This is a genomic window from Streptococcus shenyangsis (assembly GCF_006385785.1).
Lineage (GTDB): Bacteria > Bacillota > Bacilli > Lactobacillales > Streptococcaceae > Streptococcus > Streptococcus shenyangsis.
Genome location: NZ_VFSH01000010.1, coordinates 1 through 57,671, shown reverse-complemented (window position 1 = coordinate 57,671; position 57,671 = coordinate 1). Strand labels below are relative to the sequence as shown.

56 protein-coding genes and 6 pseudogenes (1 of these 62 running past the window's edge) are annotated in these 57,671 nt (G+C 40.9%); 56 read left to right on the top strand and 6 right to left on the bottom strand.

Translation table 11 applies throughout. The features are described from left to right. The 3 genes from FJR77_RS10480 to FJR77_RS07870 all read left to right on the top strand — a co-directional run. Positions 1-518: the final stretch of an N-acetylmuramoyl-L-alanine amidase family protein gene (locus tag FJR77_RS10480; RefSeq protein WP_173277345.1), read on the top strand. 556 nt of this gene lie to the left of the window's left edge; only the last 518 of its 1,074 coding nucleotides appear in the window; the start codon falls outside the window, past its left edge; the stop codon is at positions 516-518. Between the two features lie 142 nt (positions 519-660). Next, a complete protein-coding gene (locus FJR77_RS10475) occupies positions 661-1,986 on the top strand; it encodes a nucleoside triphosphate hydrolase (protein WP_140834177.1) in 1,326 nt (441 codons plus the stop codon). A gap of 141 nt (positions 1,987-2,127) precedes the next feature. Further along, positions 2,128-3,423, top strand: a complete 1,296-nt coding sequence (locus FJR77_RS07870; RefSeq protein WP_140834179.1) for an N-acetylmuramoyl-L-alanine amidase family protein — start codon at positions 2,128-2,130, stop codon at positions 3,421-3,423. A 270-nt stretch (positions 3,424-3,693) separates the two neighbouring features. Here FJR77_RS07870 and FJR77_RS10225 read toward each other — a convergent pair. The 3 genes and pseudogenes from FJR77_RS10225 to FJR77_RS07850 form a co-directional block, all read right to left on the bottom strand. Then, positions 3,694-4,110, bottom strand: a pseudogene (locus tag FJR77_RS10225) (Rpn family recombination-promoting nuclease/putative transposase); the annotation flags it as partial. Between the two features lie 10 nt (positions 4,111-4,120). Next, positions 4,121-4,474 (bottom strand): annotated as a pseudogene (locus FJR77_RS07855) (Rpn family recombination-promoting nuclease/putative transposase); the annotation flags it as partial. Continuing rightward, on the bottom strand, positions 4,475-5,377 hold the full coding sequence (locus tag FJR77_RS07850; protein ID WP_140834183.1) for an Rpn family recombination-promoting nuclease/putative transposase: 903 nt from the start codon (positions 5,375-5,377) through the stop codon (positions 4,475-4,477). Positions 5,378-5,524: 147 nt separating this feature from the next. Here FJR77_RS07850 and polA point away from each other — a divergent pair, with 147 nt between their 5' ends. Continuing rightward, positions 5,525-8,158 carry a DNA polymerase I gene (gene polA / locus FJR77_RS07845; RefSeq protein ID WP_140834185.1) on the top strand — a complete coding sequence of 878 codons (2,634 nt, stop codon included), beginning with the start codon at positions 5,525-5,527 and terminating at the stop codon, positions 8,156-8,158. Positions 8,159-8,242: 84 nt separating this feature from the next. Further along, positions 8,243-8,680: a CoA-binding protein gene (locus FJR77_RS07840; RefSeq protein WP_140834187.1), complete on the top strand. Its 438-nt coding sequence runs from the start codon at positions 8,243-8,245 to the stop codon at positions 8,678-8,680. Positions 8,681-8,711: 31 nt separating this feature from the next. On the opposite strand, the gene FJR77_RS07835 is transcribed toward FJR77_RS07840, so the two are convergent. Beyond that, complete coding sequence (locus FJR77_RS07835) at positions 8,712-9,722, bottom strand: YeiH family protein (RefSeq protein ID WP_140834189.1); 1,011 nt, start codon at positions 9,720-9,722, stop codon at positions 8,712-8,714. 148 nt (positions 9,723-9,870) lie between these two features. Here FJR77_RS07835 and FJR77_RS07830 point away from each other — a divergent pair, with 148 nt between their 5' ends. The 40 genes and pseudogenes from FJR77_RS07830 to purB all read left to right on the top strand — a co-directional run bounded on the left by FJR77_RS07830 (position 9,871) and on the right by purB (position 42,288). Beyond that, positions 9,871-11,040: a pyridoxal phosphate-dependent aminotransferase gene (locus FJR77_RS07830; protein WP_140834191.1), complete on the top strand. Its 1,170-nt coding sequence runs from the start codon at positions 9,871-9,873 to the stop codon at positions 11,038-11,040. Then, positions 11,037-11,807, top strand: a complete 771-nt coding sequence (recO, locus tag FJR77_RS07825) for a DNA repair protein RecO (RefSeq protein WP_140834194.1) — start codon at positions 11,037-11,039, stop codon at positions 11,805-11,807. Before FJR77_RS07830 ends, recO begins: the two co-directional genes overlap by 4 nt. Then, the gene (plsX, locus tag FJR77_RS07820) at positions 11,804-12,796 is read left to right on the top strand and encodes a phosphate acyltransferase PlsX (RefSeq protein WP_140834196.1); all 993 of its coding nucleotides are present in this window, start codon (positions 11,804-11,806) and stop codon (positions 12,794-12,796) included. The genes recO and plsX overlap by 4 nt, the downstream gene beginning before the upstream one ends. Before the next feature lie 5 nt (positions 12,797-12,801). After that, positions 12,802-13,035, top strand: a complete 234-nt coding sequence (locus FJR77_RS07815) for an acyl carrier protein (RefSeq protein ID WP_000136448.1) — start codon at positions 12,802-12,804, stop codon at positions 13,033-13,035. A gap of 332 nt (positions 13,036-13,367) precedes the next feature. Beyond that, the gene (locus FJR77_RS07810; RefSeq protein WP_140834198.1) at positions 13,368-14,537 is read left to right on the top strand and encodes an N-acetylmuramoyl-L-alanine amidase family protein; all 1,170 of its coding nucleotides are present in this window, start codon (positions 13,368-13,370) and stop codon (positions 14,535-14,537) included. Positions 14,538-14,689: 152 nt separating this feature from the next. Next, a complete protein-coding gene (locus tag FJR77_RS07805; RefSeq protein ID WP_000425305.1) occupies positions 14,690-14,836 on the top strand; it encodes a smi_0057.1 family bacteriocin-like peptide in 147 nt (48 codons plus the stop codon). 564 nt (positions 14,837-15,400) lie between these two features. Continuing rightward, on the top strand, positions 15,401-16,216 hold the full coding sequence (locus FJR77_RS10365) for a GHKL domain-containing protein (RefSeq protein ID WP_235888725.1): 816 nt from the start codon (positions 15,401-15,403) through the stop codon (positions 16,214-16,216). Then, complete coding sequence (locus FJR77_RS07795; RefSeq protein WP_140834201.1) at positions 16,213-16,944, top strand: response regulator transcription factor; 732 nt, start codon at positions 16,213-16,215, stop codon at positions 16,942-16,944. The genes FJR77_RS10365 and FJR77_RS07795 overlap by 4 nt, the downstream gene beginning before the upstream one ends. A 369-nt stretch (positions 16,945-17,313) precedes the next feature. After that, the gene (locus FJR77_RS07790; protein ID WP_000658221.1) at positions 17,314-17,442 is read left to right on the top strand and encodes a smi_0059.1 family bacteriocin-like peptide; all 129 of its coding nucleotides are present in this window, start codon (positions 17,314-17,316) and stop codon (positions 17,440-17,442) included. 11 nt (positions 17,443-17,453) lie between these two features. After that, positions 17,454-17,594: a hypothetical protein gene (locus FJR77_RS07785; protein WP_181146624.1), complete on the top strand. Its 141-nt coding sequence runs from the start codon at positions 17,454-17,456 to the stop codon at positions 17,592-17,594. A gap of 109 nt (positions 17,595-17,703) precedes the next feature. Further along, positions 17,704-17,886, top strand: a complete 183-nt coding sequence (locus FJR77_RS07780) for a class IIb bacteriocin, lactobin A/cerein 7B family (protein WP_140834202.1) — start codon at positions 17,704-17,706, stop codon at positions 17,884-17,886. Between the two features lie 19 nt (positions 17,887-17,905). Next, the gene (locus FJR77_RS07775; RefSeq protein ID WP_140834203.1) at positions 17,906-18,094 is read left to right on the top strand and encodes a hypothetical protein; all 189 of its coding nucleotides are present in this window, start codon (positions 17,906-17,908) and stop codon (positions 18,092-18,094) included. 32 nt (positions 18,095-18,126) lie between these two features. Next, complete coding sequence (locus FJR77_RS07770; RefSeq protein WP_049512841.1) at positions 18,127-18,327, top strand: SPPN_00645 family bacteriocin-like peptide; 201 nt, start codon at positions 18,127-18,129, stop codon at positions 18,325-18,327. A 90-nt stretch (positions 18,328-18,417) separates the two neighbouring features. After that, on the top strand, positions 18,418-18,618 hold the full coding sequence (locus FJR77_RS07765; RefSeq protein ID WP_023940558.1) for a hypothetical protein: 201 nt from the start codon (positions 18,418-18,420) through the stop codon (positions 18,616-18,618). An 8-nt stretch (positions 18,619-18,626) separates the two neighbouring features. Then, on the top strand, positions 18,627-18,794 hold the full coding sequence (locus FJR77_RS07760) for a class IIb bacteriocin, lactobin A/cerein 7B family (RefSeq protein ID WP_078353132.1): 168 nt from the start codon (positions 18,627-18,629) through the stop codon (positions 18,792-18,794). 3 nt (positions 18,795-18,797) lie between these two features. Then, entirely contained in the window at positions 18,798-19,013 is a 216-nt protein-coding gene (locus FJR77_RS10360) for a bacteriocin immunity protein (protein ID WP_078353051.1), read from the top strand. An 80-nt stretch (positions 19,014-19,093) separates the two neighbouring features. Continuing rightward, entirely contained in the window at positions 19,094-19,273 is a 180-nt protein-coding gene (locus tag FJR77_RS07750) for a hypothetical protein (RefSeq protein WP_033679470.1), read from the top strand. Positions 19,274-19,351: 78 nt separating this feature from the next. Further along, complete coding sequence (locus tag FJR77_RS07745; protein WP_140834204.1) at positions 19,352-19,555, top strand: bacteriocin immunity protein; 204 nt, start codon at positions 19,352-19,354, stop codon at positions 19,553-19,555. Positions 19,556-19,974: 419 nt separating this feature from the next. After that, the gene (gene comA, locus FJR77_RS07740) at positions 19,975-22,128 is read left to right on the top strand and encodes a peptide cleavage/export ABC transporter ComA (RefSeq protein ID WP_140834205.1); all 2,154 of its coding nucleotides are present in this window, start codon (positions 19,975-19,977) and stop codon (positions 22,126-22,128) included. Between the two features lie 12 nt (positions 22,129-22,140). Then, positions 22,141-23,490, top strand: coding sequence for a competence pheromone export protein ComB (gene comB / locus FJR77_RS07735; protein ID WP_140834206.1), 1,350 nt, complete (start codon positions 22,141-22,143; stop codon positions 23,488-23,490). Between the two features lie 169 nt (positions 23,491-23,659). Continuing rightward, on the top strand, positions 23,660-24,367 hold the full coding sequence (purC, locus tag FJR77_RS07730; protein ID WP_140834208.1) for a phosphoribosylaminoimidazolesuccinocarboxamide synthase: 708 nt from the start codon (positions 23,660-23,662) through the stop codon (positions 24,365-24,367). Between the two features lie 55 nt (positions 24,368-24,422). After that, entirely contained in the window at positions 24,423-28,148 is a 3,726-nt protein-coding gene (locus FJR77_RS07725; RefSeq protein WP_140860103.1) for a phosphoribosylformylglycinamidine synthase, read from the top strand. A 92-nt stretch (positions 28,149-28,240) separates the two neighbouring features. Continuing rightward, positions 28,241-29,683, top strand: a complete 1,443-nt coding sequence (gene purF, locus FJR77_RS07720) for an amidophosphoribosyltransferase (RefSeq protein WP_140834211.1) — start codon at positions 28,241-28,243, stop codon at positions 29,681-29,683. 38 nt (positions 29,684-29,721) lie between these two features. Then, positions 29,722-30,741, top strand: a complete 1,020-nt coding sequence (purM, locus tag FJR77_RS07715; protein WP_140834212.1) for a phosphoribosylformylglycinamidine cyclo-ligase — start codon at positions 29,722-29,724, stop codon at positions 30,739-30,741. Further along, positions 30,738-31,283, top strand: coding sequence for a phosphoribosylglycinamide formyltransferase (gene purN, locus FJR77_RS07710; RefSeq protein WP_140834213.1), 546 nt, complete (start codon positions 30,738-30,740; stop codon positions 31,281-31,283). Before purM ends, purN begins: the two co-directional genes overlap by 4 nt. After that, positions 31,284-31,457, top strand: a complete 174-nt coding sequence (locus FJR77_RS10175) for a hypothetical protein (RefSeq protein WP_181146625.1) — start codon at positions 31,284-31,286, stop codon at positions 31,455-31,457. A gap of 26 nt (positions 31,458-31,483) precedes the next feature. Then, positions 31,484-31,636, top strand: a pseudogene (locus FJR77_RS07705) (bifunctional phosphoribosylaminoimidazolecarboxamide formyltransferase/IMP cyclohydrolase); the annotation flags it as partial. Between the two features lie 65 nt (positions 31,637-31,701). After that, a pseudogene (locus tag FJR77_RS07700) lies at positions 31,702-31,845 on the top strand (formyltransferase family protein); the annotation flags it as partial. Positions 31,846-32,044: 199 nt separating this feature from the next. Then, a complete protein-coding gene (gene purH, locus FJR77_RS07695) occupies positions 32,045-33,592 on the top strand; it encodes a bifunctional phosphoribosylaminoimidazolecarboxamide formyltransferase/IMP cyclohydrolase (RefSeq protein ID WP_140834216.1) in 1,548 nt (515 codons plus the stop codon). 121 nt (positions 33,593-33,713) lie between these two features. Continuing rightward, positions 33,714-34,976 carry a phosphoribosylamine--glycine ligase gene (gene purD, locus FJR77_RS07690; protein ID WP_140834217.1) on the top strand — a complete coding sequence of 421 codons (1,263 nt, stop codon included), beginning with the start codon at positions 33,714-33,716 and terminating at the stop codon, positions 34,974-34,976. 82 nt (positions 34,977-35,058) lie between these two features. Then, positions 35,059-35,187, top strand: a complete 129-nt coding sequence (locus FJR77_RS10355) for a phosphoribosylaminoimidazole carboxylase (RefSeq protein ID WP_140834259.1) — start codon at positions 35,059-35,061, stop codon at positions 35,185-35,187. A gap of 26 nt (positions 35,188-35,213) precedes the next feature. After that, the gene (gene purE, locus FJR77_RS07680; protein ID WP_140834218.1) at positions 35,214-35,705 is read left to right on the top strand and encodes a 5-(carboxyamino)imidazole ribonucleotide mutase; all 492 of its coding nucleotides are present in this window, start codon (positions 35,214-35,216) and stop codon (positions 35,703-35,705) included. Next, positions 35,692-36,765 (top strand): 5-(carboxyamino)imidazole ribonucleotide synthase, encoded by a 1,074-nt coding sequence (gene purK, locus FJR77_RS07675; RefSeq protein WP_140834220.1) that lies wholly within the window; start codon positions 35,692-35,694, stop codon positions 36,763-36,765. Before purE ends, purK begins: the two co-directional genes overlap by 14 nt. Positions 36,766-36,776: 11 nt before the next feature. Further along, positions 36,777-37,475 carry a PIN-like domain-containing protein gene (locus FJR77_RS07670; protein WP_140834222.1) on the top strand — a complete coding sequence of 233 codons (699 nt, stop codon included), beginning with the start codon at positions 36,777-36,779 and terminating at the stop codon, positions 37,473-37,475. Then, positions 37,468-38,253 (top strand): hypothetical protein, encoded by a 786-nt coding sequence (locus FJR77_RS07665; RefSeq protein ID WP_140834224.1) that lies wholly within the window; start codon positions 37,468-37,470, stop codon positions 38,251-38,253. Before FJR77_RS07670 ends, FJR77_RS07665 begins: the two co-directional genes overlap by 8 nt. Before the next feature lie 40 nt (positions 38,254-38,293). After that, positions 38,294-38,528, top strand: a pseudogene (locus FJR77_RS07660) (phosphoribosylaminoimidazole carboxylase). Between the two features lie 9 nt (positions 38,529-38,537). After that, positions 38,538-39,545, top strand: a complete 1,008-nt coding sequence (locus FJR77_RS07655) for a hypothetical protein (protein WP_140834226.1) — start codon at positions 38,538-38,540, stop codon at positions 39,543-39,545. 168 nt (positions 39,546-39,713) lie between these two features. Beyond that, on the top strand, positions 39,714-40,496 hold the full coding sequence (locus FJR77_RS07650; protein WP_140834228.1) for a GIY-YIG nuclease family protein: 783 nt from the start codon (positions 39,714-39,716) through the stop codon (positions 40,494-40,496). Positions 40,497-40,532: 36 nt separating this feature from the next. Continuing rightward, complete coding sequence (locus FJR77_RS07645) at positions 40,533-40,949, top strand: hypothetical protein (RefSeq protein WP_140834230.1); 417 nt, start codon at positions 40,533-40,535, stop codon at positions 40,947-40,949. A gap of 40 nt (positions 40,950-40,989) precedes the next feature. After that, entirely contained in the window at positions 40,990-42,288 is a 1,299-nt protein-coding gene (gene purB / locus FJR77_RS07640; RefSeq protein WP_140834232.1) for an adenylosuccinate lyase, read from the top strand. Between the two features lie 54 nt (positions 42,289-42,342). On the opposite strand, the gene strH is transcribed toward purB, so the two are convergent. Together strH and FJR77_RS07630 are read right to left on the bottom strand one after the other, a co-directional pair. Then, on the bottom strand, positions 42,343-46,293 hold the full coding sequence (gene strH, locus FJR77_RS07635) for an LPXTG-anchored beta-N-acetylhexosaminidase StrH (RefSeq protein ID WP_140834234.1): 3,951 nt from the start codon (positions 46,291-46,293) through the stop codon (positions 42,343-42,345). Between the two features lie 298 nt (positions 46,294-46,591). Beyond that, positions 46,592-47,308 carry a GntR family transcriptional regulator gene (locus FJR77_RS07630; protein WP_140834237.1) on the bottom strand — a complete coding sequence of 239 codons (717 nt, stop codon included), beginning with the start codon at positions 47,306-47,308 and terminating at the stop codon, positions 46,592-46,594. A gap of 319 nt (positions 47,309-47,627) precedes the next feature. Between FJR77_RS07630 and FJR77_RS07625 the strand changes: the two genes are divergently transcribed. The 11 genes and pseudogenes from FJR77_RS07625 to FJR77_RS07570 all read left to right on the top strand — a co-directional run. Beyond that, a complete protein-coding gene (locus tag FJR77_RS07625) occupies positions 47,628-49,415 on the top strand; it encodes a glycoside hydrolase family 35 protein (protein WP_140834239.1) in 1,788 nt (595 codons plus the stop codon). Further along, on the top strand, positions 49,412-49,888 hold the full coding sequence (locus FJR77_RS07620; protein ID WP_000156970.1) for a PTS sugar transporter subunit IIB: 477 nt from the start codon (positions 49,412-49,414) through the stop codon (positions 49,886-49,888). The genes FJR77_RS07625 and FJR77_RS07620 overlap by 4 nt, the downstream gene beginning before the upstream one ends. A gap of 26 nt (positions 49,889-49,914) precedes the next feature. Then, positions 49,915-50,820, top strand: coding sequence for a PTS mannose/fructose/sorbose/N-acetylgalactosamine transporter subunit IIC (locus tag FJR77_RS07615; RefSeq protein WP_140834241.1), 906 nt, complete (start codon positions 49,915-49,917; stop codon positions 50,818-50,820). Beyond that, a complete protein-coding gene (locus tag FJR77_RS07610) occupies positions 50,807-51,628 on the top strand; it encodes a PTS system mannose/fructose/sorbose family transporter subunit IID (RefSeq protein ID WP_140834244.1) in 822 nt (273 codons plus the stop codon). Before FJR77_RS07615 ends, FJR77_RS07610 begins: the two co-directional genes overlap by 14 nt. A 3-nt stretch (positions 51,629-51,631) precedes the next feature. Beyond that, the gene (locus tag FJR77_RS07605; RefSeq protein ID WP_140834246.1) at positions 51,632-52,036 is read left to right on the top strand and encodes a PTS sugar transporter subunit IIA; all 405 of its coding nucleotides are present in this window, start codon (positions 51,632-51,634) and stop codon (positions 52,034-52,036) included. Between the two features lie 99 nt (positions 52,037-52,135). Further along, positions 52,136-53,302: an SIS domain-containing protein gene (locus FJR77_RS07600; RefSeq protein WP_140834247.1), complete on the top strand. Its 1,167-nt coding sequence runs from the start codon at positions 52,136-52,138 to the stop codon at positions 53,300-53,302. Positions 53,303-53,612: 310 nt separating this feature from the next. Continuing rightward, positions 53,613-54,650 carry an aldose epimerase family protein gene (locus tag FJR77_RS07590; protein WP_140834249.1) on the top strand — a complete coding sequence of 346 codons (1,038 nt, stop codon included), beginning with the start codon at positions 53,613-53,615 and terminating at the stop codon, positions 54,648-54,650. Positions 54,651-54,786: 136 nt separating this feature from the next. Beyond that, positions 54,787-55,983 carry a CAP domain-containing protein gene (locus FJR77_RS07585; protein ID WP_140834251.1) on the top strand — a complete coding sequence of 399 codons (1,197 nt, stop codon included), beginning with the start codon at positions 54,787-54,789 and terminating at the stop codon, positions 55,981-55,983. Positions 55,984-56,178: 195 nt separating this feature from the next. Further along, a complete protein-coding gene (locus FJR77_RS07580; protein ID WP_140834253.1) occupies positions 56,179-57,033 on the top strand; it encodes a VOC family protein in 855 nt (284 codons plus the stop codon). A 149-nt stretch (positions 57,034-57,182) separates the two neighbouring features. Further along, positions 57,183-57,440, top strand: coding sequence for a metal-sensitive transcriptional regulator (locus tag FJR77_RS07575; protein ID WP_000185159.1), 258 nt, complete (start codon positions 57,183-57,185; stop codon positions 57,438-57,440). A gap of 161 nt (positions 57,441-57,601) precedes the next feature. After that, positions 57,602-57,671 (top strand): annotated as a pseudogene (locus FJR77_RS07570) (transposase); the annotation flags it as partial.

Sequence of the window (57,671 nt, the reverse complement as noted above, 5' to 3'; positions counted from 1 at the left end):
TAAATAAAACTTCAAACGGTGCGGAAATCGGTAGCGTCGCAGAAGGAACATTTGTGTATAGTGGTTCTGCTGATTTAGACCAAGATGGAAAAGCTGATATGTTCACAAACGCAAACGTTGATTTGGTTCTTGAAAAAACTGACTCATACAACGTTATGAAAGACCAATGGGTACAAGAAGAAGCTGGATGGAAATACTACGCTTCTAACAAAGCTGTTACAGGTTGGAAACAAGTTGACGGTAAATGGTACTTCTTTAACGCTGAAGGCGTAATGCAAAAATGGTGGGTTAAAGATGGAAACACTTGGTACTACCTAAACGGATCAGGCGCTATGCAAACTGGTTGGTTGCAAGACGGTGGTAAATGGTACTACCTTGAAAACTCAGGTGCTATGAAAGCTAGCCAATGGTTTGAAGTTTCTGGTAAATGGTACTATGTTGACGGTTCAGGTGCCCTTGCAGTTAACACTACTGTAGGTGGATACACTGTTAACGGAAACGGTGAATGGGTTAAATAATCTAATTCAATAAAAAGTAGGAGAAATCTCCTACTTTTTATTTTTACCATAAAAATCCAGTTTTTCTTAGAATTTTTTTAAAAAATAAGATACAATAAAAATAGGCATAATACCTAAATTTAAAAAAATGGAGAATGTTCACATGAAAAATAAAAAAGCTTTAGCACTAGCTCTAGCTAGTGTAACAATGACGGGTGCTGCTGCTTTAACTACTTACTCAGCAATTACTGCTCCTTCTGTACATGCAGAAGAACTTGTTCGTAAAACAGAATGGATAACTGTTGCTAATGATAGTGCCCGTACTCGTACAACTGTCTATTTTGAAGCAGGAGATCAAAAAATTGACAAGCATAAGTACATAGATAAATATGAATATCAAAGTACTTATGTAGAAGGTGGAGTACGTTACTATGTATTTGTATTAAAGGGAACAAAGCTTGCTGAATTGGAAAATGATCCTAATACAGCGTCAGCGGATTTGAATAAACAAGGTTATAAATCTACTGATAAAGGAAATAGCTGGCGTGAAGTATCGGGTAATCGCTATTTCTACTCAAAAGGAAATCCAGTCAAAGGTTGGGCAATCATTGATAACAAAACATACTACTTCAATAGCGAAGGAGTTATGGCTCGTGGTATCATTGAAAATGAGTCTGAACGCTACTATCTAGATAATCAAGGTGTGAAGAGAACTGGTTTTATCAAAGTAGGTGAAAAGACTTATTACTTTGATGGAAATGGTGTCCGTAAGACAGAAGTTGTAACAGATAATGATAAAACTTACTTTGTAAAAGATGGTGTTGTTACAAACGGAGTTCATAAAGTTGGTACAAAATGGTACTTCTTTACTGCAGATGGTAAAGCGCAATCTGGTATTGTAAAAGATAGTGATGGTAAATGGTATTACATCACTGCAGAAGGTGAGCGTAAGACAGGTCTCATCAAAGGCGCTGGCGACAAGTATTACTATGTCACTGAAGAAGGTGAACGTAAGTTCGGTGAAATCACTGTTGATGGAAAAACATACTTCTTGACAGATGATTCTAATACAAAAGCTGGTTGGAACAAAGTTGATAATCACTGGATTTATGTAAACAAAGAAGGTAAACGTCAAGTTGGATGGCTTAAAGATGGCGGTAAATGGTACTACTTTAATGCTGAAGGTGTGATGCAAAAATGGTGGATCAAAGATGGTAATAAATGGTATTATCTAAATGGTTCAGGTGAAATGCAAACCGGCTGGTTACAAGATGGCGGTACTTGGTATTACCTAAATAGCTCAGGTGCTATGGAAACTGGCTGGGCTAAAGTGGGTGGTACTTGGTACTACCTTAAAGGCTCAGGTGCTATGGTGACAGGTTGGTTCCAAACAGGTGGTAAATGGTACTATGCCTATAGTTCAGGTGCCCTTGCAGTAAGTACTACAATTGATGGCTATTATCTAAATGCCAACGGTGAATGGGTATAAAATGATAAAGAGAGTGGTTTAAACTACTCTCTTTCTTTTGGTTTAAAATATTTTTACACTTTTTATGTTTTTTATTGCACTAATTATAGAAAAGGGATATAATGAAATAAATTCAATAGGTTAACAAGGGAGATTTTTCTTATGAAGAAAACACTTACAGGTATCTTGCTAGCTACATCAGTATTAACTGTAGCTACGATCCAACAAGTACAAGCTACCGACTCAGGAGCAACAACGACTTCTACTACTTCATCATTTAAGGAAATTCATTTTGTGACATTCCAAAATGGTAGACCAGTTGATATCAAAGCAGCGGTTACAGGAACAGCAACATCTGATACAAGTCATCCAGCTATTGATAACTATATGTACACTACTAGCAGGGTAGAAGATGGTATTCTTTACCATATGTATGCTCCAACTAATACTACAGGTAATACAGGCAATACCTCACAAACAAATCCATATCAAAGAGATAATAACCAAACGAATGGTAGTAATGCTAATCAAAACAATGGTAGTGCTACTACTAACAATAGCATAAGTAGTGGTCAGTTCAAAACCGAAGGTGGTAAAATCTATTATATCAAGGACGGTAAAAAAGTTACTGGTTGGCAAAAAATCGATAATAAGACTTACTACTTTGAAGCTGATGGGGCTATGAAGAAAGGTCTATTGACTGCAGGTGATAAGCAATATTATCTAGATGAAAAAGATGGTGTTAAAAAGTTAGGTTTTGTAAAAGTTGCTGATAAGGTTTACTATTTTGTTGAAAATGGTGAAAAGAAAACTGGATTTATCAAAATTGATGATAAAACTTACTATCTAAAAGACGGTGTTCGTTTAACAGGGGATATTACAGTAGATGGGAAACATTACCTCTTAGATGAGGAAGGTGTCCTTAAACCAGGTATTGTTTTAATTGATGGTAAAAAATTCTTCATTGATGATGAGGGAAATCGTCATGTTGGATGGAAGAAAATTGGGCTTGATTGGTATTATTTCTCTAAAGAAGATGGGATGAAGACAGGTTGGGTCAAAGATGGGTCATGGTATTACTTGGATGAAACTGGTGTGATGAAAAATGGTTGGAAGCAAGTTGATGGTACATGGTATTATCTGAACGGTTCAGGTGCCATGCAGACAGGTTGGCAAAAAGTTGATGGTACATGGTATTATCTTGACGGTTCGGGTGCTATGCAGACAGGCTGGAAATTTGTAGATGGTAAGTGGTATTACCTCAACAGTTCAGGTGCTATGCAAACAGGCTGGGTCAACCAAGGTGATACATGGTATTATCTTGCTAACTCAGGCGCTATGAAGACAGGTTGGTACCAAGTTAGCGGTAAATGGTATTACTCATATCCATCAGGTGCTTTGGCTGTGAATACAACCATCGATAGTTACACAGTAAACGCTAATGGTGAGTGGGTGTAGTTTGAATTAGTTTATATCACTAGGAGATTTTTAGCTTAGTTTTTTATAGCAGATACTAAGATAATACTGCAGTTAAATAATTAGTATCTCTAGGTGCTCTTCAATTTGTCAAATGTAAAATCTAATTAGTTAAAAGATATGAAAGAGAAGGATTTTTTGGTTTCTCTTTTGAGGTTGGGATGAATCTGAATTGTCTCGGGTAAATGAAAGAAGTGAACAGGATAATATTTCAGTCCTGTTCACTTTTATGTTATTAGTGATTGTATTGTTTTACAAGAGCTTCTCAAATTCAGAGACAGTCATACCTAACTGCTGGCTGGCAACCTCAGATGACAGTAGCTGTTGACGGACTAGATTTACTAAACCTACTTTTAATCCCTTTTCCATCCCCTCGGCTCGACCACGCTCTAAGCCTTTCTCCTCAGCTTGCTCCAAGGCATAGTCCTGTGCCAACAATGCCTGTTCTTCTCGCATACGTAGTTGACTAAACATCTTCCTGTCCTCCTCAGACCAGCTCTTGTAGTCCAGCAATTGATCTGCTTTGATAATGGCTCGCTGGGGATTCTGGGTAAATGGCTTATTCCCAAAAAACTCCAACCACGGTTTGCGAACCTCATCTTTGCTGGTTTCTCTGTATTTTTTTAATTCCAAGAACTCCATCTTGACTAGATGGTTTTCTTGACCGTTAGTGATGGCTTTACAACAACGCCTCAAACTCAGCGACGCTCATGCCCAATTGCTCACTTGCAACCTCAACGGTTAAAAGATGTTGGCGAACCAGATCTAAAAAAGCAAGCAGTTTTCCACGTTCTAAGCCCTTTTCCTCAGCTTGTTCCAAGGCATAGTCCTGTGCTAACAAGGCTTGTTCTTCACGCATCCGTAGTTGACTAAACATCTTCCTGTCCTCCTCAGACCAGCTCTTGTAGTCCAGCAGTTGATCTGCTTGGCTGATGGCTCGCTCAGGTTGCTGGGTAAAGGGTTTATTCCCGAAAAACTCCAACCACGGCTTACGAACCTTGTCTTTGCTGGTTTCTCTATATTTTTTAAGTTCTTATTTGTGATGCTCTTTCAATAGTTCTTCAAACTCAGAGACAGTCATACCTAACTGCTGACTGGCAACCTCGGAAATCAAAAGACCTTGATGGACTAGATTTAGTAGCATAGACAAACTTCCTTCAACTTTCCCACGCTCTAATCCTTTTTCTTCGGCTTGTTCCAAGGCATAATCCTGAGCCAATAATGCTTGTTCTTCGCGCATACGTAGTTGACTAAACATTTTCCTGTCCTCCTCGGACCAGCTCTTGTAGTCCAGCAGTTGGTCTGCTTGACTGATGGCTCGCTCGGGTTCTTGGGTAAAGGGTTTATTCCCAAAAAACTCCAACCACGGTTTGCGAACGTTGTCTTTGCTGGTTTCTCTGTATTTTTTTAATTCCAAGAACGCCATCTTAACCAAATGGTTTTCTTGTCCATTATTGGTTATGGTTAAAACCTCACCTGTCGTATCCTCTCGCATACTAAAACTGTGAAAGGCTAAATCATCTTGAAAATAATTACTGTCCACGATAGCGATAGCGTATACTGGTGCGATGTGTTTGTAGCTCTGGTGGGTATCACCTTCTCGTTGGCGAATTTTTTCAAGGTTTTGATTGACCTGACTGCATAGGTAAGCCCACAAACGATTAATGAAAAAATTCTGATGATGAACTTGGATTTCGATAATAACCTGCGTGCCATTATCCAACTCCGCCAAGACATCTATACTGGTATAGAAATCCTGCGCTGAATAAGGTATGGAGGGTAATACGTGAATATTACTTCCCTCCAAAATCGTCACATTTTTTGCAGGTAAGTCCAGCATATCGCGGATAAATTGACAAGTGATTTCTGGGTTGCTAAAGATTTTCTTAGCAACCAAGTCATTGGTTGGGCTAATGCCCGGATGACGTAATGCCATATTCTTTCTCCTTTCATTATACCACAGTTTTAAATCTAGGTTTGCTAGATTCACCGCTACTATCTATTTATTCGGAAAAAGAATGAAAAATATTGGGTATGGCTCTTTCCAATGGTATTTTTCCCTGCTTTCCTTTATAATGGGTGTATGGATAAGAAAAAATTATTATTGATTGATGGGTCTTCTGTTGCTTTTCGGGCGTTTTTTGCGCTCTATCAGCAGTTGGACCGTTTTAAGAATGCGGCTGGTTTGCATACCAATGCGATTTATGGCTTCCAGTTGATGTTGAGCCATTTGTTGGAGCGGGTTGAGCCGAGTCATATTTTGGTGGCTTTTGATGCGGGTAAGACGACCTTCCGTACAGAGATGTATGCGGACTATAAGGGTGGTCGAGCTAAGACTCCTGATGAGTTTCGTGAGCAATTTCCCTTCATTCGTGAGTTGTTGGATCATATGGGGATTCGTCACTATGAGTTGGCTCAGTATGAGGCGGATGACATTATTGGGACACTGGATAAGCTAGCAGAGCAGGATGGTTTTGATATTACCATTGTCAGTGGGGACAAGGACTTGATTCAGCTGACGGATGAGCATACGGTGGTTGAGATTTCCAAGAAAGGTGTGGCTGAGTTTGAGGCCTTTACGCCAGATTATCTCATGGAAAAGATGGGCATCACACCGACTCAGTTTATCGACCTCAAGGCGCTTATGGGAGATAAGTCGGATAATATTCCTGGGGTGACCAAAATCGGTGAAAAGACGGGTATCAAGCTCTTGCTGGAGCATGGTTCACTTGAGGGAATTTATGAAAATATTGATGGGATGAAGACTTCTAAGATGAAGGAAAATCTCATCAATGATAAGGAACAGGCCTTTTTGTCGAAAACACTGGCGACCATTGATACCAAGGCACCGGTTGAGATTGGTTTGGAGGATTTGGTCTATAGTGGTCCAGATATTGAAAATCTTGGGAAATTCTACGATGAGATGGGCTTCAAACAGCTTAAGCAGGCTTTAAATGCATCTTCGACTGATGTGTCTGAGAGTTTGGACTTTACTATCGTTGACCAAGTTAGTCAAGATATGCTGAGTGCGGACTCTATCTTCCATTTTGAGCTTTTTGGTGAGAATTACCATACGGATGATTTGATTGGATTTGCCTGGTCTTGTGGAGATAAGCTTTATGCCACAGACAAGCTTGAGCTCTTGCAAGACCCGATTTTCAAGGACTTTTTAGAAAAAACACCTCTGAGAGTTTATGATTTTAAGAAGGCTAAAGTTCTCTTGCATCGTTTGGGTGTGGATTTGCAGGCACCTGCTTTTGACAGCCGTTTGGCTAAATACCTCCTTTCGACTGTGGAGGACAATGAAATTGCTACTATTGCTAGTCTTTATGGTCAGACTTATTTGGTTGATGATGAGACTTTCTATGGTAAGGGAGTCAAGAAGGCCATTCCTGAACGCGAGAAATTCTTGGAGCATTTGGCGCGTAAACTTGCTGTTTTGGTCGAAACAGAGCCTATTTTACTTGAAAAACTCAGCGAAAATGGGCAATTAGAGCTTCTTTATGATATGGAGCAACCTCTGGCTTTTGTCCTTGCCAAGATGGAAATTGCTGGTATTAGGGTCAAGAAAGAGACCTTGCTTGAGATGCAGGCTGAAAATGAGCTTGTCATTGAAAAACTCACTCAGGAGATTTACGAACTGGCTGGTGAGGAGTTTAATATCAACTCGCCTAAGCAGTTGGGCGTGCTTCTCTTTGAAAAATTGGGACTTCCTCTAGAATACACTAAGAAAACCAAGACAGGTTATTCGACTGCAGTGGATGTCTTGGAGCGTTTAGCTCCTATTGCGCCAATTGTTAAGAAAATTCTCGACTACCGTCAGATTTCTAAGATTCAATCCACTTATGTAATTGGCTTGCAGGACTGGATTTTGGCTGATGGCAAGATTCATACTCGATATGTGCAGGATTTGACCCAGACAGGGCGTCTGTCTAGTGTGGATCCCAACTTGCAAAATATTCCTGTGCGTTTGGAGCAGGGCCGTCTCATTCGGAAGGCTTTTGTACCTGAGTGGGAGGATAGTGTCCTGCTTAGTTCGGACTATTCACAGATTGAATTGCGCGTTTTGGCGCATATTTCTAAGGATGAGCACTTGATTAAGGCTTTCCAAGAGGGAGCGGACATCCATACTTCGACAGCTATGAGGGTCTTTGGCATTGAGCGTCCTGAGGATGTGACTGCAAACGACCGTCGCAATGCCAAGGCAGTTAACTTTGGAGTGGTTTATGGGATCTCAGACTTTGGCTTGTCTAATAATTTGGGCATTAGCCGTAAGGAAGCCAAAGCCTACATTGACACTTACTTTGAACGTTTCCCAGGTATTAAAAACTACATGGATGAAGTGGTGCGTGAGGCGCGTGATAAGGGCTATGTGGAAACTCTCTTCAAGCGTCGTCGTGAGTTGCCAGATATTAATTCGCGTAACTTTAATATTCGTGGTTTTGCGGAGCGGACAGCTATCAACTCACCTATCCAGGGTTCAGCAGCAGATATTCTTAAGATTGCCATGATTCAACTAGACAAGGCCTTGGTTGCAGGTGGTTATCAGACTAAGATGCTTCTACAAGTTCACGATGAAATTGTCCTTGAAGTTCCTAAATCTGAATTAGCAGAGATGAAAAAATTAGTCAAACAAACTATGGAAGAAGCTATTCAACTCAGTGTTCCTCTCATCGCAGATGAGAATGAAGGGGCAACCTGGTACGAGGCTAAATAAAAAGGGGGCTAGTCCTCCTTTTTTGTAGTAGAATTATGCAAGCCTTTTCAAAACATGCTATACTGATGAAAAAGGAGGATTTCTATGAGTCAAGAATTTATCAATCCAAGTGATGGCGTGATTCGTCAGTATCTAGCAACGAGTAAAACCCTTGCTGTTGTGGGTTTGTCAGACCGGGAGGAAACAACCAGCAATCGAGTGACCAAGGAAATGCAGGATCGGGGTTATAAAATTATTCCAGTCAATCCCAAGGCGGCAGGTGGCGAAATCTTAGGTGAAAAGGCTTATGCCAGCCTAGCTGAGATTCCTTTTCCTGTAGATATTGTTAATGTTTACCGTCGCAGTGAGTTTTTGCCAGATGTGGCGCGTGATTTTCTCAAGGCTGATGCTAAGATTTTTTGGGCGCAGCTAGGACTTGAAAATCTAGAAGCGGAAGAGATTTTGCGTTCTGGTGGATGCGATGACATTGTGATGAATCGCTGCATCAAGAGAGAACATACTCGCTTGATTAAGGAAGCATAAGAAAAAGGTAGCTGGTGGGCTACCTTTTGTATTAGAAAATGCCGATAAGGGTCTGCATACCAAGACTGGTGAGGATGATGGCAATCCAGCAGATGGCTCCTAGGATAATAGATTTTCCACTGGATTTGACCATAGCGACCAGATTTGTTTTGAGACCGATAGCACTCATGGCCATGATGATGAGAAATTTGGAGAGTTGTTTGAGTGGGGTAAAGAAACTACTGGATACCCCGAGAGAGGTCAGTAGAGTTGTTAGGAGAGATGCAAGGATAAAGTAAAGGATAAAAAGTGGGAATACTTTTTTCAGTTGAAAGCCTTGCTTATTTTTTTGCTCGCGACTTTGCCAGTAGGAGAGAAAGAGAGTGATGGGGATGATAGCCAGTGTCCGCGTAAGTTTGACAATGGTTGCGGATTCGAGGGTATTACTTTGGTAAAGGCTGTCCCAGGCGCTGGCTGTGGCGGTTACAGAGGAAGTATCATTGACCGCAGTCCCTGCAAAGAGGGCGAAGCCGTCATTGGATAGATGAAGCCAGGTACCTAGGGTTGGAAAGATGAGCGCAGCCAAGACATTGAAGAAAAAGATAACGGAAATGGATTGGGCTACTTCCTTTTCCTTAGCATGGATAACGGGCGCTGTCGCAGCAATGGCAGAACCACCACAGATAGAAGAACCTACTCCAACCAAGGTAGCCAGTTTTGTATCCAGGGCAAAGAAGCGCTGGAAGAGGTAGGCAATAATCAGGGCTATTGAAATGGTGGACAGGATGACAGGGAGTGAAGATTGCCCAACTGCGAAGACCTGCGAGATATTGAGACCGAAACCAAGCAAGACAACGGCATACTGGAGCAATTTTTTAGAACTAAAGGTCAACCCCGCATCCAGTTGTTTATAGGATGAGAGAAAGGGATGGAGAAGCATGCCTATGAAAATCGCAAAAACAGGCGCGCCAATCACAGGGAAGAATCCTCCTAAGTACCAAGATACGATAGAAATGAGAAGGCAGGCAAAGATACCTGCTCCATTTTTTGATAGAAATGACATAAGAACCTCCAAATAGAATCTGTTACCATTATAGACCTGTAAAGAGGAAAAGTAAAATAGAAAGTGGAAAGCTATTCTATAATGTATTTTTGCGGTCGGGGGGCTTTTGTAGTATAATAGAGATACGTTTTGAAAGTAGGAGGTATCTATGGACTTAACTAAGCGCTTTAATAAACAGTTAGATAAGATTCAAGTTTCGTTGATTCGTCAGTTTGACCAGGCTATTTCGGAGATTCCTGGGGTCTTGCGTTTGACCTTGGGGGAACCTGATTTTACAACGCCAGATCATGTCAAGGAGGCGGCCAAGCGAGCGATTGACCAGAACCAATCCTACTATACAGGGATGAGTGGTTTGCTGACTCTACGTCAGGCAGCCAGTGACTTTGTTAAGGAAAAATACCAACTGGACTATGCTCCTGAAAATGAAATCTTGGTTACAATTGGGGCGACAGAGGCATTGTCTGCTACTTTGACAGCTATTTTGGAAGAGGGAGACAAGGTGCTCTTGCCAGCTCCTGCTTATCCAGGTTATGAACCGATTGTCAATCTAGTTGGGGCAGAGGTTGTCGAGATTGACACAACTGAAAATGGTTTTGTCTTGACTCCTGAGATGTTGGAGAAGGCCATTTTGGAGCAGGGTGACAAGCTCAAGGCGGTTATCCTCAACTATCCAGCCAATCCGACAGGAATTACCTATAGTCGGGAGCAGTTGGAGGCCTTGGCAGACGTTTTACGCAAGTATGAGATTTTCGTTGTCTGTGATGAGGTCTACTCAGAATTGACCTACACAGGCGAAACCCATGTATCTCTGGGAACTATGTTGAGAGATCAGGCTATTATTATCAATGGTCTATCTAAATCACATGCCATGACAGGTTGGCGTTTGGGACTGATTTTCGCTCCTGCAGCCTTCACAGCCCAGTTAATCAAGAGTCACCAGTATTTGGTTACTGCCGCAAATACCATGGCGCAACATGCTGCGGTAGAAGCATTGACGGCTGGTAAAAACGATGCGGAACCTATGAAGAAGGAATATATCCAGCGTCGGGACTATATTATAGATAAAATGACTGCTCTTGGTTTTGAGATTATCAAACCTGACGGTGCCTTTTATATCTTTGCTAAGATTCCAGCAGGCTACAATCAAGATTCTTTTGCTTTTCTGAAGGATTTTGCTCACAAGAAGGCTGTTGCCTTTATCCCTGGTGCAGCTTTTGGTCAATATGGAGAAGGTTATGTGCGCTTGTCTTATGCAGCTAGCATGGAAACCATCAGAGAAGCTATGAAACGTCTTGAGGAGTACATGAGAGAAGCATGATTCAGTCTATTACGAGTCAGGGGTTGGTGCTCTACAATCGTAACTTTCGTGAGGATGACAAGTTAGTTAAGATTTTTACAGAGCGGGCTGGCAAGCGTATGTTTTTCGTTAAACATGCTGGCCAGTCCAAACTGGCGTCGGTTATTCAGCCTTTAGTGCTGGCACGATTTCTCTTGCGAATCAATGATGACGGACTCAGTTACATTGAGGACTATCACGAGGTGATGACCTTTCCCAAGATTAATAGCGATCTCTTTGTCATGGCCTATGCGACCTATGTGGCGGCTCTTGCAGATGCTAGTTTGCAGGATAATCAGCAGGATGCTCCCTTGTTTGCCTTCTTGAGAAAGACCCTAGAGTTGATGGAAGAGGGCTTAGATTATCAAGTTTTGACCAATATTTTTGAAATTCAAATCTTGACCCGTTTTGGAATTAGCCTTAATTTTCATGAGTGTGTCTTTTGCCATCGGGTCGGTCAGGCTTTTGATTTTTCTTTCAAATATGGAGCCTGCCTCTGTCCAGATCATTATCATGAGGATGAAAGACGTTGCCATCTCAATCCCAATATTCCTTATCTGCTCAATCAATTTCAAGCCATTGATTTTGAGACCTTGGAGACCATTTCGCTTAAGCCTGAAATCAAGCAAGAGCTACGCCAATTTATGGATCAACTCTATGAAGAGTACGTTGGGATTCACCTAAAATCAAAGAAATTTATTGATTCCCTAGCAGACTGGGGACAATTACTAAAAGAGGAAAAGAAATGAAAAAAATCGCAGTAGATGCCATGGGGGGCGATTATGCACCTCAGGCCATCGTTGAGGGGGTCAATCAAGCCCTAGCTGACTTTTCAGATATTGAGGTTCAACTCTACGGAGATGAAAGCAAAATCAAGCAATATCTGACAGCGACAGAGCGCGTCAGCATTATCCATACGGATGAGAAGATTGATTCAGACGATGAACCTACGAGAGCTATTCGGAAGAAGAAAAATGCCAGCATGGTATTGGCGGCCAAGGCTGTCAAAGAAGGAGAAGCAGACGCTGTTCTCTCAGCTGGGAATACAGGTGCTTTGTTGGCGGCAGGATTTTTCATCGTAGGTCGTATCAAGAATATCGACCGTCCTGGGCTTATGTCAACCTTGCCGACTGTAGATGGGAAAGGTTTTGACATGCTGGACCTCGGTGCCAATGCGGAAAATACAGCCCAGCACCTCCATCAATACGCGGTTCTAGGTTCCTTCTATGCAAAAAATGTCCGCGGAATTGCGCAACCACGTGTTGGCTTGCTCAATAACGGAACAGAGAGTAGTAAGGGCGACCCGCTTCGTAAGGAAACTTACGAATTACTAGCAGCTGATGAAAGTTTGAACTTTATCGGAAACGTGGAAGCGCGTGATTTGATGAATAGCGTTGCGGATGTTGTCGTGGCAGATGGTTTCACGGGAAACGCTGTACTCAAATCCATCGAAGGGACAGCCATGGGAATCATGGGCTTGCTCAAGACCGCTATTACAGGTGGAGGTCTGCGAGCGAAACTAGGTGCCCTCCTTCTCAAGGATAGCCTCAGAGGTTTGAAAAAACAGCTCAACTACTCAGATGTTGGTGGAGCAGTCTTGTTTGGTGTCAAGGCACCGGTTGTCAAGACTCATGGCTCAAGCGATGCTAAGGCTGTTTATAGTACAATCCGCCAGATTCGTACCATGCTAGAAACAGACGTAGTTGCCCAGACTGCGCGTGAATTTTCAGGAGAATAAAAGAGATGACAGAAAAAGAAATTTTTGACCGTATTGTGACCATTATCCAAGAGCGACAGGGAGAGGACTTTGTCGTGACAGAATCCTTGAGTCTGAAAGACGACTTGGATGCTGACTCAGTTGACTTGATGGAGTTTATCTTGACACTGGAAGATGAATTTAGTATCGAAATCAGCGATGAGGAAATTGACCAACTCCAAAGTGTAGGAGATGTGGTTAAGATTATTCAAGCAAAATAGAAATCGGAGTTCCAAGGCACTTGCTTTGGAATTTTTTATTTGGTTCAAGTGACCGTTTAGGAACAGATTTAGTCTTTCTAGGGACAGGAGAAATCTGAGGAGAAATAAGGGATATAATAAAATTAGAAAAATCAATCTCCAAAAAGGAGAAAAAAGAAAGGATTTTTATAGAGTTGTATCAATACGGTATTACTCAAAATACAATTCGTAGATATTGGTAATATTGTCTAATTTTTCACAATATTATTGACTTTGACTATGAAAAGTATTAGAATATAGCTAAATAAAGAGGTAAGTCCTCTTATAGCTATTCAATAAAGGAGGAAATGGCTATGAAAAAATCTAAACTACTTACTCTTGGTTTGCTTGCAGGTGCTGGTCTGCTTTTGTCTATCAACCAAGCACAGGCTGCAGATACTTGGGTTAAAAATGGTGCTGACTGGAATCTTTCACAAGATGGTAGTCTCGCTAAGGATAAATGGGTACAAAATGCTGGCTCATGGTATCACTTCGACAGCACTGGTAAAATGCAGACAGGCTGGCTCAAAGACGGCAATACTTGGTATTCTCTAGCAGATAGTGGTGCTATGCGCACTGGCTGGTACAAGGAAGGTAGCACATGGTACTCACTAGCAGATAGTGGTGCCATGCGTACAGGTTGGTATAAAGAAGGATCTACATGGTATTACCTCAAAGACGGTGGCGCTATGGCAACAGGATGGGCGACTGCAAATGGTAAATGGTCTTACTTTGAAAAATCAGGTGCTATGGTCGCAGATAGAGCTGTTCCAGCCAGTGATGGGGAAAGTTATGTCATTGGTAAGGATGGCTATCTAGCAAATAGAAAAGATGCTGGATACAATATTCATGATATTGTCAAACTTGGAGATGGGCAAGAATATTTGCTAAATGCTAAAGGTGACGATGTTATTATTGAAAAAAATGCTTGGTATATCAGACCAGAGTTCAAGAAGTTTTCTAATAAATATGGAGATGAGGTTGCAAATACTACCTTAGCTTTAGTGGATAATAAAGAAGAAGGACAAGAAATTGATCCTAAGGCAGTTGTACAGAACTTCCAAAACTTACCAAATCGCTACTACTTTGATGAAAATGGACATCGTGTGGTTAATATCCCAGCAATGACAACCTATTCAGAGATTAAAAAAGCTGGCAATGATGTCTATTTAGAAAATCCAGGTGCACGACTTCGTCTTGGGGCTACCAGCTTTACAATCAATAACAATAAACTATACTATTTAGAAAATGAGCAAGGTAAGCTCAAAACAGGTTACTTTGTATTAATTGATGATGGTATGGCTACAACCCACTATCACATCTTAGCCTATGCGGGTCAATCTGGTGAAATTCTTAAGATGAAACGCTTACCATCAGGAGTTTCAGATTATCTGGATAAAGAAATCGATGGTTTATACGGTGAAAAAATTAAGATTGAATCTCCACACTCAAACGAATATTATAAAGTGGTCGTGGTTAAATAAAAATAATATCTTCACAACTAATCGTTAACGCTCTAACCAATATACCATTTTCAGGAGGCTTTAGATTTCTTGTATTTTAAAAGGAAGCTAAAGCCTTTTGTAGATGGAGCAGGGGATAGAGTTAGCTATAAAATAATGAAAAGGAGTCTGTCATGGAAATGAAAAATACATTTGTAGAATTGGAACAATTTGAAGAGTTAACCCCAGAGGTATTGAAGGAAGTGAATGGTGGAGGGATTTTTGAAGATGCCGTAAAATGGTGCGATAAGTTATTTAGTACGGGTAGACACTTTGCTTAAATTCACAGTATTCGTTAGAGATTAGATTTATTTATGATTATTTTAGAATTCTTAGTTTCTGTGCTATATATACTGTTAGTAGTCGTTTCAACCATGGTACCTACTATTTATTTGGGTGCTCAAATTTCCCCAGAATTTTATAAAAAACGTTATTGGGTCCTTGTATTTTTAATTAGTTTATCTGCTCGTCAAACATTTGGAGAATTATTCCATATAGGAATCATTCTCTTCTTTTACTGTGTTTTTTTATTAGAATTGCATAAAAGAAAAGGGGAAGCTTTTTTTCTTTCTCTGTATCTTTTTCTCTTCTTTCAGAGTATTCGTTATTTATTTTTGACAATTTGGATTCGTGTATTATCCGGTGAGCCTTGTTGTTTTGTAGATTCGTTTTCCACCTTATATAGATCTGTATTTGATTTATTATCAATATTTCTATGTTGTAAAATAATGAAGCGTTGGTCTTTGGATTTGGATTTATTCTTTTCAGATGCTTTCAAAATCCACTATCGTAAGAGTTTTTTCATTATCCTACCTCTGACTGTGTTTAGGATATTCTCTTCGTTTATGACCAATATAAATAGTTCTTTCTACGTTCGTTTTGACACGACCATCTCTCTCCTAATTTTCATTCTCTTTTTCTCTTGGCTCTTTTACATCAAGCATTTGGAGCAGGTTTATCGTGATGAGCAGACCATTCAGAGACAGGAAGATGAAAATCGTTCCTTGCAAGGGATGGTGGACAAGCTAGGTCATCTCTATGATGAAGTGCGAGGTTTCCGTCATGATTTTGCAGGAATTGTCGCCAGCATGGAACCTGCCATAGCCAATCAAGACATGACTGAAGTTTCTACCATTTATCAAGATGTCTTTCTAAAGACCAATGAAAAGCTGAGGAAGGCGGATTACACGGCCTTTAATCTTCATAATATCCATGATATAGCCATTCGTAATACCTTGGCAAAAGCCATGATTGTGGCAGATAAGCAGGGAATTCATTTTAGTTTGGAGACGGTGGGGGTCGTAGAAGAACTAGCATTGCCGATGTTGGAGGCTATCCGTATCCTCTCTATCCTCACGACAAATGCCTTAGAGGCAGCCAGTGAGGCGGAAAATCCGCAGATTCGAGTTGCTTTATTGGCAGGCGATAGGAGTGTCCGTTTTATCATTGAAAACACTCGTAAGAAAGAAGAACTGAATCCCAGCATTCTCAGTCAAAAGGGTTACTCTACCAAGGGAAACCACAGTGGACTGGGCTTAGCAACCTTGGAGGATATGGTTTTTCATTATGATTTAAACTTAGATACCCAGCTAGGAGAGACGACCTTTAGACAAGATTTAGAATTGCCATTTAAGGATGAGAAACGAGGGGGAGAGGAATGAGAATTTTAGTTTTGGAAGACGATAAAGTCCAGCAAGGACGGATAGAGCAGACTTTACTAGATATTGGTCGCTCTCGTAATTTGAGATTGGAAATTGATATTGCCAAAAACTATGGAGATGTTGAAAAGTATTCTCAGTATTTTGACCATTACCAGCTCTATTTATTGGATTTAGAGATTGATGGAGAGCGTGAACGGGGCTTTCAGGTTGCTCAACAGGTTCGGGAGCGGGATCCTTTTACAAGTATTGTCTTTGTGTCCACACACTCGGAGGCTTTGCCACTAGCTTTTCGCTACCACTTGTCTGCCTTGGATTTTATTTCCAAGGATCAGCCAGAGGCGGACTACCGTCATCAGCTGGAGCGCTGTCTGGACTATGTACTGGCAGTGGACAAGAGGGAAAATATGCGTCTCTTTACCTATAGTTTTGAGGGGAGACGGGGCTTTACTCTACCCTACCATGAGATTTTAGCCTTTGAAACCTCAGTGGAATCTCATCGTATCAAGGTCTATTATGCCAATCATTCTATCAAGACCATTTATGGCAGTCTCAAGGATATTGCTGCCAAGGCTGAAAAAGATTACTTTGTCTATGCCAATCGCAATACGTTGGTTAGTTTACAGGCCATTGAAGAGATGACTGCGACAGAAGTGACCCTGTTAGAAGGCTTGCACTTCCCCGTATCACGAACAGCCAGAAGAACACTTAAAAAACATCTTAATGTCTAATATCTGTTAGACTTGGATGAGTTTATCAATAAGAATGTCGGAAAAATTTCTGATATTCTTATTTTTTTAGATTCTTTCTCGAATAGATAAGTAAGAGGAAACAGAAAGGAGCCTAGTTCATGTATCTACCAATTTTCTATCCATGGTTTACTAAATTATTTTTCAAATAAATTTAATTAGCTGTACATTTTTGAATTGTTTTTCGAATAGATAAATAAGAGGAAAAGGAAAGGAGTCTGGTTTATGTTTATATCAATGTTCTACCCATGGTTCACTGAGTTATTTTTTAAATAAATTTAATTTAGTTGTACATTTTAGAAAATTTTTTCGAATAAATAAGTGAGAAGAAAAAAGAAAGGAAGGAAAATAATGAAAGAACATTACTATGGATTTGTTGAGCTAACGTCGGAAGAATTGACCGATATTCAAGGTGGAGAAAATTGGACGAAGACCCTTGTAGATTGGTACATTGGATTTCGTAGAGGTTTTGGTTTTTAGGAGGATAAGATATGAATGAAATGAATGATAAGTATACTATTGAAGTATTAAAGGAAAGCGACTTAGCCTTGCTGGTGGGTGGTAGCAAGGAAAGTTATCAACGTGGTTTAATGGTGGGGTTAATTTTACGTCGTGCGTTATTTGGATTTTAAGATAAGATTTAGAGAGTAAAGTTTACCTACAACAATGAACAGAATATATGAAAAAGGAAAGATAAATAACTACCTTTTCAATCGTTAATAATCAAAAAAGGAGAATAAGATGGAACAAATTAAAAATATGGAAAATAGTTTTCATGTAATGAGTCATGAGGAATTGGCCGATGTAGAAGGAGGCTTGTTGCTTGGTTTAGTAGTAGTTGGAGGAGTCGCAATTGCAGGAACATTTTTATTGGGTGCTGTAGATGGTGCTTCAGGAGCACATGCTAAGCGTCGTGGACGTTAACAGGGAAGGAAGAGCGCTAATGGAACGCATAATAGAAAGTTGGATTACTAGGGTAGAGAATTTTTACAGTTTGCAGTCAATTCCTGTAAAAGTATTAATTTTCATAGTTGGAGTAGTTGGGGTTTATGCTTTAGGGACATTACTTTTAGGACCGATTTATTGGGCGGGGCAGAAGTTTGGCGAAATGGTTTACAATTATTTATTTTAATAAAAAATTATAGATAAAGAGGAACAGACATAATGAATATGATAAAAATTGAAGAAAAATTTACAAGTCTTACAGAAAAAGATTTAGCAACAGTAGAGGGCGGTCGAGTGTCATGGAGAGGTAATATTAACATCGATGTCCATAAAGTGATTGATAGTACGGGAAGATTTTTCGGTGGTATCTATAATGCTGGTAGAGCATTTGGGCGAAATGTTTACAATGCATTTTATTAATATAGTTTATTAAAATGAATATCATATATTATATTTTTGAATTCGTTTTCGAATAGACCATAATCTGATTGTAGTCAGAGAGGTATTTCTATGTTTTTAAAAAAAGAAGTGATATTATTAGGGGTATTGTTATCGCTACGTATTATTTTTACTATCGTTCAAATTTTAATTGATTATAAAATATTATCTGGACAGTATAGTGTAAATTTTATGGATATTTCAGAAGTATTTACTTATCCAATACTCATTTTAATCATTTACATAGCAATAAAATATAATACAAAGGAGTAATGACGAATATGAACTTAGAACAATTTTATCAATTATCTGACGATGAATTAGTGGGAACAAAAGGTGGTTTTGGTCTTGCGGAAGCAGTTGGAATTGCAGGACTACTGAATGCTGCTGTACAAATTTTTAATGCTGGTTACAAATTTGGTTCAGATTTTGCTCGTCGTGGGCGTTAGATAATGAATAATCGCGACCTTAATCTCAATACATTGTTACCTAAACTAGCTACGATATTTCCTTTGTTGGGAATAACTCTTAATGTTGCGCTTCATGTGATTCGTACAGGTTCGTTAGTATCCTTTAATTGGCAATGGACTTTGGTTGGTTTGCTTTTCTCAGCATATTTTGGTATTTTTCGCAAAGATTTGTCAAAAAATAATCAAAACTATAAATGAAGAACATGAATCAAAAGGATTTTGTGTATATGAATGGTAGCGTTTTTCCGCCACTCTTGTCAGGTAATTAGGAGTTTCTTATGAAAACATTTTTATTAGGTTTTGCTGAGGGTTATTTTACCGTATCACTCATTATCTACATCGCAACGTATTTGATTTTGAAAAATCCGATCAATACCCTATTTTATCCAGAAATTTACCCTGTTTTATTTGGGCTCTTTTATCTAGGATATAAGGTCAATAAAAAGCGAGTAGAGTAAACAGTTAAGAATGACTTGTTAGTCTGCGCTGAAAATAGCTAGGCTAGAATCTAAGAATGCATCACATCGGAGTTTAATATGAAATTCGTTAAATCAATACTGAAAGTTTGGCCTGAAATTATGGTATTACTTAGTTCAATGTCTTATATCATCATCAGATTAGTAGCTGATATGAATAAAGTATCTTTACCTACTTGGCTTGATAGTTTCAATATACCAACGATTGCATTATTTGTGATGGTATTCATTCTTTTATATAGAAGTAAAGAAAAAAAAGAATAGATAAATTTGAAGCAGTAGACGCTCTATAGGGAATAGGTGTCTTATAGTAACGAATCAAAAAACGGAGTAACTATGAATCGTAATTTAGAACGGTGTTATCTATTCTGACTATGAATAGATTATACCAGAGGTGGCTTAGAAATAGCAGGGACATTAAAAATTGAATTAACTTTAAATAGGATATCGTAAAGGTTACTATCAATGATTTATTTGTCCCAAGCTTGCCTAGGGTGACAGTAAAAAATCAACTTCCTTTCATACCATATTTTTAGTAGGTAGGACGTTTGTTCTGCCTATTTTTTTATCCGAAAAGTGCAGTTGGGAGGGAGATAGGCGCATTTGGGAAGGAAGTCCAGTTTTTGTTTGGGGATTGGGGTAAGATAGTTGTTATCAGATGAGTTTAGGAAAAGGAGATGAATATGAAATTTGGGAAACGTCACTATCGTCCGCAGGTGGATCAGATGGACTGCGGTGTAGCTTCATTAGCTATGGTTTTTGGCTACTATGGTAGCTATTATTCTTTGGCTCACTTGCGAGAATTGGCCAAGACGACCATGGATGGGACGACGGCTTTGGGCTTGGTCAAGGTGGCAGAGGAGATTGGCTTTGAGACACGAGCCATCAAGGCGGATATGACGCTCTTTGATTTGCCAGATTTGACTTTTCCTTTTGTTGCTCATGTGCTTAAGGAAGGGAAATTGCTCCACTACTATGTGGTGACTGGGCAGGATAAGGATAGCATTCATATTGCCGATCCAGATCCCGGGGTGAAGTTAACTAAACTGCCACGTGAGCGTTTTGCGGAAGAATGGACAGGGGTGACTCTTTTTATGGCACCTAGTCCAGACTACAAGCCTCATAAGGATCAAAAGAATGGTCTGCTTTCTTTTATCCCTATATTAGTGAAGCAGCGTGGCTTGATTGCTAATATCGTTTTGGCAACACTCTTGGTAACCTTGATTAACATTGTGGGTTCTTATTATCTGCAGTCTATCATTGATACCTATGTGCCAGATCAGATGCGTTCGACACTGGGGATTATTTCTATTGGGCTGGTGATTGTTTATATTCTCCAGCAAATCTTGTCTTACGCTCAGGAGTATCTCTTACTTGTTTTGGGGCAACGCTTGTCGATTGACGTGATTTTATCCTATATCAAACATGTTTTTCACCTGCCTATGTCCTTTTTTGCGACACGACGGACAGGGGAAATCGTGTCTCGTTTTACAGATGCTAACAGTATCATTGATGCGCTGGCTTCGACCATTCTTTCGATTTTCCTAGATGTGTCAACGGTTGTCATTATTTCACTTGTTTTATTTTCACAAAATACCAATCTCTTTTTCATGACCTTATTGGCGCTTCCTATTTACACAGTAATTATCTTTGCTTTTATGAAGCCGTTTGAGAAGATGAATCGGGATACCATGGAAGCCAATGCGGTTCTGTCTTCTTCTATCATCGAGGACATCAACGGTATTGAGACCATTAAGTCTTTGACCAGTGAAAGTCAGCGTTACCAAAAGATTGACAAGGAATTTGTGGATTATCTGAAAAAATCCTTTATCTATAGTCGGGCAGAGAGTCAGCAAAAGGCTCTGAAAAAAGTTGCCCATCTCTTGCTCAATGTCGGTATTCTCTGGATGGGGGCTGTTCTGGTCATGGATGGCAAGATAAGTTTGGGGCAGTTGATTACCTATAATACCTTGCTGGTTTACTTTACTAATCCTTTGGAAAATATCATCAATCTGCAAACCAAGCTTCAGACAGCGCAGGTTGCCAATAACCGTCTGAATGAAGTTTATCTAGTAGCTTCGGAGTTTGAGGAGAAGAAAACGGTTGAGGATTTGAGCTTGATGAAGGGAGATATGACCTTCAAGCAGGTTCATTACAAGTATGGCTATGGTCGAGATGTCTTGTCAGATATCAATTTGACCATTCCCCAAGGCTCTAAGGTGGCTTTTGTGGGGATTTCAGGGTCAGGTAAGACGACCTTGGCTAAGATGATGGTGAATTTTTACGACCCAAGTCAGGGAGAGATTAGTCTGGGTGGTGTCAATCTCAATCAGATTGATAAAAAGGCCCTGCGCCAGTATATCAACTATCTGCCTCAACAGCCCTATGTCTTTAACGGAACGATTTTGGAGAATCTTCTTTTGGGAGCCAAGGAGGGGACGACTCAGGAGGACATCTTGCGGGCGGTCGAGTTGACAGAGATTCGGGAGGACATTGAGCGCATGCCCCTGAATTACCAGACAGAATTGACTTCGGATGGGGCAGGAATCTCAGGTGGTCAACGTCAGAGAATTGCTCTAGCGCGTGCTCTCTTGACAGATGCGCCGGTCTTGATTTTGGATGAGGCAACTAGCAGTTTGGATATTCTGACAGAGAAGCGAATTGTCGATAATCTTATGGCTTTAGACAAGACCTTGATTTTCATTGCTCACCGCTTGACCATTGCTGAGCGGACAGAGAAGGTTGTTGTTTTGGATCAGGGCAAGATTGTTGAAGAAGGAAAGCATGCTGATTTGCTTGCACAGGGTGGATTTTATGCCCATTTGGTCAATAGCTAGAAAGAGGAGAGGATGAAACCAGAATTTTTAGAAAGTGCGGAGTTTTATAATCGTCGTTACCATAATTTTTCCAGTCGGGTTATTGTACCCATGTCCCTTCTACTTGTGTTTTTACTTGGCTTTGCAACTCTTGCAGAGAAGGAGATGAGCTTGTCTACTAGAGCTACTGTTGAGCCTAGTCGAATCCTTGCAAATATCCAGTCAACTAGCAACAATCGCATTCTTGTCAATCATTTGGAAGAAAATAAGCTGGTTAAGAAGGGAGATCTTCTGGTTCAATATCAGGAAGGGGCAGAGGGTGTCCAAGCGGAGTCTTATGTCAGTCAGTTGGACATGCTTAAGGATCAAAAAAAGCAATTGGAGTATTTGCAAAAGAGCCTGCAAGAAGGGACGGATTACTTTCCAGAGGAGGATAAGTTTGGCTACCAAGCCACCTTTCGCGACTACCTCAGCCAAGCAGGTAGTCTTAGGGCTAGTACATCGCAACAAAATGAGACCATCGCGTCCCAGAATGCAGCAGCTAGCCAAACCCAAGCCGAAATCGGCAATCTCATCAGCCAAACAGAGGCTAAAATTCGCGATTACCAGACAGCTAAGTCAGCTATTGAAATAGGCGCTTCCTTGGCCAGTCAGAATCTAGCCTACTCCCTCTACCAGTCCTACAAGTCTCAGGGTGAGGAAAATCCGCAAGCTAAAGCTCAGGCAGTTGCGCAGGTTGAAGCGCAGCTTTCTCAGTTAGAATCCAGTCTTGCTACTTACCGTGTCCAGTATGCAGGTTCAGGTACCCAGCAAGCCTATGCGTCAGGCTTAAGCAGTCAATTGGAGTCCCTTAAATCCCAACACTTAGCGAAGGTTGGTCAGGAATTGACCCTTCTAGACCAGAAAATCTTGGAGGTGGAGTCAGGTAAGAAGGTACAGGGAAATCTTTTAGACAAGGGGAAAATTACGGCAAGTGAGGATGGAGTGCTTCACCTTAATCCTGAGACCAGTGATTCTACCATGGTTGCAGAAGGTGCCCTACTAGCCCAACTTTATCCGTCCTTGGAAAAAGAAGGGAAAGCCAAACTAACAGCTTATCTTAGTTCAAAGGATGTAGGAAGAATCAAGGTCGGTGATTCTGTTCGCTATACGACGACTCATGATGCCAAGAATCAACTTTTCCTAGATTCTACTATTACAAGCATTGATTCGACAGCTACTAAGACTGAGAAAGGGAATTTCTTTAAAATTGAGGCGGAGACTAATCTAACTTCTGAGCAGGTTGCAAAACTTCGGTACGGGGTGGAAGGTCGCCTGCAGATGATTACGGGTAAGAAAAGTTATCTACGTTATTATTTGGATCAATTTTTGAACAAAGAGTAATGTTCGTGTTTTTAGAGTTAAATGATTTTAAAACTGTGAGAAAGATTCTTCTTGCAGTTTTTTCTTTACGATTTTTAATGTCGATACGTTATTTATTCGGTTAAATTCTTGTAATTTTAAGTTTTTTATGGTAGAATGTGCTCAAGTAATACGAAAGGCGAACTTTTAAATGTCAAAACAATTTATCTATTCGGGAAAAGCTAAAGATATCTATACAACTGAGGATGAAAATCTTATTATTTCAACTTACAAGGATCAGGCGACTGCTTTCAATGGTGTTAAGAAGGAGCAGATTGCAGGTAAGGGAGTCTTGAATAATCAGATTTCATCTTTTATTTTTGAGAAATTAAATGCGGTTGGTGTGGCGACTCACTTTGTGGAGAAACTTTCAGATACAGAACAACTCAATAAAAAGGTTAAGATTATTCCTCTGGAGGTCGTGCTTCGCAACTATACAGCTGGTTCCTTTTCAAAACGTTTTGGTGTGGATGAGGGAATCGCCTTGGAGACTCCGATTGTCGAATTTTACTATAAAAATGATGATTTGGATGATCCATTCATCAATGACGAGCATGTGAAATTCCTACAGATTGCGGATGACCAGCAGATTGCCTACTTGAAGGAAGAAACGCGTCGTATCAATGAACTCTTGAAAGCTTGGTTTGCTGAGATTGGGCTTAAGTTGATTGACTTTAAGCTAGAGTTCGGTTTTGATAAGGATGGCAAGATTATCTTGGCAGACGAATTTTCACCAGATAACTGCCGTTTGTGGGATGCGGATGGCAACCACATGGATAAGGATGTTTTCCGTAGAGGATTGGGAGAACTAACAGACGTTTACGAGATTGTTTGGGAAAAGTTGCAGGAATTGAAATAACAACCTCAAGGTCGTTGGGGATATTGCAAGAGCTGAAATAAAGGAATAAAGATTGATGGATAAACGTATTTTTGTTGAAAAAAAGGCTGATTTTCAGGTCAAGTCAGAGAGTTTGGTTAGAGAACTCAAGCATAACTTGGGACTGTCAAGTTTGAAAAGTATTCGCATCGTGCAAGTGTATGATGTATTTGATTTGGCAGAGGACTTGTTTGCGCCTGCAGAGAAACACATTTTCTCTGAGCAGGTGACAGACCATGTCTTGGACGAAGCTGCTGTACAGGCGGATCTGGCTAACTATGCTTTCTTTGCCATTGAAAGCCTGCCAGGTCAATTTGACCAGCGTGCAGCTTCTTCACAGGAAGCCTTGCTTTTGCTAGGAAGTTCGAGTGATGTAATAGTCAATACAGCCCAACTTTACTTGGTCAATAAAGATATTGATTCGACCGAATTAGAAGCAGTCAAAAACTACTTGCTCAATCCAGTTGATTCTCGTTTCAAGGACATCACGACAGGGATTTCCAAGCAGGAATTTTCTGAGTCAGACAAGACTATTCCGAAATTGACTTTCTTTGAAAGCTATACAGCAGAGGACTTTGCTCGCTACAAGGACGAGCAAGGGATGGCTATGGAAGTGGATGATTTGCTCTTTATCCAAGATTATTTCAAGTCAATTGGACGTGTGCCAACTGAGACGGAACTCAAGGTTTTGGACACTTACTGGTCTGACCACTGCCGTCACACGACTTTTGAGACTGAGTTGAAGCACATCGACTTTTCAGCTTCTAAATTCCAAAAGCAATTGCAGTCAACCTATGACAAGTATATTGCCATGCGTGATGAGTTGGGGCGTTCGGAAAAACCGCAAACCTTGATGGATATGGCGACTATTTTCGGTCGATATGAGCGTGCTAATGGGCGGTTGGACGATATGGAAGTGTCAGACGAGATTAACGCTTGCTCAGTAGAAATCGAAGTGGACGTTAATGGTGTGAAAGAACCATGGCTCCTCATGTTTAAAAACGAAACCCACAATCACCCAACTGAGATTGAGCCATTTGGTGGAGCTGCTACCTGTATTGGTGGAGCCATTCGTGACCCATTATCAGGACGTTCATACGTTTACCAAGCTATGCGTATCTCAGGTGCCGGTGATATTACAGCACCGATTTCGGAAACGCGTGCTGGGAAATTGCCACAACAGGTCATTTCTAAGACAGCTGCTCATGGTTATTCTTCTTACGGAAACCAGATTGGGCTTGCGACGACCTACGTTCGTGAGTACTTCCACCCAGGCTTTGTTGCTAAACGTATGGAGTTAGGTGCAGTTGTAGGTGCTGCTCCCAAGGGCAATGTCGTCCGAGAAAAACCAGAAGCGGGTGATGTCATTATCCTTCTTGGAGGTAAGACTGGACGTGATGGTGTCGGTGGTGCGACAGGCTCTTCTAAAGTTCAAACAGTTGAGTCTGTAGAGACTGCTGGTGCTGAGGTTCAAAAAGGGAATGCCATCGAAGAACGCAAGATTCAACGTCTGTTCCGTAATGGCGATGTGACTCGTCTTATCAAGAAGTCCAATGACTTTGGTGCTGGTGGTGTCTGTGTAGCTATCGGTGAATTGGCAGACGGTCTTGAAATCGACCTCAACAAGGTTCCTCTTAAATACCAAGGCTTGAATGGTACCGAAATTGCTATCTCTGAATCACAAGAACGGATGGCAGTTGTGGTTCGTCCTGAGGACGTAGATGATTTTGTTGTAGAATGTAACAAAGAAAATATTGATGCTGTTGTGGTGGCTACGGTGACTGAAAAACCAAATCTGGTTATGCACTGGAATGGTGAAACCATTGTCGACTTGGAACGTCGTTTCCTTGATACCAATGGTGTGCGCGTGGTCGTTGATGCAAAGGTGGTGGACAAGGATGTCAAACTCCCAGAAGAGCGCACAACAAGCGCTGACACACTTGAATTTGATACACATACGGTTCTATCTGACTTGAACCATGCGAGTCAAAAAGGCTTGCAGACTATCTTTGATTGCTCAGTCGGTCGTTCTACAGTCAACCATCCGCTTGGTGGTCGCTACCAACTCACACCGACTGAGGCTTCTGTGCAGAAATTGCCTGTACAACACGGTGTGACTCATACTGCCTCAGTCATGGCTCAAGGTTTCAACCCATATGTAGCTGAATGGTCTCCATACCACGGTGCTGCTTATGCGGTTATCGAAGCAACTGCTCGTTTGGTGGCTGCTGGCGCAAACTGGTCTAAGGCTCGTTTCTCTTACCAAGAGTATTTCGAGCGGATGGACAAACAAGCCGAGCGTTTTGGCCAGCCAGTAGCAGCTCTTCTAGGCTCTATCGAAGCACAGATTCAACTTGGTTTGCCATCTATCGGTGGTAAGGACTCTATGTCTGGTACTTTTGAAGAATTGACCGTTCCGCCAACCTTGGTTGCCTTTGGGGTGACGACGGCAGATAGCCGTAATGTGCTCTCTCCAGAATTTAAAGCTGCTGGAGAAAATATCTACTACATCCCAGGTCAAGCCCTCTCTACAGAGATTGATTTTGACTTGATTAAGTCTAATTTTGCTCAGTTTGAAGACATCCAAGCTGGTCACAAAGTGACATCTGCATCAGCTGTCAAATATGGTGGTGTGGTTGAAAGTTTGGCACTTGCTACTTTTGGAAATCATATCGGTGCAGAAGTAAGCTTGCCTGAACTTGAAACGGCTTTGACAGCTCAATTGGGTGGATTTGTCTTTACATCTCCTGAAGAAATTGCTGGAGTAGAGAAAATCGGTCAAACGAAAGCAGACTTTACACTAACTGTCAACGATGTGAAGCTAGATGGACAGAAACTTGACAGTGCTTTCCAAGGAAAACTGGAAGAAGTTTACCCAACAGAGTTTGACCAAGTCAAAGAACTGGCTGAAGTACCAGCTGTGGTATCAGATGTTGTGATTAAAGCCAAAGAAAAGGTTGAAAAACCTGTGGTTTACATCCCAGTCTTCCCAGGAACTAACTCAGAATATGACTCAGCTAAGGCTTTTGAAAAAGAAGGTGCAGAGGTCAACTTAGTGCCATTTGTGACCTTGAATGAAGAAGCCATTGTCAATTCAGTTGAAACTATGGTTGATAACATCGGCAAGGCTAATATCCTTTTCTTTGCAGGTGGTTTCTCAGCTGCGGACGAGCCAGATGGTTCCGCTAAGTTTATCGTCAATATCCTTCTCAATGAAAAAGTCCGTGTGGCTATTGATAGCTTTATCGTCCGTGGTGGCTTGATTATCGGTATCTGTAATGGATTCCAGGCCTTGGTCAAATCAGGTCTTCTTCCATACGGGAATTTCGAGGATGCTAATAATACTAGTCCAACCCTCTTCTACAATGATGCCAATCAACACGTGGCCAAGATGGTGGAAACCCGTATTGCCAATACCAACTCACCATGGTTAGCTGGTGTGCAAGTAGGCGATATCCACGCTATTCCTGTTTCGCATGGTGAAGGGAAGTTTGTCGTGACGGCTGAGGAATTCGCTGAGCTCCGTGACAATGGACAAATTTTCAGCCAATATGTTGACTTTAACGGCAAACCAAGTATGGATTCTAAGTACAATCCAAATGGTTCTGTCCATGCCATCGAAGGAATTACTAGCAAGAATGGCCAAATCATCGGTAAGATGGGCCACTCAGAACGTTATGAGGAAGGTCTTTTCCAAAATATCCCAGGCAATAAAGACCAGCACCTGTTTGCGTCAGCGGTTAAATACTTTACTGGAAAATAAGACTTGCAGATTTTCTAATAGATAGTATCAGTAATGTAAAAGTCATGTAGATTTATCTCTTGACGATTGCAAATGAAAATTAGGTATAAAAAATGACATACGAAGTAAAATCTCTTAATGAAGAATGTGGTGTTTTCGGTATCTGGGGACATCCAGATGCTGCTAAATTGACCTATTTTGGTCTCCACAGTCTTCAACACCGTGGTCAGGAGGGGGCAGGAATCCTCTCCAATGATCAGGGGCAATTGAAGCGCCATCGTGACATGGGGCTTTTATCAGAAGTGTTCAGAAATCCTGCTAATTTGGATAAATTGACAGGAACTGGTGCGATTGGTCACGTGCGTTATGCGACTGCTGGCGAAGCTTCTGTAGATAACATTCAGCCTTTCCTCTTCCGTTTTCACGATATGCAGTTTGGCTTGGCTCATAATGGGAATCTGACCAATGCGGCCTCTCTCAAGAAAGAATTGGAAGATAGAGGAGCCATTTTCAGTGCGACTTCGGACTCTGAAATCTTGGCTCACCTCATTCGTCGCAGTCACAATCCGAACTTGATGGGAAAAATCAAGGAAGCGCTCAGCCTTGTCAAAGGTGGTTTTGCTTATATCTTGCTGTTTGAGGATAAGTTGATTGCGGCTCTTGACCCAAATGGTTTCCGTCCACTTTCTATCGGGAAAATGGCTAATGGAGCGGTGGTTGTTTCCTCTGAAACTTGCGCTTTTGAAGTCATTGGTGCCGAGTGGATTCGTGATTTGAAACCAGGTGAGATTGTGATTATTGATGACAAGGGCATCCAGTATGATAGCTATACAGACGATACCCAGTTAGCAATCTGTTCTATGGAGTATATCTATTTTGCCCGCCCTGATTCTAATATCCACGGTGTCAATGTCCATACGGCACGTAAGAGAATGGGGGCTCAACTAGCGCGTGAATTCAAGCATGAGGCGGATATCGTGGTCGGTGTGCCCAATTCTTCCCTCAGCGCGGCTATGGGATTTGCGGAAGAATCTGGTTTGCCAAATGAAATGGGTCTTATCAAGAACCAATACACCCAACGTACCTTTATCCAACCGACTCAAGAATTGCGGGAGCAAGGGGTGCGTATGAAACTGTCTGCTGTTTCTGGTGTTGTAAAAGGCAAGCGTGTGGTTATGATTGATGACTCTATTGTACGTGGAACAACCTCTCGTCGTATCGTTCAGCTCTTGAAAGAAGCGGGTGCAACTGAAGTTCACGTTGCCATTGGTAGTCCAGCGCTAGCTTATCCATGTTTCTATGGGATTGATATCCAAACCCGTCAGGAGTTGATTGCAGCCAATCATACGGTCGAAGAAACGCGTCAGATCATTGGAGCTGACAGCCTGACTTACCTCTCTGTTGAAGGTTTGATTGATTCGATTGGGATTGAAACAGATGCGCCAAATGGTGGTCTCTGTGTCGCTTACTTTGACGGTGACTACCCAACACCTCTCTACGACTACGAAGAAGACTATCGTAGAAGTTTGGAAGAAAAGACAAGTTTTTACAAGTGAGTTACTGAGATTCTCCATAAAAGAAAAGGAATAAATAAATGACAAAAAATGCGTACGCCCAATCGGGTGTGGATGTTGAAGCGGGTTATGAAGTTGTTGAACGAATCAAAAAGCACGTGGCTCGTACGGAGCGTGCAGGTGTCATGGGAGCGCTGGGCGGTTTTGGTGGTATGTTTGACCTTTCAAAGACTGGGGTTAAAGAACCCGTCTTGATTTCAGGAACTGACGGTGTCGGAACCAAGCTCATGTTGGCTATCAAATACGACAAGCACGATACTATTGGTCAGGACTGTGTGGCCATGTGTGTCAATGATATCATCGCTGCAGGTGCGGAGCCCCTCTATTTCCTTGACTACGTCGCAACTGGCAAGAATGAACCAGCTAAGCTAGAACAAGTGGTTGCTGGTGTTGCAGAAGGCTGTGTGCAGGCAGGCGCTGCCCTCATTGGTGGGGAAACGGCTGAAATGCCTGGCATGTACGGCGAAGATGACTATGATTTGGCTGGTTTTGCGGTCGGGGTGGCTGAAAAATCTCAAATCATTGACGGTTCAAAGGTGGCAGAGGGAGATGTTCTTCTCGGACTTGCTTCAAGTGGGATTCATTCCAATGGTTACTCCCTCGTCCGTCGTGTCTTTGCGGACTACACAGGTGAGGAAGTCCTGCCAGAATTGGAAGGCAAGAAACTCAAGGAAGTTTTGCTTGAGCCGACTCGTATCTATGTCAAGGCTGTCTTGCCCCTCATCAAGGAAGGCTTGGTCAACGGCATTGCCCATATCACAGGTGGTGGCTTTATTGAGAATGTCCCTCGTATGTTTGCAGCTGATTTAGCAGCTGAGATTGAGGAAGACAAGGTTCCAGTGCTTCCAATTTTCAAAGCCCTTGAAAAATACGGTCAGATCAAACACGAAGAAATGTTTGAAATCTTCAATATGGGTGTGGGGCTTATGCTGGCAGTTAGCCCTGAAAATGTAAGTCATGTCAAGGAATTGTTGGATGAACCAGTTTATGAAATTGGTCGCATCGTCAAGAAAGAAAACGAAAGTGTCATTATCAAATGAAAAAAATAGCGGTTTTTGCTTCTGGTAATGGCTCAAATTTTCAGATGATTGCCGAAGAATTTCCAGTGGAGTTTGTCTTTTCAGACAATCGTGATGCCTATGTACTCGAGCGTGCAGACAAGCTCGGCGTTCTGTCCTATGCTTTTGAACTCAAGGAGTTTGAGAGCAAGGCAGACTACGAAGCGGCCCTTGTCGAACTCTTGGAAGAACACCAGATTGACTTGGTTTGTCTAGCAGGCTACATGAAAATCGTTGGGCCAACCTTATTGGCGGCTTATGAAGGACGAATTATCAACATTCACCCAGCCTACCTGCCAGAATTTCCAGGAGCTCATGGGATTGAGGATGCTTGGAATGCTGGTGTTGCTGAGAGTGGTGTTACCATTCACTGGGTGGACTCTGGAGTGGATACAGGCAAGGTTATCAAACAAGTACGTGTACTGCGACTAGCTGATGATACCATTGACAATTTTGAAACTCGGATTCATGAGGCGGAGTACAAGTTGTATCCAGAGGTCATTAGAGAATTGTTGGACAAGTAAATGAAAAAATGGTTGGAAACACTTGCCTTGATTACCTTGGCAATTATTCTACGTTTACTAGTAAATTTTTTCTTCCCAGAGATTCCTTATTGGGGGAGATTTTTACTGACAGTAATTTTGGGAGTCTTGGTAATCGTCTCCCTACACTTTATGAATCGAAAAATGCGTAGGTAGAGAGTTTGAAAATGAAAGGAAAAAAGATGACTAAACGCGCTTTAATCAGCGTCTCAGACAAAGTGGGCATTGTTGAATTTGCCCAAGAACTCAAAAAACTTGGTTGGGAGATTATCTCGACGGGTGGGACCAAGGTTGCCCTTGATAATGCTGGGGTGAGCACCAGTGCCATTGATGATTCATATGATATCTTTGATTTTAAATTGGAGTCAGTATTTGTTGAAGACGGCTTCAAACGGAGGTATCGGGTGTGGACACTGGTAAGATCATCAAACAAGTTCGTGTGCCGCGGCTGGCTGATGATACCATAGAGAGTTTTGAAACTCGGATTCATGAGGCAGAGTACAAGTTGTATCCAGAGGTCATTAGAGAATTGTTGGACAAGTAAATGAAAAAATGGTTGGAAACACTTGCCTTGATTACCTTGGCAATCATTCTACGTTTACTAGTAAATTTTTTCTTCCCAGAGATTCCTTATTGGGGAGATTTTTACTGACAGTAATTTTGGGAGTCTTGGTAATCGTCTCCCTATACTTTATGAATCGAAAAATTCGTAGGTAGAGAGTTTGAAAATGAAAGGAAAAAACATGACTAAACGCGCCTTAATCAGCGTCTCATACAAAGCGGGCATTGTTGAATTTGCCCAAGAACTTAAAAAACTTGGTTGGGATATTATCTCGACAGGTGGGACAAAGGTTGCCCTTGATAATGCTGGGGTAGACACCATTGCGATTGGTGATGTGACTGGTTTTCCAGAGATGATGGACGGTCGTGTCAAGACCCTTCACCCAAATATCCATGGTGGGCTCCTTGCTCGTCGTGATTTGGATAGTCACTTGGAAGCAGCCAAGGAGAACCAAATTGAGCTTATCGACCTTGTAGTGGTCAATCTTTACCCATTTAAGGAAACCATCCTCAAACCAGATGTGACGTACGCTGACGCAGTTGAAAATATCGATATCGGTGGGCCATCTATGCTTCGCTCAGCAGCGAAGAACCACGCCAGCGTGACAGTTGTGGTAGACCCTGCTGACTATACAGTGGTTTTGGGAGAGTTGTCAGCCAATGGTGAAACGACTTACGAAACGCGTCAACGTTTGGCAGCCAAAGTTTTCCGTCACACAGCGGCTTATGATGCCTTGATTGCAGAGTATTTCACTACTCAAGTGGGGGAAAGCAAACCTGAAAAGCTGACCTTGACTTATGACCTCAAGGAAGCCATGCGCTATGGGGAAAATCCTCAGCAGGATGCAGACTTCTATCAAAAGGCTTTGCCAACAGACTACTCAATTGCATCAGCCAAACAGCTCAACGGTAAGGAATTATCCTTTAACAATATCCGTGATGCGGATGCTGCCATTCGTATCATCCGTGACTTCAAAGACCGTCCAACCGTTGTGGCTCTCAAACACATGAATCCATGCGGTATCGGTCAGGCTGATGACATTGAGACTGCTTGGGACTACGCTTATGAGTCTGACCCAGTGTCTATCTTTGGTGGTATCGTTGTTCTCAACCATGAGGTGGATGCTGCGACAGCTGAGAAGATGCACGGCGTTTTCCTTGAAATCATTATCGCACCAAGCTATACGGATGAAGCGCTAGCCATTTTGACCAACAAAAAGAAAAACTTGCGTATCCTTGCCTTGCCATTTGACGCACAAGACGCTAGCGAAGTGGAAGCAGAATACACAGGCGTAGTAGGTGGACTTCTGGTGCAAAACCAAGACGTGGTCAAGGAAAGCCCAGCTGACTGGCAAGTGGTGACCAAACGCCAACCAACAGAGACAGAAGCAACCGCCCTCGAGTTTGCTTGGAAGGCTATTAAATACGTCAAATCAAACGGAATCATTGTAACCAACGACCACATGACACTGGGTGTTGGTCCAGGTCAGACTAACCGTGTGGCTTCTGTTCGCATCGCTATTGACCAAGCTAAAGACCGTCTGGACGGCGCTGTGCTTGCTTCGGATGCCTTCTTCCCATTTGCGGATAATGTGGAAGAAATCGCCAAAGCAGGTATTAAAGCCATCATCCAGCCAGGGGGCTCAGTTCGTGACCAAGAGTCTATCGAAGCAGCAGATAAATATGGCTTGACTATGGTCTTTACAGGCGTGAGACATTTTAGACATTAAGAACGTTAAAGGGAAGAGAACAGTTTCTTTCCTTTTTTTGATTAAAAGGCAGAACGAAACGAGATTAAAACGAACGTTTATGTTATAATATTAGTAAATAATTCGCAAAAGAGGTTGAGAAATGAAACTGCTTGTTGTCGGTTCGGGTGGTCGTGAGCATGCGATTGCTAAAAAGTTACTTGAATCAAAAGACGTTGAAAAAGTCTTTGTAGCTCCTGGGAATGACGGTATGACTCTTGATAGTTTGGAATTGGTAAATATCTATATTTCCGAACATTCTAAATTGATTGAGTTTGCAAAAGCCAACGATATTACTTGGACCTTTATAGGGCCAGATGACGCCCTTGCGGCTGGTATCGTAGATGATTTCCATGCAGCTGGTCTCAAAGCCTTTGGTCCGACAAGATTGGCAGCAGAGCTGGAGTGGTCCAAGGATTTTGCCAAGGAAATCATGGTCAAATACGGCGTTCCGACAGCAACCTATGGCACATTCTCAGATTTCGAGGAAGCCAAGGCCTATATCGAAAAGCAGGGTGCGCCTATCGTCGTCAAGGCGGATGGCTTGGCGCTTGGGAAGGGTGTCGTCGTTGCTGAGACGGTTGAGCAAGCGGTCGAAGCCGCTCACGAGATGCTTTTGGACAATAAATTTGGTGACTCAGGTGCGCGTGTGGTTATTGAGGAATTCCTTGAAGGAGAGGAATTTTCACTCTTTGCCTTTGTCAATGGTGATAAGTTCTACATCATGCCAACAGCTCAGGACCACAAACGTGCTTATAATGGCGATAAGGGACCTAACACAGGCGGTATGGGAGCTTATGCACCAGTTCCTCACTTACCACAGAGCGTAGTTGTCACAGCGATTGACACTATTATCAAACCAGTCCTTGAAGGAATGATCAAAGAAGGCCGTCCGTATCTTGGTGTCCTTTACGCAGGGCTTATCTTGACAGCGGATGGACCTAAGGTCATCGAGTTTAATGCTCGCTTTGGAGATCCAGAAACTCAGATTATCTTGCCTCGTCTGACCTCTGATTTTGCACAAAATATTACTGATATTTTGGAAGGTAAAGAACCAGCTATTACTTGGACGGACAAGGGTGTGACTCTGGGTGTGGTTGTCGCATCCAACGGTTACCCGCTAGAATATGAAAAAGGTGTCAAGTTGCCAGCTAAAACCGATGGCGACATTATCACCTACTATGCAGGTGCTAAGTTTGCGGAAAATAGCAGAGAACTGCTCTCAAACGGTGGACGTGTCTATATGCTCGTCACCACCGCAGATACCGTCGAAGACGGACAAAACATTATTTACAGTGAACTCGCCCAACAAAACACAGAAGGCCTCTTTTACCGAACCGATATCGGAAGTAAGGCAATTAAGTAAAGATATAAGAATAACGCGACGAAGTCGCCAAATACGATAATGGTCGCATAACTTGCGAGCGTTAGCGAGCTAATATAGAACAATCACCGCCGTTGTCAAAGAACGATTGGATGATAATCCAATCGTTCAGGGAAATTGGAAGACCTTGGGCTTCCGATTTAGGCATGAGACACCTTTGGTGGCTGCTGCCGTCCCTCACAACTTAAGGTGATTGAAAAAAGAAGAAAAGGAAAAATTATGACTAAACCAGTAATTTCCATCATCATGGGCTCCAAATCCGACTGGGCAACCATGCAAAAAACATCCGAAGTCCTAGACCGTTTCGGAGTTCTTTACGAAAAGAAAGTTGTTTCTGCCCACCGTACACCAGACCTCATGTTCAAGCATGCTGAAGAAGCACGTAGCCGTGGGATCAAGGTCATTATTGCAGGTGCTGGAGGCGCAGCCCATTTGCCAGGAATGGTAGCTGCCAAAACAACCCTTCCTGTCATCGGCGTACCTGTTAAATCACGTGCTCTTAGTGGCGTGGACTCGCTCTATTCTATCGTTCAGATGCCGGGTGGTGTGCCTGTTGCGACAATGGCTATCGGTGAAGCTGGTGCGACAAATGCGGCTCTCTTTGCCCTCCGTCTTCTTTCAGTAGAGGATCAGGCTATCGCGACAGCTTTGGCAGATTTCGCAGAAGAACAAGGAAAAATCGCAGAGGAGTCGACAAATGAGCTCATCTAAAACAATCGGAATTATCGGTGGTGGTCAGCTGGGACAGATGATGGCCATTTCTGCTATTTACATGGGGCACAAGATTATCGCGCTGGATCCAGCGGCGGATTGTCCAGCCTCTCGTGTAGCGGAAATCATCGTGGCTCCTTATAATGATGTGGATGCCCTCCGTCAGTTGGCTGAGCGTTGCGATGTCCTTACCTATGAGTTTGAAAATGTCGATGCTGACGGTTTGGATGCTGTCATCAAGGATGGGCAGCTCCCTCAAGGAACCGACCTGCTTCGCATCTCCCAAAATCGGATTTTTGAAAAGGACTTTCTCTCAAACAAGGCCCAAGTCACTGTAGCACCTTACAAGGTTGTGACCTCAAGCCAAGACTTGGCAGATATGGACCTGTTGAAAAACTATGTCCTCAAGACTGCTACAGGTGGCTATGATGGGCATGGACAAAAGGTCATTCGCTCGGAAGCAGACTTGGAAGAAGCCTATGCGTTAGCTGACTCAGCAGCCTGCGTTTTAGAGGAATTTGTCAACTTTGACCTTGAGATTTCTGTCATCGTGTCTGGTAATGGTAAGGACGTGACGGTTTTCCCAGTTCAGGAAAATGTCCACCGTAACAACATTCTATCTAAGACCATTGTTCCAGCTCGAATTTCTGAGAGTTTAGCAGACAAGGCCAAAGCCATGGCAGTGCGAATCGCAGAACAACTGAACTTGTCTGGAACACTTTGTGTGGAAATGTTTGCGACTGCTGATGACATCATTGTCAATGAAATTGCGCCACGTCCACACAATTCTGGTCACTACTCGATTGAAGCCTGTGATTTCTCTCAATTTGATACCCACATTTTAGGCGTTCTGGGAGCACCATTGCCAGACATCAAACTACATGCGACAGCTGTCATGCTCAATGTCCTCGGCCAACACGTCGAGGTTGCTGAAAAATATGTCACAGAAAATCCAAGCGCCCACCTCCACATGTATGGTAAAATAGAGGCGAAGCACAACCGCAAGATGGGGCATGTGACTTTGTTTAGTGATGCGCCGGATGAGGTTGTAGGATTTTAGGAGAGAATCGTATGGAATACTATGAATTTAAAGAAGATATAATAGATCAAGATTTCAATTTTTATTTTGATACTAGCGCTTTACTCTCTTTGTATCGAAAACAAAAAGAATTAGTTGAGTATTTTGATGAGAATATTCGAAATGTTAACAATGATATCCGAATTCCTTCGACTGTACAAAAAGAATATAATAGAAATGTATCAAGTGCTAAAATTCATTTAAAAAATGAATTAATTAAAAATACAAAAAAATTCCAGAAAAATATTTTTGACAAGGTAAATCAGAGTTTAACCCAAATTTCTGATCTTCTTTCAAATAGTGATTCAACTGATTTAGATACATTTGTGAAGTTGCAGGATGATTCGATCGAAAAGTTATCAATACTTAATGATTTTATCAAAAAACTAGAAATATCTGAAAACGTGGAAAAAATAGATAAAGTTTCAGAGCTTATGGATAATTTTTTAATGTTATCAGACAACTTACTTCCGGCAATATCGATGGTGGAGCAAATAAAATTGATGAACGAGGGTTATACTAGAGCTAAACATCATTTTCCTCCGGGTTATATGGATATGAAGGATAAATATCATGGTTTAAAAAAAGAAGCTTTAAAAAAAGAGTCATGGTCAAAAGAAGCCGGAAGAACTTATAAGATATCTGGGCGATTACTTTATTTGGGCAGAGATAATAAAAGATATTTTGAATAAAGAAAAGAATGCACTGTTTATTACCTCGGATTTAAAAGAAGATTGGTGGGAGATACCGAAAAAAGATTATGATTTGGTATCATATGAAGCTAGAAAGGAATTGGTTCAAGAATTCAATGAATTAACTGGCAAGAGGATAAGATTCATTCCATTTGATTTATTTGTTAGCTTTCTAGAGAGTTATAATAACCAAGAATCTTTGTACAATTATTTGTTCCAAAATATAGCTGAAATAGAGTCGATGGTCTCAGATCAAGTTTTGAGATTTGTTGGGGAAAATGAGAAGCATATTATATCGTGCGATGATATTATTTGGAATTCAGATGTAACAAAAGGATACGTTTCATATGATTATGTAATAGATGTTACAGACAAAGAAATAATTTCGGTGGAAATTAATTCTTTTGATGAGGACGACAATGGAGGCTTCTCTGTAGAACTTATTGTTAGTGTTAATATATATGGATATTTTAATGTTTCTTCTGGACTGGAGGGTGAAACTTATCATTATGTAGAAGGTGATTTCACTAAAGAGGATATTCTTATTCATGTAACAATTAACTTTTCTTCGAAGCAAGTGACTGATTTAAAAAATATTATGATAAATTCTGACTTGGACGATTTCGATAGAATAGTTAAGGAAGCAGAAGTAAGGGAAATAGATTTAATTGATAGTGGTATTATTGACCTAGATCATGATGACCCTGATGAAAGTGCCTTATTAGATTATTATCAATGGGAATGGGATAGAGATGAGGAGCGGTTTGCAAAATGGTAAATTTATAAAAAGCAAAGATTGTCTAACAAATTGAACAATTATTACGAAGCAAATCATTGTCAATTCTTTTGTTGAGGAAGAGAAGATTAGAGTTGTCTTAGAGGTCTTATGTTCAAGTGTAGACTATGAAAAGGTATAAGCTAAATATGATGAACTAGTAGTTCAGAGTCTAAAAAACTATTCAGTTATTTAAAATGTACCTTTAGATATGAGATATGGATTTGAGTACACTAGATTACTATCCATCTGTATTTATTGGGAAAGAAGAATTTTAGTGGGGCGATATGGTAAATTTTAATATCCTTGAATATGAACAAATGATTGGTGATTTAATTCACGATACTTTTTATATAGGACTGACAAAAAGAGGGAAAATAAAAGGGATTAGGCAATTCTCAGAAGTTATAGTTAGAAAAATATTAAATATTGGAAGTGATACTCATTTTACATTAGGGAAAGCTGAGCATATGGAACAATTTAAGAAACTTTCCGAAAATAGGAGAATATATTTAAAAGTTTCAATTGAGAAGATACGTCCATTAGGTAACGATGGAACACATACTCAACATACCGAAGAGTTTTCTAATGATGAACTCAATCAAGTAAAAGATGGCTTATTTGATTTATATGCTTATCTGTTTATTGATTATTTTTTGAAGTATCCTATGAATTTATTATCTCCCACTCAGGTTATGCGTGATTTTTCGCTGTTGCCTCCAATTATAAGATATAAGGCTTTAAAGTATTTGTATGATAGTGAAGCTAATTTACAAATTGCAAATAGATATTGTTTATCAATTATTAAAACTTTTAATAAATTGACTGCTTTGAATTGGTTAGAGAATGAGAAAAGTAAACTTCTCCAACTATATTATCCTAATCAGGAGGAAGCTGAGGAATACTATATTAAGAGAGGAGTTCCTGTTTCTGCAACCCAATTTACAGTGAGTATTCAATTGTGGAAGTTCGATAATGTTTATGATCTATTACTTGACAAAGTTACTGACAGTAGAACAGATAAAAATGAATCGGGCAAACTATATTCTAATTTCGAACAAGCAAAAAAATATTATGAAAATAATAACGTTCTTACATCAAGTAATATAGAGGAATCTAAACAGTATTATAAGGCCGTAAAAAATAAATTCTCTAACGATATTGAAAAAGTTAAAAATTATTATAGATTAAATAATTTATATTTTCCAGAAAACGATGAACGTACTTTTGATGAATTTAGAGATTTTGGAGAATTGATGGAATTCGTGTTTATGGGAAGGAGTAGAAATAACTAGGGAATCTTTAGCTCGTTTATTGGAATAGTTCGATGAATACAAGTTTCGATACCTGAATATTCGGAAATTATTTAGAAATCTATAATATATCTATGGATACGGATTTGAATACATTAGAAACTCTTCATCTTTTTGGATTAGGAGAGAGGATATTGAGTGAGAAAAATAATGACTAAGTGTTTAATTTGTGGGAAAAAAGGATTTTTCTTAAGAGTCAATCAAGAAGGTATTTGTTTTACTTGTGAGTCAAAAAATTCTTCTCTATTGTATAGAAATAATATCCAAATTGAAGAAACGAACAGAAAAAATCCGCTAACTTCTTTGAATAACGATTATTATGTCTATGCGTGGAAAATCAAGGATACTGGAGAAATATTCTATATTGGTAAAGGAAAAGGCGATAGAGCATACAGCAAACACGATAGAGCGTACGAAGCAGAGAAAATAAGAGCTCAGTACGAGACAGTTATAGAAATTCTAAAAGATAATTCACCAGAAGAAGAGGTTCTTGACTACGAGTCTATAGAAATCAAAAGAATCTTAAATGAAACAACGCATAGATTAACAAATAGAATTATACCGTTTGATATTAAACGTGATAATGGATATGGACCTGCTTTGTCAACGCCTACTTATAAATTTGAGACATCGCCTGTACTATTTGCAAGCGAAATTGATGAACATTATTTTAAAACAAAGTACAGGCCTTTTGATGAAGTTGAACTAGCTATGCTACAAAAAGTGTATTTTGTTGAAGGAAGTATTTCACAACAAGAGGCTACAATAGTTTATGGGGGAGAATTCAATAAATATTTATCAGATGTCCAAAGATGGTTAAAACAAATTAATTCAACTATATTGAAAACTCGCTTTGCTAAATCAGTTACTTCTTGGATTTATCTATCTGATGATTCTGTTGTCAATTATGAAGTAAATATGAAAAATGCATAGGAAAGAATTGGTTGTAAAATCCCATGTTATCATTTAATGGATGTATGGAAATATTTACAACAATTAAGTTTACCAAATCATGAGGAGTTGTCGTATAGTTTTAATTCTTTACGTAGTTCATATAATAGAATTCCAATTGAGAAAATTAAGAATTTGAATGATTTTGATAAGGCGTTTGACCAAGGGTTTCCTTTGTTTCAGAAAGGTCAAAAACTAAGAAAACAAGGTGAAATAGAGCAGGCTATAGCTTTATATGATAGAGCTCGATCTTTAGGATATGACGCACCAGCCTTATATAATGAATATTCAAAAGCTTTTCGTAGTTTGAAACAATATGCAGATGAGATTTTAATTTTAGAAGAAGCAATCTTAAGGAGTTCACAAGAGGATAAAAAAGCAAGTTGGCAATTGAGATTAGAGAAAGCTAAAGAGCTTTTGAATAGAAGTAGATAATATTTGTAAATTTTTTAAAAAGAAAGGAAAAATTAACAACATGATCAACCGTTACTCTCGCCCTGAAATGGCGAACATTTGGAGTGAAGAAAATAAATACCGTGCTTGGCTTGAGGTGGAAATCTTGGCTGACGAGGCATGGGCTGAGTTGGGGGAAATCCCTAAGGAAGATGTGGCTTTGATTCGTGAGAAAGCAGACTTTGACATCGACCGTATTTTGGAGATTGAGCAGGAGACTCGTCACGATGTGGTGGCCTTCACACGTGCGGTTTCTGAGACTCTTGGTGAAGAGCGTAAGTGGGTCCACTATGGTTTGACTTCTACTGACGTGGTGGATACGGCCTACGGTTACCTTTACAAGCAGGCCAACGACATCATCCGCCGTGACCTTGAAAACTTCACCAACATCATCGCTGACAAGGCTAAGGAGCACAAGTTCACCATCATGATGGGTCGTACCCACGGTGTGCATGCTGAGCCGACAACTTTTGGTCTTAAATTGGCGACTTGGTACAGTGAAATGAAGCGCAACATCGAGCGTTTCGAGCATGCGGCTGCTGGTGTTGAAGCTGGTAAGATTTCGGGTGCGGTTGGGAACTTTGCCAACATCCCACCATTTGTAGAGGAATATGTCTGCGACAAATTGGGTATTCGTGCTCAAGAAATCTCTACACAGGTCCTTCCTCGTGACCTTCACGCTGAGTACTTTGCGGTTCTTGCTAGCATTGCGACTTCTATCGAGCGTATGGCGACTGAGATTCGTGGTCTGCAAAAATCAGAACAACGCGAAGTAGAAGAATTCTTTGCTAAAGGGCAAAAAGGTTCATCTGCAATGCCTCACAAACGCAACCCTATCGGTTCTGAAAACATGACAGGTCTTGCGCGTGTTATCCGTGGTCACATGATTACAGCCTATGAGAACGTGGCTCTCTGGCACGAACGTGACATCTCTCACTCATCAGCTGAGCGCATCATCACACCAGATACGACCATCTTGATTGACTACATGCTCAACCGTTTTGGAAATATCGTCAAGAACTTGACGGTCTTCCCAGAAAACATGATCCGCAACATGAACTCGACATTTGGTTTGATTTTTAGCCAACGTGCTATGTTGACCTTGATTGAAAAAGGGATGACTCGTGAGCAAGCTTACGACCTTGTTCAACCAAAAACAGCCTACTCTTGGGACAATCAAGTCGACTTTAAACCACTTCTTGAAGCAGATCCAGAAGTAACATCACGCCTCACTCAAGAGGAAATCGACGAGATTTTCAACCCTCTTTATTACACTAAACGAGTGGATGATATCTTTGAACGTCTTGGACTTGGTGATTAATTAAACAATAAACAGCGAGCTTCAATCTCGCTGTTTATTTTTTATCGAAAACACCTAGTCTTCTTTTCTTTTAGTGAGTCCGTAGGCTGCTAGTGTGGCCATGAGTCCTGCGACTACTAGTCCTGCAGAATGGTGACTTCCTGTTTCAGGAAGTTTATTTTCTTTTGCTACAGAAGCTGGGCCTTGAGGAAGAGCTTTGTTTTCCTCAACAGGAAGAGTTGCTGGAGCTGGCACATTTGGAATCTCTAGTGCTGGTTTTTCTTCTTTGAAAGCTGCTTGTCCGTTTTCATCGCCTACATGTGTTACCAGAGTTCCGACTTCGACTACTTGTGTAACAGCTTCCTGCGCTACGACACTGGTAACCAATGTTCTAACTTCAGTTCCGTCTGCAGCCGTAGTTACAGAATAGAAATGACTTATACGACCGTTTACACCTTCTGTTACGACACGGGATTGTCCTTTAGGCAATTGATCAGTTTCACGAGTGATGGTTGTAAATGGAATTGCTTCCTCTTGGATATCTAGTCTAGGTTTTGCATCACTAGTTGGTGCAAGACCACTTTCATCACCCTTGTGAGTTACAGGAGCACCAACTTCGACAACTTGGTTCACAGCTTCTTTGGTTACCTGGCTATCAAGAACGGTTTCTGTTGATTTCCCATTTTCTGTAAGAACAGAGATGTAAGAAGTACGTTCACCTAGAACTCCAGCTTTGACAACTTTTTCTTGTCCAGCTGGGAGATTTGGATTGTCTTTCTTGATAACTTCAAACGGGATTTCTTCTGTCTTCACAAGAAGTTCTGGTCGGTTTTCAACGTTAGCAGCCAGTTCATTTTCATCTAGGCTTCCTAAGTGAGTGGCAGCTGGTTTCAGACCTTTAAGGGCAGTCTTTAGTTTATCTACTAGTGCGTCTAGTTCAGCTTGTTTGCTGCGGTTGATGTTAAGATTGAGTCCGTCTTTTGCGGTCTTGAGGGCTGCTAGGCTTTCTGCGCTGTATCCGTCTAAGTTTGTAGGAATTTTAGCCACTGCTTCACGAAGCGCATTATAATTAGCACGGAAGTAGTCTTTGTTGTGGTCTGCAAAGGCAGTCATGAGTTCAAAGATTTCCTCTTCCTTGTACTCAGCGCTTGGTCTATCTGCCCAGATTGAAAGCATACTACCAACTGTTGGAAGGTCTACCTCAGGATATTTAGTAGAAGCAAGTTGATTGAATGGAACTTTACCAGAATTTTCAACTGCTTTTGAAAGAGGGTAGGCTTCATCTTGTTTGTGATTTCCTATAACATAGTACCAGTCACCGTTGGTATTCAAGAACTTATAGCCCTTGCTTGCGAGGTATTGAGGTGATGCAAGATTGTAGCCCCACCATCCTTTAGACCAGTAAGAAATCAAGACATCTTTGTCAAACTGAACATCATCCTTGTCTTCGTAATAGAAACCATCGTTGAAGGCCATTGGTTGTAGCCCTCTTTCCTTAGCCATAGCAGCTAGACTGTTAGAATAGTCTGCGAACTTGTTATAGAGGCCATACCATTTGAGGTAGTACCAACCTTGGGCGTTGGTCGCATCATTGGCATATTCATCTGTACCATAGTTGAAAATCTTTGATTTATCAGCAAAGTAATCCATGTACTTACCGATAAGGGCTTTGGTAAAGTTAAGGGCTTCTTGATTTTCAAGATCCATGGTTGTTTTTGAGACCTTATCAAAGTTGGCTTGAGGATTCTTGATGCCAAGTTTTTCCATAGCAACCAGCATGGCATCCATATGTCCAGGACTATTGATAGCGGGAATTAGACCAATACCTTTTTCCTTAGCGTATTGAACAAGCTCTGTCACTTCTGCCTGTGTCAACGCAGTACCGTTTGGATCGTCGTAGTAAGCTTTAGTTCCTTCGATAATAGCTTTTTTAACGTCATCACTAGCATAGGTTTTTCCGTTGGCAGTAATGGTCATATCATCGAGTAGGAAACGAAGGCCATCATTTCCTAGAAGGAGATGGGCATCAGAGTAGCCGAGTTCGCTAGCCTTATCTACGATACGTTTGAGTTGATCTAGAGAGAAGTATTTGCGACCTGCATCGATGGAAATGACTTTATTCTTATTAAGTTTTTCAAGTTCGCGTTTAGCATCTTCTTCTTTTTGAGCTTCTGGGGTGAAGATTAGCTGACTAACAGCTTCCTGAAGTTTTGCGATCGCTTGGTCAATTGTGTCTTGCTGAGCACGACTGAGGTTGCTATCAAGTGAACGGATTGCTTTTTCAGCTTCTTTGACCGCATTAACGCTTTCTGCAGTATAACGGTTCAGGTCTTTTGGTACCTCGTTTAGTGCTTGTTCAGCAGACTGGTAGTCTGCAGCGAAGTATTCAGCATTGGCATTTGCAAAATGACGCATGAGTTTGAAGAGGCGAGATGGGGAATAACGTGCAGATGGTGTATCAGCCCAAGCGGCTACCATACCACCGATGAATGGGACATCAGCTCCTTCTGTTTTTGGAACAGAAGTGATTGGTGTATTTTTAATACCATTGAGCCCCTGATCGAGATTGTACCAACCTTGGCCGTCAGCATTTCGTCCGAGGACGTAGTACCAAGCATCGTTGGTATTAAGGATTTGGTGGCCCTTTTCAGCCAGTAGTTTAGAAGAAGCAACATCGTAGCCACCCCAACCACCAGTCCACATGGAAACGATGATGTCTTTGTCAAAACTACCAAAGCTTGTGTCGCTATTGTAGTAGATACCATCATTAAATGCCATTGGTTTGAGACCGTGTGATTTTACAATACGAGCAAGGTCATTGGCGTAAGAGATGAATTTCTCATATCCTTTTTCAGGGTAACCTTCATTTGGATAATATTTATCCGCTTGAAGCACGCTCCAACCTTTAGCATTTGTTGCATCATTAGCATATTCATCTAGTCCAATATTGAAGATTTCAGACTTATTAGAGAAGTAGTTAGCGTATTTGTCAATCAGAGTTTTAGTAAAATCGACTGCTTGTTTATTATTTAAGTCAACAGTTCGTTCAGATTTTTTACCAAAATAATCGAAGTTAGGATTTTCAATACCCAGTTCTTTCATGGCATTGAGAATGGCATCCATATGTCCAGGACTATTGACAGTTGGAATCACTCCAATACCCTTGTCTTTGGCATAATTGATCAAATCTGTCATCTGACTTTCAGTGAGATGGTTACCATTTGGATCATTGTAATAAGCGTTTGTTCCATTTTCAATAGCACGTTTGACATCATCACTTGAGTAGGTTTTATCGCCCACTTTCATAGACATATCATCCAACATGAAACGGAGCCCATCGTTACCTACTAAGAGATGGAGGTCTGTATAACCATATTCTTTGGCCTTATCGATGATTTCTTTGAGCTGCTCAGGTGAGAAATATTTACGTCCGGCGTCAATTGAAACAATTTTTCGTTTAGCTAATTTTTCATTTTGAGTTGCAGAGCGTTCCTTTCCTGCCTCTGTTTTAAGTTTATCAGTCTTTGTTTTCGTATTATCTTTTTCAGATGGCTTATCCTTGTCAGCTTCTGGTTGATCAGTCTTGTCTATGTTAGACTCTTTGGAATCAGCCTCTTCTAGCTCTTCCTTTTTAGGAGTAACTTCCTCTGACTTTTTATCAGAAATTTCTTTTTCAGCAGTAGCAGAAGTTAGCACTTTTTCTTTATCACTAGGAGTGAAGCCTTCTTCCTCTTGTGATTTTTCTCCTGTTTTTGAAAGACTAGCTACCTTATCAGTAGATGGAGTTTCTGCTTCTACAGTTTTTGGAGCTTCTGGTTGAAGCTCTGCTTTAGGTGTTTCCTCAGTCCGATTTTCGGATGATTGAGGGGAATCAGAAACCGTATGGATGGATGGTTGGTTTTCTGTAGTAGTAGTAACTCCATCGGCTGCAACAGCTTGTGCTTGGAAAGCAAATCCAATTAGAACAGAAGCTGCTCCTAACGCGTATTTACGAATGGAAAAACGCTGTTGTTTTTCTTGTTTCATTGCAAAACCTCCTGATTGTATTTTGATATTGATAACGTTTACACAACTCAACAATTTTATTTTATTTGTTATGTTAACAGGAGTCAAGTGCTATTGTTTTAAAACTATAATAAGTATAAAAACTAATAAAAATTAAATAAAGAATTCTATTTATTAACATATGTATATGTAGTGTAATTCAATCCTATTTCTATAAAATATTCTACAAAATATAGAAGATCACAAAAAAGTAAGCGTTTTCTTTTGATTGTGGTATAATATGTATAGAAAAAGCCTAAGCGGCGCTCAGGCTTTCTTCTTAGTGATCACGGTCACATGAAATGAATTTGATTTTGTAGTAATCCGCTCGTTTATATGTTTCGCTGTATGCGAGAACTTGACCAGTAGACTCTAGTTTAGTAGTCTTGGTTTGTAAAACAGTTGGGAATTGTTTATCGACTCCGAGGACGGAAGCCGCATGTTCTGGAGTTGGAAATGCTATTTCATTGATTTCTTCAAAATGTTCATCATTCATGTGAATGTGGTAATCTGATTTGAAACGGTTATAGATAGAACTATAATATTCAAGATTTGGATAATTTGCGTTGATGTATTGTTCTGGGATATATGATGTGTGGTAGATGTATGCGACACCATTTGTTTCGCGGACACGTTCAATCTTGTAGTAGAACTGATCACCACGTAATCCAAGTTTTTCCAAGTAGTTTAGTTTATTTCCGCGTTCAATAGAAAGGACGGTCACCTTATCATCTTTAGTTTCAAAAACTTCTACATCTGAAAACTCTACGAGTTTGTGTTTGCGTGCGCGTGAAACGAATGTACCCTTTCCTTGTTGGCGGACAATATAACCATCTTTGGCAAGGTCGTTTAAGGCACGGACAACTGTGATAGAACTAACATCATACATTGCAATCAATTCAGCTTCAGTGTAAAATTTATCTCCACTTGCAAATTGCCCAGAGATGATTTTGTTCTTTAATTCATCTTTTATATATTGATATTTTGGAATTGCCATAATTTCACCTCGATTTTCCTTCTCCGTTAAAGATTTTACCATAAAAACGGAAAGAATAGTAGTCTTTTGAATAAAAAAATTAGAATAATAGACTATAAGGTTAATTTACATATAAAAAAGGAGATTTTATACATTTTTATACATGCTAGCTACTTGAAGCTCTATGTCTGTAAAATCTATATCTTTATAATTTTTTTGTGTAAAAGTTGGTAAAAAATGAAAAAAATTGTGAAAACCTATTGACAAATGCAGAATATTGAGATATATTTACTATATCAACAAATGAAAGCGTGAACTTTAATTGTCAGAAGGTAATAATATGACACGATTTGAGATTAGGGACGATTTCTATTTAGATGGAAAACCGTTCAAGATTCTGTCCGGCGCCATTCATTATTTTAGGATTCCGCCAGAAGATTGGTCTCATTCGCTCTACAACTTGAAGGCTCTTGGTTTTAACACGGTAGAGACTTACGTTGCTTGGAATCTACACGAACCCCGTGAGGGTGAGTTTAACTTTGAAGGAGCTCTGGATTTGGAGAGATTTCTCCAAATAGCACAAGATTTAGGCCTCTATGCTATTGTACGTCCGTCACCGTTTATCTGTGCGGAGTGGGAATTTGGTGGTTTACCGGCTTGGCTCTTAACCAAAGATATGAGGATTCGTTCATCAGACCCAGCCTATATTGAAGCTGTCGGTCGCTACTATGACCAGCTCTTGTCACGACTGGTCCCACATTTGTTGGACAAGGGTGGCAATATTCTCATGATGCAGGTTGAAAATGAGTATGGTTCTTATGGAGAAGATAAGGCTTACCTGAGAGCAATTCGACAGTTGATGGAAGAGCGTGGCGTAACCTGTCCCCTCTTTACATCAGACGGTCCATGGAGAGCAACTCTGAAAGCTGGAACCTTAATCGAAGATGATCTCTTTGTAACAGGGAACTTTGGTTCTAAGGCACCTTACAACTTTTCACAGATGCAGGAATTCTTTGATGAGCATGGCAAGAAATGGCCACTCATGTGTATGGAGTTCTGGGATGGTTGGTTCAACCGTTGGAAAGAACCGATTATCACACGGGATCCAAAAGAATTGGCAGATGCAGTTCGAGAGGTTTTGGAACAAGGCTCCATCAATCTGTACATGTTCCATGGTGGTACAAACTTTGGCTTCATGAATGGTTGCTCAGCTCGAGGAACTTTGGACTTGCCACAAGTTACATCGTATGACTACGACGCTCTTCTTGATGAAGAAGGAAATCCAACTGCCAAATATCTGGCAGTTAAGAAGATGATGGCAACACATTTCCCAGAGTATCCGCAGTTAGAACCACTCTACAAAGAGAGTATGGAGTTGGATGCTATTCCACTGGTTGAAAAAGTTTCCTTGTTTGAAACCTTAGATAGCTTGTCTAGTCCAGTAGAAAGTCTCTATCCTAAAAAGATGGAGGAGTTGGGACAAAGTTATGGCTACTTACTCTATCGAACAGAAACAAACTGGGATGCAGAAGAAGAAAGACTTCGTATCATTGATGGTCGAGATAGAGCTCAGCTTTATGTCGATGGTCAGTGGGTTGAAACCCAATATCAGACAGAAATTGGGGAAGATATTTTCTATCAAGGAGAAAAGAAAGCGCTGTCTAGATTGGATATCTTGATAGAAAATATGGGGCGTGTCAACTATGGTCACAAGTTCTTAGCGGATACGCAACGTAAGGGAATTCGGACAGGGGTTTGTAAGGATTTGCATTTCTTACTAAACTGGAAACACTATCCACTCCCACTAGATAATCCTGAGAAAATTGATTTTTCAAAAGGATGGACAGAAGGACAACCAGCCTTTTACGCTTATGACTTTACAGTCGAGGAGCCGAAAGATACTTACCTAGACTTGTCTGAGTTTGGTAAGGGAGTTGCCTTTGTCAATGGGCAAAATCTAGGACGTTTTTGGAATGTCGGCCCAACACTCTCGCTTTATATTCCGCATAGCTATCTCAAGGAAGGTGCCAACCGCATCATTATCTTTGAAACAGAAGGTGAATATAAAGAAGAGATTCATTTAACTCGTAAACCTACACTAAAACATATAAAGGGGGAAAATTTATGACAATTGTAGGATGCCGTATCGATGGACGTTTGATCCACGGACAAGTAGCCAATCTTTGGGCTGGGAAACTAAATGTTTCACGTATTATGGTTGTAGATGACGAAGTTGTCAACAACGACGTTGAAAAGAGTGGTTTGAAACTTGCGACACCACCAGGTGTAAAATTGAGTATTTTGCCAATTGAGAAAGCGGCAGCCAATATTCTTGCTGGTAAATACGATAGCCAACGTCTCTTTATCGTGGCTCGTAAACCAGACCGTTTCCTTGGTTTGGTAGAAGCAGGTGTACCACTTGAAACCCTTAATGTTGGGAATATGTCTCAAACACCAGAAACTCGCGCTATCACACGTTCTATCAACGTAGTAGACAAGGATGTGGAAGATTTCCACAAACTAGCAGAAAAAGGTGTTAAATTAACTGCTCAAATGGTTCCAAATGATCCAATTTCAGACTTTTTGAGCTTATTAAAATAGGAAAAAATTTTTAGGAGGTCATTGTTATGATACAATGGTGGCAAATTTTACTTCTCACTTTGTACTCAGCTTATCAAATCTGTGATGAGTTGACGATCGTTTCATCTGCAGGTTCCCCTGTATTTGCTGGTTTCATTACTGGTTTAATTATGGGAGATGTGACTACTGGTCTGCTTATCGGTGGTAACTTGCAACTGTTCGTTCTTGGGGTTGGTACCTTCGGTGGTGCTTCTCGTATCGACGCAACTTCTGGTGCGGTTCTTGCGACAGCCTTCTCTGTTTCACAAGGAATTGATACAGCACTGGCGATTACAACAATCGCTGTGCCAGTAGCAGCTCTCTTGACTTACTTCGACGTTCTTGGACGTATGACTACTACCTTCTTCGCTCACCGTGTGGATGCTGCAATCGAACGCTTTGACTATAAAGGTATTGAACGCAACTACCTACTTGGTGCGATTCCTTGGGCTCTATCTCGTGCCCTCCCAGTCTTCTTCGCGCTTGCCTTTGGTGGTGCCTTCGTACAATCAGTGGTAGACTTAGTTGAAGCCTACAAATGGGTTGCAGATGGTTTGACACTTGCAGGACGTATGCTTCCAGGTCTTGGATTTGCAATCTTGCTTCGTTACCTTCCAGTTAAACGTAACCTTCACTACCTTGCAATGGGATTTGGTTTGACAGCTATGTTGACTGTTCTTTACTCATATGTAACAGGTCTTGGTGGCGCTGTTGCTGGTATCGTAGGTACTCTACCGAAAGATGTTGCTGAAAAAATTGGCTTCGTGAACAACTTCAAAGGATTGTCTATGATTGGTATCTCTATCGTAGGTATCTTCCTTGCAGTGCTTCACTTCAAGAATAGCCAAAAAGTAGTTGTAGCAGCACCTTCTACACCATCAGAAAGTGGGGAAATCGAAGATGACGAATTCTAATTACAAACTTACAAAAGAAGATTTTAATCAAATCAACAAACGTAGCTTGTTTACTTTCCAATTGGGTTGGAACTACGAACGTATGCAAGCTTCTGGTTACCTTTACATGATCTTGCCTCAATTGCGTAAAATGTATGGAGATGGAACTCCTGAATTGAAAGAAATGATGAAAGTTCATACTCAATTCTTCAATACTTCACCATTCTTCCACACAATCATCGCTGGTTTTGACCTTGCCATGGAAGAAAAAGATGGTGTAGGTTCAAAAGATGCCGTTAACGGTATCAAGACAGGTTTGATGGGACCATTCGCTCCTCTTGGAGATACTATCTTTGGTTCACTTGTACCTGCTATCATGGGATCTATCGCAGCAACTATGGCTATCGCTGGCCAACCATGGGGAATCTTCCTTTGGATCGCAGTTGCAGTAGCGTATGACATCTTCCGTTGGAAACAATTGGAATTTGCCTACAAAGAAGGGGTTAACCTTATCAACAACATGCAAAGTACTTTGACAGCTTTGATTGACGCTGCATCTGTACTTGGTGTCTTCATGATGGGTGCTCTTGTAGCAACAATGATCAACTTTGAAATTTCTTACAAATGGGCAATCGGTGAGAAGATGATTGACTTCCAAGACATCTTGAACTCAATCTTCCCACGCTTGCTTCCAGCAATCTTTACTGCCTTTATCTTCTGGTTGCTTGGTAAGAAAGGTATGAACTCTACTAAAGCTATCGGTATTATTATCGTACTTGCTTTGGCTCTTTCTGCCTTTGGTAAATTTGTACTTGGAATGGGTGCATAATTTATGACGAAATCATTAATTTTGGTGAGTCATGGTCGCTTCTGTGAGGAACTTAAAGGTAGCACTGAAATGATCATGGGTCCACAAGACAATATTCATGCGGTAGCTCTTCTTCCAGAAGATGGCCCAGAAGAATTTACTGCAAAATTTGAAGCTACTATTGAAGGATTGGATGATTTCCTAGTCTTTGCGGATCTTCTCGGTGGAACACCATGTAACGTGGTAAGCCGTTTGATTATGGAAGGTCGTGACATCGAACTTTACGCAGGGATGAATCTTCCAATGGTGATTGAATTTATCAATGCGAGCCTTACAGGCGCAGATGCGGACTACAAGAGCCGTGCTGCAGAAAGCATTGTGAAAGTTAATGACCTGTTAGCGGGCTTCGATGATGACGAAGATGAATAAGATGTGACAACGTGAAAATCGTTAGAACATTTTATATAGAATATACATGGGAATGGGGCTTACTCCCATTCCCATCTTTAATAGAAAAAGAGGAACTCAATGCTACATTATACAAAAGAAGACTTACTCGAATTGGGTGCAGAAATCACTACACGTGAAATCTACCAACAACCTGATGTATGGAAAGAAGCTTTTGAATCTTATCAAGCAAAACGTGAAGAAATTGTAGCCTTCCTACAAGGGATTGCTGATAAACATGACTATATCAAGGTTATCTTGACAGGTGCTGGGACTTCTGCTTATGTGGGAGATACCTTGGCACCTTACTTTAAGGAAGTTTATGACGAACGCAAATGGAATTTCAATGCTATTGCGACAACAGATATCGTTGCCAATCCAGAAACTTACTTGAGAAAAGATGTGGCGACTGTCCTTGTATCTTTTGCTCGTAGTGGGAACTCGCCTGAAAGTGTGGCGACTGTTGATTTGGCAAAAGCCTTGGTGGATGAGCTTTATCAAGTGACGATTACGTGTGCGGCAGATGGTAAATTGGCTCTTCAAGCTCATGGAGATGACCGTAATCTCTTGCTTTTGCAACCAGCTGCTTCTAATGATGCTGGCTTTGCCATGACTTCTAGCTTTACGTCTATGATGTTAACAGCTCTCTTGGTCTTTGATCCTACAGAATTTGCTGTTAAAGCTGAACGTTTTGAAGTTGTATCTAGTCTTGCCCGTAAAATTCTAGACAAGGCAGAAGATGTCAAAGAGCTTGTTGATTTAGACTTTAACCGTGTCATCTATCTAGGCGCTGGTCCTTTCTTTGGACTTGCTCATGAAGCTCAGCTCAAGATTTTGGAACTAACTGCTGGTCAAGTTGCGACTATGTATGAAAGCCCAGTCGGCTTCCGTCACGGTCCAAAATCTCTTATCAACGAAGATACAGTTGTTTTGGTCTTTGGTACAACAACAGACTACACTCGCAAGTACGACTTGGACTTGGTTCGTGAAGTTGCGGGTGATCAGATTGCTCGTCGTGTTGTGCTTTTGAGTGATCAAGCTTTTGGTCTTGAAAATGTCAAAGAAGTTGCCCTTGGTTGTGGCGGTGTCTTGAATGATATTTACCGTGTCTTCCCATACATCGTTTATGCCCAACTCTTTGCCCTATTAACTTCACTCAAGGTAGAAAATAAACCTGATACACCGTCTCCTACAGGTACAGTAAACCGTGTGGTACAAGGTGTTATCATCCACGAATATCAAAAGTAATACTTTTCGAAAATCTCTTTAAACCATACTAGTGTCGCCTTGCCGTATAGATGTTACTGACTTCGTCAGTTCTATCTGCAACCTCAAAACAGTGTTTTGAGCTGACTTTGTCAGTTCTATCTACAACATCAAAGCAGTGCTTTGAGCAGCCTGTGGCTAGCTTCCTAGTTTGCTCTTTGATTTTCATTGAGTATAAGGCAGTGTTTATGAATCCTTGACAAGAGGATTTGTAATTATCAGATAAACCATAGACTGTCAGTACGCTTTCTATGGTTTGTTTACTTGAGAGAAATAGTAAAAGGAGAAGAGAATGAAATCATACATAGAGCGTGTGTTTGGAAATGTTGAGGGACAAGATGTCTTGGCCTATCGATTTGAAACTGACGGTGGCTACCAGCTTGAGGTTATGACTTATGGTGCTACCATCTTGCGCTATGTTACACCTGATAAGGCTGGAAATTTTGCCAATGTTATCTTGGGATTTGATGATTTTGACAGCTATGTAGGTAATAGTCCCAAACATGGAGCTAGCGTAGGTCCTGTGGCAGGCCGTATTGCAGGTGCGACCTTTGAGCTTAATGGTAAGACCTATGACCTTGAAGTCAACAATGCTAGCAACTGTAACCACAGTGGTTCAACTGGTTGGGATTCTAGCTTGTTTGAACTAGTTGAAGTGAGCGACCATGGCCTGACCCTCTACACAGAACGTACAGACGGGGCAGGAGGATTTCCTGGCAATCTCAAGATCTGGATCAGCTATCACTTGGAAGAAACTGGTGCCTATGAAATTAGCTACAAGGTGACAACAGATCAGGATACGCTGGTCAATCCAACCAACCACAGTTATTTCAACTTGTCTGGTGATTTTACGCAGACGATTGACCGTCATGTCTTCCAACTAAATACAGAAGGCATTTACCCAATTGCTCCCGACGGTGTTCCTGCCAAAACTCCAGATGCCAATCGTGATGTGGTCAAACATATCTACAATGGTGCCTTGTTGAAGGATATCTTTGCAGAAGAAGATGAGCAAATCCAGCTGGTATCTGGTTTGGATCACCCATTTGCTCTTCCTGCAGGTCATGACAATGCTGGTTTCCTTTATGACCAAAACTCAGGTCGCTTCCTGCTTTTCAAGACAGAGGCTCCTTGCTTTGTGGTCTACACAGCAAACTTTGTGGATGAGAGTGTCATCATAGGAGGTCAGCCAATGGTACAGCACAATGGGATTGCCCTTGAAGCGCAAGTTTTACCAGATGCCATTCACAGTGACCTTAAAGACCAAGTCATTCTTAAAGCCGGTCAAACCTTCACAAGTAAGACACGTTATGAGCTTGTTGTGAAATAAAGGATGAAGTTTCTACTTTTCGGGATGAATAGCATTTGCCTCATGACATTAGTAGAAACGGACAAAGAATAGGGAAATATGATATAATTTAATAGTGAAAATACCTGTCCTATCTAAAGGATAAAAGGAGAAAAAGATGAAGAAAATTGTATTTGCTAGCGCCTTGGCTTTGACCTTGGCTGGAGCAGTTTTGACAACTGATGTTTTTGCTAATGACAGATTGGTGGCAACACAATCTGCTGATGGTAGAAATGAAAATGTTTTGAGTTCAGAAGTGTTAAATCCTTCTAGTGGCAACGTTTTAGTTGGGATTAAGGGAGAATTTTTAACCCCAGATAAACAAGCTATTTTGGATGCGATTAATAAGATTCGTAAGGAAGCAGCTGATGAAGGTTTGGTAGATAAGTATGTCCCTATCAAATGGTCTACTGATCTTGAGAAAACTGCTTTTGTACGCGCTACTGAGGTGTCAGTAACTCTGAAACCTGAGCGTCTTTCTACGAAAGAAATCTGGACTGCTTTTCCATCTAGTAATAATATAAGAGGAGAAGCTTTAGATGTGAACTATGAAGGTTTTCTAAAAGCAATTGAAAACTGGCATGCTGAGAAGGCGAATTATGTAGCGAAAAAGAAGGGTGGAACATCTAAAGAATTTACAGGTTATTATGAGGTTCTGATCAATTCTAAATTTACCTATGTGGGGCTTGCGGCTTTTAGAAATGCAGCTAGTTCTCAGAAAGTGGCAACGATTTCTATAGCTTTAGGTGATGATGCTTCTTCAGAGGAATTGGCTGGTGGATATGGTTCTGCTATTCAGTATACAGAAGTGACTGCATCAAATCTTTCAACAGTTAAAAGTAAAGCTACGGTTGTAGAAAAACCACTGAAAGATTTTAGAACATCTACATCTAGTCAGTCTGGCTGGGTGAAGTCTAATGGTAAATGGTATTTTTATGAGTCTGGTGATGTGAAGACAGGCTGGGTGAAAACGGGTGGTAAATGGTACTACTTGAATGATTTAGGTGTCATGCAGACTGGATTTGTAGAAGTTGATGGAACATGGTATTTCCTTGATAGTTCAGGCGCGATGTTTACAGGCTGGGGAACAGATGGTAGCAGATGGTTCTACTTTGATGGCTCAGGAGCTATGAAGACAGGCTGGTATAAGGAAAATGGTACTTGGTATTATCTTGATCAATCAGGTGTCATGAAGACAGGTTGGTTTAAAGTAGGCAAGTACTGGTACTATGCATATGGTTCAGGAGCTTTGGCAGTCAGCACAACGACACCAGATGGTTATCGTGTAAATGGTAATGGTGAATGGGTAAACTAGGCTGAAGATAGTAAGTCATAGGTAAAGTATTCATCTTACTTAGCAAAAAGAATGACCGATAAGAAAGAGGTTGATGGCAAACATTGGCCTCTTTTTGTTAGAATAGAGGCTTCAAGTTGTCTGGCTTGACTTTCTTGATGGAAATTATATAATAGTTGTAATAAAAATGATTACAACTGAAAAAGAGGACTATTTATGACCTATGAATACAAGAGCCACATTTATTTAGCAGAGGTAGTTTTAAATGTAAAGGATTTGGCAAGTCAAACAGCCTTTTATCAGCAAATCATTGGTTTAGAAATCTTATCTCAGACTGAGACAGAGACGATTCTAGGACTTGATGGAAAGGCCTTGGTACACCTGATTCAAGCACAAGAGAGTGGACAAGTAAGGGAACATTATGGCCTTTACCATCTGGCCATTCTCTTGCCGACACGTAAGGCTTTGGCTGATGTTTTGAAACACCTGACAGACTTACAGATTCCTCTTGTCGGCGGTGCAGATCATGGTTACAGCGAGGCCATTTACTTGGAGGATTTGGAGGGAAATGGCATTGAACTCTATCGAGATAAGCCAATTTCCACATGGGATATTCGAGAAGATGGACGCATTATCGGAGTGACGGAGGCTCTTGCTGCACAGGATATCTATGAGTTGGGGGAAAGAGTAGAGCCCTTTACTTTAGCCGAGGGTACGAGAATGGGGCATATTCATCTTTCTGTCAAGGATAGTCGAAAGTCCAGCCAGTTTTATCAAAAGGTGTTAGGGCTAGAGGATAAATTCAGTGTACCTAGTGCTAGTTGGATTGCAGCTGGAGACTACCATCATCATTTGGCTGTCAACGAATGGGGAGGAAAAGGCCTAGCTCCGCGTAAGCAAGGCTTGCCAGGCTTAGCCTATTATGTTATTGAAGTTGCTCGTAAAGAAGAACTGTTAACGATTGCCCAGCGAGCACAAGCAGTTGATGCGTCAATCAAGTGGCTGACATCTAGCCAGCTGGAAATTACAGACTTGGATGGAATCGTGACCCGTATTCGTTTAGCAAGGTAAAACGAGGCATCTCCAGCAAGTTATCAGCATTGCTAGTTTGTCTTTTGAAAGGTCTTTGGTAACAGGACTGTGTGAGCTGGATGGGCGAGAATTTTGACAAAGAAGCTGATTAGAGATATAATGAAGAAAAATCAAGCAAGGAAAAAGAAATGACAAACTCAAAGTATATTACTCGTTTGAAACGTTCAGAGGGCCAGTTGCGTGGGATTCAAAAGATGATTGAAGAGGATCGAGACTGTGCTGATATTGTGACGCAATTGACAGCCGTGAAATCTAGTGTGGAGCGCGTGATTGAGATGATAATTACCGAAAACCTTACTGAATGTATCAATCAACCGCTAGATGATCCTGAAGCTCAAAAGGAACGTCTAGAAAAGGCTATCCGATACTTGATTAAACGGAAATAAAGGGATCAGAGTTGAAAGATCTCTACTAATAGAATAGTTTAATGTGAATCAAGAGATGCTGGAAAAAGTCTTTAAAATAAAAGAACGCATACTATCAGGTGTTGATGAACTGCACCCCAAAAGTTAGACAGAAAAAATCTAACTTTTGGGGTGTTTTTATTATGAAATTAACTTATGATGATAAAGTTCAGATCTATGAACTTAGAAAACAAGGATATAGCTTAGAGAAGC

What these genes read in the sequence shown, in the direction of transcription:
- purK (WP_140834220.1), top strand. Translation starts at nt 35,692, where the DNA reads ATGAGCTCATCTAAAACAATCGGAATTATCGGTGGTGGTCAGCTGGGA.
- comB (WP_140834206.1), top strand. Translation starts at nt 22,141, where the DNA reads ATGAAACCAGAATTTTTAGAAAGTGCGGAGTTTTATAATCGTCGTTAC.
- FJR77_RS07615 (WP_140834241.1), top strand. Translation starts at nt 49,915, where the DNA reads ATGATACAATGGTGGCAAATTTTACTTCTCACTTTGTACTCAGCTTAT.
- purD (WP_140834217.1), top strand. Translation starts at nt 33,714, where the DNA reads ATGAAACTGCTTGTTGTCGGTTCGGGTGGTCGTGAGCATGCGATTGCT.
- FJR77_RS10360 (WP_078353051.1), top strand. Translation starts at nt 18,798, where the DNA reads ATGAATAATCGCGACCTTAATCTCAATACATTGTTACCTAAACTAGCT.
- FJR77_RS07795 (WP_140834201.1), top strand. Translation starts at nt 16,213, where the DNA reads ATGAGAATTTTAGTTTTGGAAGACGATAAAGTCCAGCAAGGACGGATA.
- FJR77_RS07785 (WP_181146624.1), top strand. Translation starts at nt 17,454, where the DNA reads ATGAATGAAATGAATGATAAGTATACTATTGAAGTATTAAAGGAAAGC.
- FJR77_RS07625 (WP_140834239.1), top strand. Translation starts at nt 47,628, where the DNA reads ATGACACGATTTGAGATTAGGGACGATTTCTATTTAGATGGAAAACCG.
- FJR77_RS07670 (WP_140834222.1), top strand. Translation starts at nt 36,777, where the DNA reads ATGGAATACTATGAATTTAAAGAAGATATAATAGATCAAGATTTCAAT.
- comA (WP_140834205.1), top strand. Translation starts at nt 19,975, where the DNA reads ATGAAATTTGGGAAACGTCACTATCGTCCGCAGGTGGATCAGATGGAC.
- plsX (WP_140834196.1), top strand. Translation starts at nt 11,804, where the DNA reads ATGAAAAAAATCGCAGTAGATGCCATGGGGGGCGATTATGCACCTCAG.
- FJR77_RS07580 (WP_140834253.1), top strand. Translation starts at nt 56,179, where the DNA reads ATGACCTATGAATACAAGAGCCACATTTATTTAGCAGAGGTAGTTTTA.
- FJR77_RS07835 (WP_140834189.1), bottom strand. Translation starts at nt 9,722, where the DNA reads ATGTCATTTCTATCAAAAAATGGAGCAGGTATCTTTGCCTGCCTTCTC.
- purM (WP_140834212.1), top strand. Translation starts at nt 29,722, where the DNA reads ATGACAAAAAATGCGTACGCCCAATCGGGTGTGGATGTTGAAGCGGGT.
- FJR77_RS10175 (WP_181146625.1), top strand. Translation starts at nt 31,284, where the DNA reads ATGAAAAAATGGTTGGAAACACTTGCCTTGATTACCTTGGCAATTATT.
- purH (WP_140834216.1), top strand. Translation starts at nt 32,045, where the DNA reads ATGACTAAACGCGCCTTAATCAGCGTCTCATACAAAGCGGGCATTGTT.
- FJR77_RS07830 (WP_140834191.1), top strand. Translation starts at nt 9,871, where the DNA reads ATGGACTTAACTAAGCGCTTTAATAAACAGTTAGATAAGATTCAAGTT.
- purN (WP_140834213.1), top strand. Translation starts at nt 30,738, where the DNA reads ATGAAAAAAATAGCGGTTTTTGCTTCTGGTAATGGCTCAAATTTTCAG.
- purC (WP_140834208.1), top strand. Translation starts at nt 23,660, where the DNA reads ATGTCAAAACAATTTATCTATTCGGGAAAAGCTAAAGATATCTATACA.
- FJR77_RS07590 (WP_140834249.1), top strand. Translation starts at nt 53,613, where the DNA reads ATGAAATCATACATAGAGCGTGTGTTTGGAAATGTTGAGGGACAAGAT.
- FJR77_RS07725 (WP_140860103.1), top strand. Translation starts at nt 24,423, where the DNA reads ATGGATAAACGTATTTTTGTTGAAAAAAAGGCTGATTTTCAGGTCAAG.
- FJR77_RS07745 (WP_140834204.1), top strand. Translation starts at nt 19,352, where the DNA reads ATGAAATTCGTTAAATCAATACTGAAAGTTTGGCCTGAAATTATGGTA.
- purE (WP_140834218.1), top strand. Translation starts at nt 35,214, where the DNA reads ATGACTAAACCAGTAATTTCCATCATCATGGGCTCCAAATCCGACTGG.
- FJR77_RS07600 (WP_140834247.1), top strand. Translation starts at nt 52,136, where the DNA reads ATGCTACATTATACAAAAGAAGACTTACTCGAATTGGGTGCAGAAATC.
- purF (WP_140834211.1), top strand. Translation starts at nt 28,241, where the DNA reads ATGACATACGAAGTAAAATCTCTTAATGAAGAATGTGGTGTTTTCGGT.
- FJR77_RS07770 (WP_049512841.1), top strand. Translation starts at nt 18,127, where the DNA reads ATGAATATGATAAAAATTGAAGAAAAATTTACAAGTCTTACAGAAAAA.
- FJR77_RS10365 (WP_235888725.1), top strand. Translation starts at nt 15,401, where the DNA reads ATGACCAATATAAATAGTTCTTTCTACGTTCGTTTTGACACGACCATC.
- FJR77_RS07790 (WP_000658221.1), top strand. Translation starts at nt 17,314, where the DNA reads ATGAAAGAACATTACTATGGATTTGTTGAGCTAACGTCGGAAGAATTG.
- FJR77_RS07610 (WP_140834244.1), top strand. Translation starts at nt 50,807, where the DNA reads ATGACGAATTCTAATTACAAACTTACAAAAGAAGATTTTAATCAAATC.
- FJR77_RS07605 (WP_140834246.1), top strand. Translation starts at nt 51,632, where the DNA reads ATGACGAAATCATTAATTTTGGTGAGTCATGGTCGCTTCTGTGAGGAA.
- FJR77_RS07870 (WP_140834179.1), top strand. Translation starts at nt 2,128, where the DNA reads ATGAAGAAAACACTTACAGGTATCTTGCTAGCTACATCAGTATTAACT.
- FJR77_RS07805 (WP_000425305.1), top strand. Translation starts at nt 14,690, where the DNA reads ATGGAAATGAAAAATACATTTGTAGAATTGGAACAATTTGAAGAGTTA.
- FJR77_RS07815 (WP_000136448.1), top strand. Translation starts at nt 12,802, where the DNA reads ATGACAGAAAAAGAAATTTTTGACCGTATTGTGACCATTATCCAAGAG.
- FJR77_RS07655 (WP_140834226.1), top strand. Translation starts at nt 38,538, where the DNA reads ATGGTAAATTTTAATATCCTTGAATATGAACAAATGATTGGTGATTTA.
- polA (WP_140834185.1), top strand. Translation starts at nt 5,525, where the DNA reads ATGGATAAGAAAAAATTATTATTGATTGATGGGTCTTCTGTTGCTTTT.
- FJR77_RS07810 (WP_140834198.1), top strand. Translation starts at nt 13,368, where the DNA reads ATGAAAAAATCTAAACTACTTACTCTTGGTTTGCTTGCAGGTGCTGGT.
- purB (WP_140834232.1), top strand. Translation starts at nt 40,990, where the DNA reads ATGATCAACCGTTACTCTCGCCCTGAAATGGCGAACATTTGGAGTGAA.
- FJR77_RS07850 (WP_140834183.1), bottom strand. Translation starts at nt 5,377, where the DNA reads ATGGCATTACGTCATCCGGGCATTAGCCCAACCAATGACTTGGTTGCT.
- FJR77_RS07650 (WP_140834228.1), top strand. Translation starts at nt 39,714, where the DNA reads ATGACTAAGTGTTTAATTTGTGGGAAAAAAGGATTTTTCTTAAGAGTC.
- recO (WP_140834194.1), top strand. Translation starts at nt 11,037, where the DNA reads ATGATTCAGTCTATTACGAGTCAGGGGTTGGTGCTCTACAATCGTAAC.
- FJR77_RS10475 (WP_140834177.1), top strand. Translation starts at nt 661, where the DNA reads ATGAAAAATAAAAAAGCTTTAGCACTAGCTCTAGCTAGTGTAACAATG.
- FJR77_RS07780 (WP_140834202.1), top strand. Translation starts at nt 17,704, where the DNA reads ATGGAACAAATTAAAAATATGGAAAATAGTTTTCATGTAATGAGTCAT.
- FJR77_RS07765 (WP_023940558.1), top strand. Translation starts at nt 18,418, where the DNA reads ATGTTTTTAAAAAAAGAAGTGATATTATTAGGGGTATTGTTATCGCTA.
- FJR77_RS07840 (WP_140834187.1), top strand. Translation starts at nt 8,243, where the DNA reads ATGAGTCAAGAATTTATCAATCCAAGTGATGGCGTGATTCGTCAGTAT.
- FJR77_RS07760 (WP_078353132.1), top strand. Translation starts at nt 18,627, where the DNA reads ATGAACTTAGAACAATTTTATCAATTATCTGACGATGAATTAGTGGGA.
- strH (WP_140834234.1), bottom strand. Translation starts at nt 46,293, where the DNA reads ATGAAACAAGAAAAACAACAGCGTTTTTCCATTCGTAAATACGCGTTA.
- FJR77_RS07645 (WP_140834230.1), top strand. Translation starts at nt 40,533, where the DNA reads ATGGATGTATGGAAATATTTACAACAATTAAGTTTACCAAATCATGAG.
- FJR77_RS07630 (WP_140834237.1), bottom strand. Translation starts at nt 47,308, where the DNA reads ATGGCAATTCCAAAATATCAATATATAAAAGATGAATTAAAGAACAAA.
- FJR77_RS07620 (WP_000156970.1), top strand. Translation starts at nt 49,412, where the DNA reads ATGACAATTGTAGGATGCCGTATCGATGGACGTTTGATCCACGGACAA.
- FJR77_RS07585 (WP_140834251.1), top strand. Translation starts at nt 54,787, where the DNA reads ATGAAGAAAATTGTATTTGCTAGCGCCTTGGCTTTGACCTTGGCTGGA.
- FJR77_RS07775 (WP_140834203.1), top strand. Translation starts at nt 17,906, where the DNA reads ATGGAACGCATAATAGAAAGTTGGATTACTAGGGTAGAGAATTTTTAC.
- FJR77_RS07750 (WP_033679470.1), top strand. Translation starts at nt 19,094, where the DNA reads ATGAAAACATTTTTATTAGGTTTTGCTGAGGGTTATTTTACCGTATCA.
- FJR77_RS07575 (WP_000185159.1), top strand. Translation starts at nt 57,183, where the DNA reads ATGACAAACTCAAAGTATATTACTCGTTTGAAACGTTCAGAGGGCCAG.